Raw genomic sequence first — 57,671 nt, 5'->3', positions numbered from 1 at the left:
GTGGCAAACCGCTGATGCGACGCCCTGATTGCTCACCACAGGAAACGCTCTTTCTCGCTGCCTACAACCGTGATGGCTTGTTGCGGTTGTTGCCCTGGGTAATTGTCTTGGTTTGGCCCATAGGGTTGTTGGGCAGGCTGCTGGTCGTACTGCTGAGTAGGCGCGCGATCCGGAATGCTCGGATCGAAATAACCGTTTTCTACGATGTTCATGCAGAACCTGAATTCGGTTGCCACTCTGGAGCCTTGCTGGGTGTAGCACTGGCACACGGTCGGATTGCCGTTCACCACTGCACTCGACATGCGTGTGAAAGATCTGGCGTAGATATTCGGATCGGTGCTGGACATGCAGTAAAGGCGCGGATGGCTGGCAGGCTGTGTGAGTGGGTCGTAGATCGGTGCTGATGACGGAACGCCTGCGACGCGGGGGACTCGCTGTTTTAGGTAGCCTTCAACGGTTTGCGGTTTGCTGGCCTCTCCACTTCCAGCAACAGGGTTGATGAAAGCACCCACCGTAGATTTAACCTGGTCAACTACACCGCCGCTAGATTGGTCCTGAGCAACTTGCTCGGCTTCGGTCTGTTTACCTTCCTCATATCGTTCATAAACGCGATAAGCCATGACTCCCGCCACAGCGACCACCAATATGGCCAAGATAAACTTGGTCGGAATCCTTGCCTTAAAATGGTGTTTACCGTTGGTGCTGGTGTAGGCGCCGAAGTAGCGTTTATCGAGGCGCAGAGTTTTCTTGTCGGCATCCTTAAAGCTCGATTTGACCTCGACCTTCTCAACCACCACTTCGGATTCAAAGCGAATCAGCTGCTGTGATTTGAAGACGCGCCAGTAATGGATATGACCATTGCACAGGCGACGTAGGTGAACATCGAGGTAACGCGGATCTTGCGTGACCAGGTGAACTTCGTGGCCTTGATGGCGCATGGTTTCAAAGCGTGTGATGTGTTCCGGTGGTCGAGCGCGAGGGTCACGCGATGCAAACCAGCCTTGGGCCTCATCGACCACGATGATTGAGTCTGGCGGTAAATGAAACCATTGCTCAGGATCATCGAAGCTGTACCACTTGGCCTGCATTTGCTCAGGCTTGAGGCCGTTGATGTTGCTGTAATAGACAACCCGATCTTGATCCTTGGCTGACTGATCGACCTCTCTGAGTGTATTGAGTGTTTTGCCGTGTCCAGGCTTACCCGTGCGGATATACAGCATGGTCGCAAATCCTTATGCGTCGATTGAGGTGCCGCCTGGCTTGCGCCAAACCTGATTGCGCTTGCGGTCAGTTGCTTTGTCGATACCGGCTAATAGAAAGCGTGTGGCGATGGCTGCGAAGAAGATGTTCACGCACACATCGAATTTGGCGAGGCCTAAGATGTTTTGAATAATCGGGCCTGACTCACCCATCTTAGAAACCATGTAGTCCTGACCGGCACCAATGATCTGGTTGAAACCTATGTAGGAAACAAAGCCGAACCCAATGATGCGCAGCACCATTTTTATCAGCGGGCCCAAGATCATGACGAGCAGATGCGCTACGAATAAGTACTGCATTATTTACCTCCTACAGAGCGCCCGACATACAGCGCGGCAAAGATGGTGGCGACAGCCACAAAGAGGCCGCTCAAATCTGTAGCTGCGCGGCACAGGGGTTCGTAACTGAGAGCGAAAGTTTTTCCACCGCCCATCTTTAGCGACAAGGTTTCAGCAGCAGGACAGGAGGCAGGCAGAAAGCGCGTGCCCTGGCTAACGAACGATGGCACCTCGATATCACCAGTACCTTCTTCGACTTCAAATTTTTCGCCCTGAAAAAGCCCTGCAATGGCTTCTTGCTGCTCGGGAAAGTCAGCCTGTTCTTCGGCAAAGCACAGTTGCTCTTTTTGCTTTTTGAGGTTGGCGCAGTCGATGGGATCGCCACTGCACGCAATATCCGCATCACAACCACCAACTGCGGCTTCGCGTGGCTCTTCCTCTTCCTCGGCGGGCTCCTCGGTGTTGCCCTCAGTCTTGCAACCAGGGCCGCTGCATGACTCCGACTCACCACCGCTAGAACCATCGCTATTGGTGCTTGATGAGTTGTTATTGGTGGTGGTTGTAGTGCTGCAAGCATTGACGCCAGAGCACTCGGTTTTAGTAGTGGTTGTTTCGGTGCTGCTAGTGCTGGAACCATCCGAGTTTTCGGTTTCGGTTGTTTTGGTTTCGGTCTTTGTATCGGTGAGCTTTGGTCCAGGGTCTTTAGCAATACAGGTCAGTTCGCCGCCAACGGTGCCGACAGCGCCACCCGACTCAACGCACTCGATATCACCTGGCTCGATGGCAAGTTCACGCGCTACGCAGTCGGTGTGCTGACCACCGTTTGCATCGGTGTATTTGGCTGCACATTCAGACGTTGAGTCGATGGTGGGCTGAGGCTTGTCGTAGTCCGATGCCTCTGGATCGGGGTTCTCACCTTGCTTGCATTCAAGGCCGTTGCCCTTATAGGTGTACTCACCGAAGACACCAGCCGGATCACCGCTTTTGAAACGATATAACCGGCTGGGTGGACCTTGATTAGAAGCGTATTGGCAGCCTGATTTGCAAACGCTTGGAGGTGGCTCAATACGGCCACCTACTTTGCCTTGGCCGGTAAAGGCGCCCAAGCGGTGTTCGTACTTAACATCCTGGCCGATTGAGTGTTCACACACACTCGGATCCGGAGCAATGCATGAGCCAACAGAAGGATCATAAACACTAGGATCAGTACAACCGGAACCATAACGACGAAGAGTTAGATTGGTCACATTGCTGTGAGGGCCGCCCCTTGCGTAATCAACGCTGCACTTGGCATTAATTTCAGTGATTATCGTGACCGTATTAACCAGGTCAGCATTAGGAAAGCGTGTTTCTTGGCCTTCCAAAATAAGATCACAAACAGCAGCTGGGCTTTCTGCTCTATAACCACCGTTAGACCAGTAATAATCCACAGCAAAAGCAGTCTGCTGTTTAAGCAGCAATGCAACCAATACTGTTGCGAACCAACCACCGGTACGTTTCATCCTCACACCCGCCCAAAAAACAGCATGGCGAACGCCAGTGTGGTTACGATCAGGACATACATTTCATAACTCATGACGTTCCCCTGAATAAGTAACCCCGCCGGAGCGGGGTTGGTTGCTTCGGCACTGGTGACAGTGCGGTGAGGTGCAATTACAGGGCGCGACGCATGTACTTGAAGGCCATGGCCGCAATGATTACCGAGAACACGGCCCAGCCGATGGTGCCAACATCGGTACCGGATTCATCCAAAGCGGCGGTGGCCTCTGGCGGTACGGCTGCATAAGCAGAGCCAGCGATAAGACTTGCACCGGCGACAACGCCGGTAGTGAGTTGGCGGGAGCGGCGACCGAAGTTCGACGCGGTGTTTTGCAGCTGAGTCTTGAGTTGGTTCATTGTTATTTACCTTTGATTCAGGACTTTTTTGAGAACGAGGAAACCGAACACCAGGGCAAACAACGTGATCACTTCGCCCTGCAGTTCGCTTACTTCGCTCCACGTGAGTGCAGAGCCGCTTAGGGCCTGCATTTCCTGTTGCGTGAGGGAGATCAGAGAGCCGCTGCAGATGGGGTTGCCATCGGCACCCGCTGACCATTCACCCTCACACGCCAGAAAATTCATGTGTCGCTCGATATGGCAGCGACGGGTTTAGGTTCTGTCTCGCTAGCAAGTGAGCAATCAGGGCAGACCGTGTAGTAAGGCGGCTGAGTCAGATCCGCCAAGAAGTCGGATTGATAAGGCGCGACGTTGAACAGCTGGCCTATCACGCGCAGGCAGGAGTTACAGACGACGCGATCACCAATAAGCACGGTCATGCCCTCGGGTTAGTTGGCTTTGGCTGGGTCGGGTGTTTTGGCTGTACTGGCAGCCGGTGAGGAAGCTGGACGCGTACCAGGGCGTTCAACGGCTTCCATGTGAAGTGCTAGATTTTTGCCTTTGTTCTGGCCACCACGAGCAACATCGAAGGTGATGCGCACCAGTTGCAGCGGTTCGAATTTGGCACCGGCGTGGAAGATTTCATCGGCTACATCGTCATCAGCAGCCATGCCGATGATTGAAAGACCGTGCTCGGTTTTGCCGTCGGGTTCATCGCCGTAAAAGATCTTGATGTACTTCTGGCCGTTTTCGCCGTCGAACCGTTGTGTGCCGAGAAATGCAACTTCCATTGTTGAACGAGCCATGTTTACCACCTCTTTGAATTGCGCTTAATTGCGCGGTTTTGCCTTTCTTCGGGCTGAGTTTTCCCGCACCGGCAAACAGTGAGTTTTTCCGGTGAGCGTTCAGCACGAAGCGGCTGTTACGTTTGATTCGTTAAAAGCGTGAGTCGGAGTGTGCGTAGATCAAGACCAAGGGCGCGCCCTTGTCATCTGGTTTCGCCACCTGCGCCCAAGACTGGCGAACCAGCCTCGGACACAGGCAGCGATGTACTGTCGGGGGGATGATCGAGCGCTTTGCAGGCTTGGACGGCTTCGGCGATGGAGCTTTTCATTGCACCGTCGATTAGCACTTCATACGTGACCAGTGATGCAGCAGTAGCGCCGACAACAAATGGAAGCACCCACAGCCAAAGCAGATTCATCCAATAGTGAGAAGGTGCCGTCGAGCTATAAGAGTTCATAGGTTGCACCCCATAGGGGAACAAATGGCGTTGGCTTTCCGACGTCCTGCACTGTGAACCAATACTTCGGCGGACGGGTTGATGGGGTGTGAGCTTCGCAGGTGAAAGCCGGTAGGCAGTACCAGCGGCCATTGCTGCGATAAGGTAGACCACGGGGCTGGCAGTCGTTGCACAACGTGTACGGGCAATGCACGTGGTTTGCCGTTGCGTGAGCGGACCAGCAGACAGAGCAATCGCACGTTGGTGGGTGTGGTGGCAGGTTGTAGCGGGATAAGCTCATTTTCAGTCACCTCGGCAACGGCAGTTAGCTCGATGTGGTGAATGCGGGCAGGTGCGTTTAGTCCTGGTACAGCATAGAAAGGTGCAATACCGGAACGATAATCCATGCCTTTGGCCCAAGCGTTTACAACGAGCCGAAACAGCACAATCCCAGCCGCATGATCAATCGCAGGGTCAGGACCGTAATCAAGGTCCTCAATTAGTGATTGGGCACTCATGCAACAGTCGATGAGTTCCTGATAGGAGTAGCGTTCAGGAGCAGCGCGAAGGGTTTCGCAGAGGCGCAGTAGCTCACAGAGACTTGAACGGAGATTGTTATTCATGCTGTCCACTCCTTGGATTCAGCGATGTGCCGGACTGTTCAAAGCTCGCCTCAAGGCGAAAGAGCAATTCAGCATTTAATGAACGACGGGCTGCCTTGGCCGCCTGTTCAAGTTGATTGCGCAGCGATGCAGGCAATCGGAGTTTGAACTGGGCATCTTGGCGGCTCATTGGCTTTACTCCTATGCGCTCGGCTGCTTAGGGAAAGCCGCAAGATAGGCATATCGGGTCTTGCCCAGCTTTACAGAAGGAATCTGTCCAAACTGCACCCAGTGATAGGCCACATCGAAAGGCACATCACAGCGCGTTGCCAGGGTGCCAATAGTCACAAGGTTCATAGCAGCCACTCCTTTTCCAGAAGCTGGCTCGTCAACAGAGACACGTTGACCATTACATGCTTGCCCACCTTGTGGGACGGGATATAACCGTTACGAATCCAGCCCCAAACAGTGGGATGGTCGTCGGGCATTCGGATCCAATTTGCAAACTCGCGCCAAGGCATAACCGGCGGCGGAGACGTAAGGTCTTTCAGAGTGAGGTTCGCAGCTTCCACATCCATGTCGTTTCCTGCACTATGTTGGTCAATGTTGGATTAACAATATGGAATATATCCATATGGACACTATCCATAATTAACCGGATTATGGCAATAGTCCATACAATTGTTTTTGGTAATGAGCCTCACAATGCTTGATAGAGTTCTTAAATTGCTTGATACGACAAGCCTCAAGGACCTTGCCGAGGTAAACAGCAAGGAGTACGTGAGGTGGCAGAGCATCAAGAGAGGACGAGCCAGGATAAGCGCAGAAGAAATAGATCAGCTTGGAAGGTTGTACCCGAAGTATCGGTGGTGGCTCATGACTGGCGAAGTAATGCCTGATAAGGGTCAAACAAGCCCCGAGTACGATGAAGCCAATCGAAACTTGACCAGTCAAAGCGCGGGATAGCGATAACAGAAAAAGTAGCTAGACGCTGGATCAACCCAAGGACAGGGAGATAGGAAATGAAGGCTGATAGGAGCGACGCCCCAGATTTTATCCGCACAGGTAATCGCAAAGGTAACACCAAGGGATTGCTCACCGCTGGAGCAATAGGCACATGCTTCACATTGGCCATGCTGCATATGGCCGGTTCTGCGTATTTAGACGGAACCGTAAAGTCACTGGCGAACCCACAATCACAAATCAGCAAACCAGCTCAGGTTGCTGAAATTACCCGCGCCGATACCACGCCCAGCAAAGACTGGGACAGAATTGTCGAAGAACAAGTAAAACGCGATCAACCCGCCCCACCAGCTGCAATCCAACCAGGGCAACCCGAACAAGTCAGCGCCCCAGCCAAACAAACAAACTTCAACGACGCCAACTATGTTCCCCGCGGTGCCTACAACGTCGTGAGCTACAACGACCCGCCGATCCCAGTAGAAAAACCAAAACCGCCTCAGAAGATGAAGGTTACGATTGTTGGGGAAACGTTAAGCAGGAAAGAACAGCGTTGTAGTCACGTGAAGAAAGGAAGTCTTGCACATAGGCAGTGCAAGGCTTATGTGGGACTAAACTATAGAGAATGAAAACTTTGCACTAAGGACGCATGAATCCAGCAATAGGCTCGATATAACTATTAAGACAACTAATTGCATGTTCTTGACTGCGTTCAGGCCCAAAAGCCATACGCAACACACTATCGAATCGATCGGTTACAGGAATAGCAGATGAAATTTTATGATTGACACTCTGAAAACCATAAATCTTCATAATCTTCAAAATCAAAGACTCAGTACATTCAACACGGTGAGCAAGAATATCCTTTGCAATAGCAGAATCAGAGTTAAGAACACCATATAACGCTCGTTTATCCCCTGTAGCAAGATAAAAATCACGACCCGCGCTATGTAAATCAAATGCATGGAGCAATAGGGCCTGCTCACCAGAATCCATGTTTTCCATTACGGAAAGTTCTTCAAGAAAATCTATATTTTCCTCTGCCACACCAAGTTCATTACAACCATATACTAAACCGCATAGCCGATCATAAGCTTGGTGATTACCAACTCGCCGACCAATGCATTTATCAGCATCTTTCAAGTATAAAGAATGCTTGGCAAAATCGAGCACATACAGGTCGGAAACTTGACAATTAAAAACAGTTAAAAGCTCTTCAATTAAGTCACACTGGGATATTTTAACTAAAATATCATTATCCGAGAGCAGGATCATTTAACCAATCAAACTCCGCAACAGGTGCTCATTGTCAGAACTCAAGCCTGAAATGAGATGACTGCCGGCAGAACTAGTAATCCTAGATTGATCGCTGACACTATCAGAGATACTTTTAATCGCAGAGATACATAGCGGATAGAGGGCTCTGTCGTTGTGCGCGAGATTCAAGAGCACATGAGTAGGATCAATTTGGTTATTTTCTCCATACTCAATGGCCATTCGCGCAAGTACGGGCGCTTTAACTCTACGCTGGAGTTTTATACAAGTATTAGCATTACCTGTAAGCAACTCGATAGCAAAACGATCCGCCTCTAGCTCTTGAAGGTCGCGCTCGCCTACATTGTTACCCTCTTTGATTTCATCATCAACAATAGCGCCATTATCTGAAAGATGCCCTAACGCTATGTGCCCAAGTTCGTGTGCCAAATGAAATAACAAATATCCATATTGTCTTTTACTGGATAAAACAATGGAGGGTCGACCTTTAATAGACATGGCTATACCATCCATTTTCTTGCCAAGAAGCGGCGTAGCAAGGTGCAGGATGGGTATGCCACAACTCCAGCAATATTCAATTAACTGTGTCAGACCAACCCACCGATTACCTTGCTTTAGCAAGTGCGCACGAATATCAGATGCCGGAGGTAGGGGCACATAATTCTTTTCTAGAGCTGATAGAGCAATACGAGAGGCGCTCTGCGCCAGCGCAACTGCTACCTCTATATCGGCGTCTGTAGTCTTTGCGGACCGTTTGAAGCGTCTTTCATCAGGAAGGTCAAACTCAATTCGCGGAGGCGTTTCGCTAATTGAGCGGATACGTAGGCTAAGAGCTCTTGCCAAGTATAACTTAACTTGTTGAGCCCCAGACGGAGTTGCCTCAACATCCGAAGTCAGCCACTCAGGGAGGATGTGCGAAAGCTTTTGACGAGTGAGTCCTTGCTCTCGCAGGGCGGAGTATATGCTCTGAATATCTGTCATATTCATCCCTCCACCAAAATTAGATCATATATAAAGCTCACCTGCTCACAATTAAACAGCAGCATGATTACACGCTGAGATTACCCTGAAATCATAAAAAAAACAAGTTATCCACAGGGTTGAAGCGCACAGGAATGCAAAAAAACACTTAGTCAGGCAGAAAAAATCCACCATAAACTGTCGAATAAATGTCGAAATCAAAGCCTATAAAAGACCATCACTAACTATTTCAGAGGCTGCTAATGTGCGAAGTGACTGACTTTGGCCAAAACAGTTCAGCAACGAACAAGTCTAAAAAAGGATTTGAAGCCCGGCCACGCCACCGGGCGTGATTGCCTTCCATATTGAGGGTTAAACCTGTGAAACCTTCCTTAGCAGCACTGGCATTGGTGAGGCTCGACGCCCGATCAGCATAGCCCATGATCATATGCTTGTGGGTAACAGGTTTAGCCGATTTGTCCCTTGGTTTGGTGATGCAGTCGCCGCTCTACGCCTTGGCCTTTTCGTTGAACAGGGGGCGGAAGAAGGTGCGCTCGTAGTTGATGATGCAGCGGGTTTCTTCGGCGTATTTGAAGGCGGCTATGCATTCTGGGTCTTGCAGTGATGCTGTTCGATATTGCTCGTAAGCGGTAAGGCTTGGGAATGTGAACATGGCCAGCGCTACATTGTTGGCGCCTTCGGAGGGAAGAAAGTAGCCGTGATGTTGGCCGCCAAATTTTTCTACCAGTGGAATCCAGAGCTTTGCGTAATGTTCAAACTCTTTGAGTTTGTATGCATCGATGATGTAGCGCAGATGGCAAGTGACCATGAAAATCCCTTAATGAATGACGCCTAATCCAGAGTTCAAGATTGACCGTTTTTTGGGTGAAGGTGCGAGCCGTTTAGCCGGGCAATCTCGGGGCCGAAATAATATAGCTTGGGGCCTCAATGACGGAAACCCTTCGGGGTTCCATCCTCCGGGTTGGGCTTGGAGGTTTGGGTGGAGGATGGAATCTGCGCAGCAGCTTCCGTCATGGCGATTTGGGGCGGGGCTTGATTATTGTTTTGCGGGTCTGGCCTTGTGACGGAAACCCTGCGGGGTTCCATCCTCCGGTTGGGCTTGGTGGTTTGCGGTGGAGGATGGAATCTGCGCAGCAGCTTCCATCATGGCGATTTGTGGTGAGCATTGATTATTGTTTTGCGGGTTTGGCTTCGTGACGGAAATCCTGCGGGGTTCCATCCTCCGGTTGGGTGGTTGGTTCGGATGGTTTTGAATTGGCCAGGGCTGACTCCTCGCGAACTTTGCGTTCGCCGACCAGGCGACGGGTGAAGCCGATGCGGTCGAAATATTCGAGTATCTGGATGCTGCGTTTGCGGCCAATGCCCAGGCTGTCGCGCCAGACTGCGGGCTTTATCGAGCCGTGTTGTTGTTGCAAGCCAACTCCGATTGCTGCCAGTTGGCGGATGGTTTGTTCGGGGTAGAAGAGATCTTTGACCACCTGATGCAGTGCGCCAAGGCGCGCCAGTTTGCGCAGCAATAAGCGCGTGGCGGCCTCATCGGTTTGCAAGTTGCCGGCGATGTCGCGTACCCACGGCGGGTCGAAGTTTCCGTTCAGCAACAATGGCCATATCCGGTCGCGCAGGGCTTCATCCTCGGCGCCAAGCTGCACGCTGTGATCAGGCAAATGCAACCACGGCCCACTGCTGCCGACATTTCCGCTGGCCAGCGCCTGCTCAAGCAGGGTGATAAATATCGGTCGCTCCAGATCGGCCAGTGCGAAGCGGCGCAGTCGGTCACGGTCTGGCCCGAGTTCATCGGGGGATTGCTGATGAAATCGCTCAAGACCCGCCAGCAGGCGCGCCGCCAATGCTTGCCAGTGGCTTTGGGTGAATAGCCTTGGGCCAAGCCGTGTGCTGATTTCCACGGTGTCTGCCGGCAATTGCCAACTCGCTCGCGGGCGATTGAATTGGCGCTCAAGCAGCGCCGGATCGAGGCCGTTTTGCGCATTCTCCAGCAGGCTTTGCAGCGCCTGTTCGAACACGTCGGTTTGTAGGCCTTGCAGCTGCGCCAAACGTGCAGGCAAGCGTCGATTGCGCGCTGGGGCAAATGGGTCAAGTACGCGCCCGCCGCCGAGGGTTCGCTGCGCCGTTTGATCACGCAAAACCAGACGATCGCCATGCACGGCATGCACCGGCGCATTCAGCAGCAGTTGCGCAAACCCCTGCTGGCCCGGTTGCAGGTTGCTGCCTTCAAGCAGCGCCACCCGCCCGGTGACATCCTGTGCGCCGAGGTGCACATGTACCGGCGTCCAGTGGCTGAATTCGCGCGTCTCGCCAGGCAGCAATTGCAGTTGGATATCGAGCCGCGTGGTGGGTGCATGCAACTCCGCGGTCAGTAGCCAGTCACCACGGCGCACATGCTCCAACGCCAGTCGCTCGCCGGTAATGTTGAGGGCTACGCGCTGCCCTGCCTTTGCCTGTTCGGCTGGCTGATTCTGCGCATGCAGGCCACGCACTCGCACGCGGCGGCCGCTGGGACTGAGCAGCAACTCATCGCCCACTTGCACCCGCCCGGCAAAGGCGGTTCCGGTGACGACAACGCCCGCGCCGGCCACTGAGAACGCCCGGTCTATCGGCAAACGGAAGTAGCCGCTATTGCTGCGCGATTGCACCTCGTTTGTGGCGTTGAGTAATGCGCTGCGCAGCTCTTCTATGCCGCTGGCGGTGATGCTTGAAACCGGCATGATTGGCGCCGCGCTGAACGGCCCGTCGGCCAATAGTTCGCGTATCTGCCGCTGCACATTAACGATACGCTCGGGCTCGACGCGATCAATCTTGTTCAACGCCACCAATGCCCGGCGAATACCCAGTTGCCCGGCAATGGCCAGATGCTCGCGGGTTTGCGGCATGACACCGTCATCAGCGGCCACCACCAGCAACAGCAAGTCGATGCCGCTGGAGCCGGCGAGCATGTTGTGCACGAAACGCTCATGGCCGGGCACGTCGATAAAACCGCAGAGCTGGCCGTCACCCAAATCGGCATACAAGTAACCCAGATCGATGGTGATTCCGCGCTCACGCTCTGCCGGGCGCTTGTCTCCGGCAATGCCGGTGAGCGCTTGCAGCAAGGCGGTTTTGCCGTGGTCGATATGCCCGCCCGTGCCGATGATCATGGGCGCGCTCCAACACCGGCAGGGATTGCGGCGAGCTGAATAGTCATAGGCTTTGCGTCAGGTAATCGCCCAGCACCGGCAGTTGTGCGATGAATGCGGGTTCGTCATCGAGCTGGCGCAAGTCGAGCCACAGGGCGTCATCATCAATGCGCCCGAGCACTGGAATCGGCAGCGTTCGCAGGCATTCCTCAAGCCCACGCAACGCGCGCCCGCGCAGGCGTTTGGATTGCAGCGGGCGTACGCATAGCCCCGCGCTGGCCAGCCGCGCCACGGGCTGAGCGCCACTGCCGATCATGCCCAGAAGAGATTCCACGCTGAGCTGCCAATGCTCATTGAGTTGCGCCCGCAGCAGCGGCGCAATGCGCTCGGCCTGCTGGTGGATATCTGCCTGCGCACGGCTGAGCAGGCGCAAGCTGGTGAGTCGCTCGGCGAGTCGATCCGGATCACGGTATAAACCGAGCACTGCTTCCAGCGCGGCCAAGGTCAACTTATCCACACGCAGCGCACGTTTCAGAGGGTTCTTTTTGATCTTGCCGATCAACTCGCGGCTGCCAAGGATGATCCCGGCTTGCGGGCCGCCCAATAGTTTGTCGCCGCTGAAGGTGACGATATCCGCGCCATCCGCCAGCGCTTCCTGCACGGTGGGCTCTTTGGGTAATCCCCAGCGCGTAAGATCGACCAGCGTGCCGCTGCCGAGGTCTTCAAGCAGCGGCACGTTGTTGGCGTGGGCAATCTTTGCCAGCTCGGCAGTCGGCACGCTGGCGGTGAAGCCCTGCACACTGTAGTTGCTGGTATGCACGCGCATGAGCAAGCCGGTGCGCGGGTTAATCACCGCCTCATAATCACGGGCGTGGGTGCGATTGGTGGTGCCGACCTCGACCAGTTTTACCCCGGCGCGGGCCATGATGTCGGGGATACGAAATGCTCCGCCAATCTCGATAAGCTCGCCACGCGAAATCACACCTTCCTTGCGCGCGCCCAAACTGTTGAGTGCGAGCAACACCGCAGCGGCATTGTTGTTGACCACGGTAACCGCCTCGGCCCCGGTCAGTTCGCGAATCAATCCGGCGATAAGGTCATCGCGGTCGCCGCGTTTGCCGGTGGCCAGATCGAACTCCAGATTAAGCGGATAACGTGCCGCCTGAGTGATCGCCTCGATGGCCTCTTCGGGCAGCAAGGCGCGGCCCAGATTGGTGTGCAACACGGTGCCGGTGAGGTTGAACACGCGGCGCACCTTGCTCGAATGCGCCTGTGCCAGCCGCTCTCCGGCTCGGCCGGCGATAACCGCCTCGCTCAATTCAATGGTAGTCAGGCTGCCGAGTTGCGCGGGGCCGCGTAATTCATCAAGCAGGTCGCGCAGGGTTTTAACAATGGCCTCACGGCCGTAGCGTTGTTGCAACGGTTCAATCGCCGCGCTGCGCAGCAGGCGATCGACCGAGGGAAGTCGGATAGCGTTCATGGCATGTCCTTGAGCACATGGAGTGGCGGCAGTTATTCGCTGCCTGGCGCTAACAGCAAATTGGGTGCGCGGCGCTGATAACCTTCCTCAGCCAGGCGCATGTCCAGATCCAGGCTGGCCAGATCATCCGCCATCGCCTCGGCTTCGCTGTCGTACTCCAGATAGAACTGCTTGAGGTAACCCTGACAATTAGGGCATGCCTCGGCGCGCAAGGCGGCCTTCTCCGGTTTATCTGCGGCCTGTTCCAGTGACAGATAGCCGAGCTGCTTGCTCTCTTCACAATGGCTGCACTTGACCCGCACGTAATGCCACTCACACGAGCACAGCGAGCAGGTCAGGTATCGCAGGCCAATCTGTTTACCGCGATGGCGCACCATGCCCGCAACAGGCGGCGAGCCGCACGCTGGGCACAAGGTTCGGCTTTCGCTCTCGGTTAACAGACCCTCTGGCAAAGCCAGCAGCCACTGGCTGAACGCCACTTGCAAGGCAGCGCCAAGATAAGGCACTAAAGCGGGCGGCAGCAGGTCGAATTGGCCGCTGAGCAGTGCAATTGCCCAGGCTTTGCGCTGACCGCTATCGGCCTCACGCAATTGTGCAAGGGCAGCTTCAACGGCTGGGTTTTGCGGCGCGGGCAGTTGCTCAAGCAGCGCATCCACCGCCGGCAACCAGTTACCGCCACGCACCAGCGTGTCATAGGCCAGTGGCGGCATGTGATGCTCAATGCTGAGCCGGGCGGCGGCTTCATCCGGCCCGGGCAATGGCGCTAATGCATCCAGCGCGCGTTGTTGGGCGCTGCATAAGTCGGCCATCAGCAATAAATAGGCGGCCACCGGATGGCCTTCAGCCAATCGGCTGAAGCGCTCGGCTCGACGCTTGAATAACTGCTCGGTGGGAGGATTCAGGAACGGCGGAATATTCGCCGAAGATTCGATCTGACCGGGTTGTAATATCTGGCCTGGCACGCAGGACTCCTTGATCAGTTTAATGCAGGCAACTCGCCGTAACTGCAACCATAGGTATAGCTCAAAATTACGCCCGCGCAGGGACTTCACCCTGCACGGGCGTCGATAACTCAAAGGCCGCCGTAGTAAATAAAGCAGTGCCTGAGCCGCGGATATTGCTTAGGGCTTTTGCTCCTGTTTGCTTACCTGCTCCTTGTACCATTGGGCATGATGCTTGCGCGCCCAACCCCGGCTGACCCAGCCGGTGAGCATCGCGCCCATGGAACCCTTGACCCAGATACCGGCGTACACGTGGATGATGATGCTGGCGATAAGCACAAACGCCGCCAGGGCATGCAGCAGCACCGACAGGCGAATCAGCTCAATACCAAACAAGTGACTGAAGTACTCGCGCCAGATCACCACGCCAGTGACCAGCAGCACCAGCATGCACAGCAACAGCACCCAGAACAGCAGCTTCTGCCCGCCGTTGTAACGCCCGACTGGCGGCAGCTTTTCTTCGTGATTGTTTACCACGTCGCCAATCTGGCTGAGCCATTTGCGATCATTAGCGTCGATCATGTTGTGGCCGATAAAACGCAGCACCAGCCAGGCAAACAGCACGAACATCGCCACACCCATGATCGGATGCAGAATGCGCGTCCACGGCCCGCCGCCAAACAGATGGGTCAGCCAGAACAACGCCGGATGAAACAGCGCCAGCCCGGAAAGCCCGGCCAATATGAACAGCAGCGCTACCAGCCAGTGGTTAGTCCGGTCGCCTGCGCCGTAACGTTGAATGTCATGTTTCATCTTGAACTCCTGCGCGCCGTTTCAACGCGGCGCTTTGGGGTCAAATTCATGCACAGACGGATCAACCTTGTGCACCACGGTTTCCGCTTCGCCAACCGTTACCGGCTCGTCTTCCTCGACCACGTTGCGACCTACGCGCAGGTAATGCAGGAAGCCGACCAGTGCAGTTGCGCCGAGCGCCAGCAAACCGAGCGGTTTGGCGACGCCCTTCCACACTTGCACCATTGGGCTGATCGATGGATTAGCCGGCAAACCCGAGTACAGCGTGGGTGAGTCGGCGTGGTGCAACACATACATCACGTGCGTGCCGCCAACCCCGGCGGGGTCGTACAGGCCGGCATTTTCATAGCCACGTGATTTGAGGTCGACGATACGCTCGGCGGCGTGCTCTTTCATGTCATCCTTGGTGCCGAACACAATGGCGCCGGTTGGGCAGGTTTTCACGCAGGCAGGCTCCTGCCCCACCCCGACGCGGTCTGAACACAAGGTGCATTTGTAGGCCTTGTTATCTTTTTGCGAGATACGCGGCACATCAAACGGGCAACCGGTGATGCAGTAGCCGCAACCGATGCAATGGTCCTGATTGAAATCAACGATGCCGTTGGCGTACTGGACGATTGCGCCAGGGCTCGGGCATGCCGCGAGGCAGCCCGGCTCGGCGCAATGCATGCAGCCATCCTTGCGGATCAACCATTCAAGCTTGCCGGCTTCATCCTCGTGTTCGGCAAAGCGCATCAGTGTCCATGACTCGGACGAGAGATCTGCCGGGCTTTCGTACGTGCCGTGGTTATGGCCGACTTCGTCACGCAGTTCGTTCCATTCCGAGCACGCCACCTGGCAGGCCTTGCAGCCGATGCATTTGGATACGTCGATGAGTTTTGCCACCTCGTCCACATGCCGGATAGACGATGAGGGCGTGGTCGTGGCGGAGCGGGCGATGATGTCTTGAGTAGCCATGCGTCAGCTCCTATGCCTTTTCCACGTTAACGAGGAAGGATTTGAATTCCGGCGTCTGGGTGTTAGCGTCGCCGACGAAGGGAGTCAGGGTGTTGGTCAGGTAACCGTTACGCGTTAAGCCGGAGAATCCCCAATGCAGCGGAATGCCGACTTGATGCACGGTCTTGCCATCCACCGTTAGCGGTTTCAGGCGTTTAGTGACCACCGCAACCGCCTTGATGTAGCCACGGTTGGACGACACCTTGACCCGATCACCAACGCCGATTCCCAACTCCTTGGCCAACACTTCACTGATTTCGACAAACTGCTCGGGCTGCACAATTGCATTGAGCCGGCAGTGCTTGGTCCAGAAGTGGAAGTGCTCGGTGAGGCGATAGGTTGTCGCCGCGTATGGGAACTCCTCGGCGGTGCCGAACAATTCCATGTCGCCCTTGAACACCCGCGCCGCCGGATTGCTGGTGACGCGCGGATCATCCGGGTGCAACGGGTTGCGGCCGATTGGCGTCTCGAACGGCTCGTAATGTTCAGGGAACGGCCCCTCGGCCATCTTGTCGACGGCAAAGAAACGCGCGACCCCTTCCGGGTTCATGATGAACGGATTCATCCCCGCATCCGGTGGCGAGTCCGCCTTGAAGTCCGGCACATCCGCGCCCGTCCACGACTTGCCATTCCAGAACACCAACGGTTTTTTCAGGCCCTCCCACGGTTTGCCGGAAACATCTGCCGAGGCGCGGTTGTAGAGAATCCGCCGGTTAGCAGGCCAAGACCACGCCCAGCCGAGCGTCTGGCCGATGCCATACGGATCAGCGTTATCGCGCCGCGCCATTTGGTTGCCTTGCTGGGTCCATGAACCACAGAACAACCAGCAACCGCTGGCGGTGCTGCCGTCTGCACGCAACTGGGCAAAACCGGCCAATTGCTCGCCGCCCTTGACCAGCAATGCGCCGGTGGCTGGATCGTTGAGATCAGTCAGGGCCTTGCCTGAATACTCTTTCGCTACCTCCTCGGGTGAAGGTTCGTCGGGCTGCAAATACGGCCAGTCGAGATTGAGGATCGGATCGGGGAATTTGCCGCCGTCCTGCGCGTACATGGTGCGCAAGCGGTGATACAAACCGGACATGATCGCGATGTCGGTACGCGCCTGCCCCGGTGGCTCGGCACCCTTCCAGTGCCACTGCAACCAACGCCCGCTGTTGACCAGCGAGCCGTCTTCTTCGGCAAAGCAGGACGTTGGCAGGCGGAATACTTCGGTCTGGATACTGGCAGTGTCGACCGCGTTGAACTCATCGACGTTGCGCCAGAACTCGGACGTTTCCGTCGCCAGCGGGTCCATGATTACCAGGTATTTGAGCTTGGCCAGTGCCGCGCCAACCTTGGCCTTGTTGGGGAACGAGGCAATCGGGTTGAAGCCCTGACAGAAGTAACCGTTAACCTGGCCCTGGTACATCATGTCGAAGACTTTGAGTACGTCGTAACCGGGTGCCGGCGCATCGAGTTTTGGCAACCAGTCGTAGCCCCAGTTGTTCTCGGCGCTGACGTTTTTGCCGTACCAGGCCTTCATCAAACTGACGTGGAATTTCTCGTAGTTCTGCCAGTAAGACAACTGCCCCGGACGCAGCGGTTTGCTCGCCCGTTTGGCAATGTACGCGGCGTAATCCTGCTCAGCATCGCTGGGCAGCGTCAGGTAGCCAGGCAGCAAGTTGGAGAGCAAGCCGAGGTCGGTGAGGCCCTGAATGTTGGAGTGGCCGCGCAAGGCGTTCATACCACCGCCGGGCATGCCCATATTGCCCAACAGCAACTGCAACATGGCGCCGGTGCGGATCATCTGCGAGCCGGTTGAGTGCTGCGTCCAGCCGAGCGCGTACATGATGGTCATGACTTTGCCCGGCGCAGAGGTTTCGGCAATGGTGTCCCACACCTGCAACATCTGCGCTTTCGGCGTGCCGCAAATACTGCTGACCATATCCGGCGTGTAGCGGCTGTAGTGTTTCTTCAGCAGGTTGAATACGCAACGCGGATGGCTCAGCGTTGGATCGACCACGGCATAGCCATCTTCGCCAATCTCGTAGCCCCAGCCAGATTTATCCGGATAGCCGCGTTTGGCTTCGTCGTAACCACTGAAGAAGCCGGCCTCGAAATCGTAACCTTCACGCACGATAAAGCTGACGTCGGTGTAGTTACGCACGTACTCGTGCTGGTACTTGTCGTTCTCGATGAGGTAGTAGATCAACCCGCCGAGGAACGCGATGTCGGTGCCGGTGCGAATCGGCGCGTACAAGTCTGCTACCGAGGCAGAACGGGTAAAGCGCGGATCGACCACAATCAGCTTGGCGTTGTTGTGCGCCTTGGCTTCGGTCACCCATTTGAAGCCGCACGGATGCGCTTCAGCAGCATTGCCGCCCATAATCAAAACCAGATCGGCATTCTTGATGTCGGTCCAGTGATTGGTCATGGCGCCGCGGCCAAACGTCGGGGCAAGACTTGCCACCGTCGGGCCGTGTCAGACACGTGCTTGGTTATCGAATCCTAATATGCCGAGTGAACGCACCACTTTGTGAGTGATGTAGCCCGCTTCGTTGGACGAGGCCGACGCCGCGAGGAAACCGGTGCTCAACCAGCGATTGACCGTTTGGCCCTGCTCGTTGCGCTCGATAAAGTTGGCGTCTCGGTCGGTCTTCATGTGCTTGGCGATGCGGTCCAGCGCATCATCCCACTCGACGCGCTTCCACTCGGTGGAGCCCGCTTCGCGCACCTGCGGATATTGAAGGCGGCTGGGACTGTGGACGAAATCGAGCAGGCCGGCACCTTTAGGGCACAGCGTGCCGCGGTTGACCGGGTGATCGGAGTCGCCCTCGATGTGAATAATGTTCTGCGCAACGTTCTTCGCGCCATCGCCCTGGCTGTACATCAGCAGGCCACAGCCAACGGAGCAATACGGGCAGGTGTTGCGGGTTTCTATGGTACGGGTGAGCTTGTAGTGTCTGACCTGATCGGCGTAAGCAGCCGTTGGGGCGGCTCCCAGCGCAACCAGGCTCGATGTTCCAAGGCCTACACCACAGACCTTGAAGAACTGTCGACGGTTCATATCCATCATGACTCTCCTGCATCAGGCAGTGATGTCCGGGACGTTGCCGAACATATCAGGAGAAAGATTAGCTGCACTACAAATTTACGCCACGTGATCTCGACTAAAGCAGCAGCTTTAGCGCGCCAGCCAGAGGTGTTCACGGGGCTTGAGCAAGCGTCTCACACGAGGCTGAAGCGCGGCGCGAATTCAGTCTCCGGGCGGCACGGCGGCTGGCCAAGCAATTTCTTCAGGCGGTCGGCGACCTCGATATTGCGCGCAATGTTCGACTTGCACTCGATCGTGCGCGCCAATGCGCCGGCAGAGCCGTAATCCAGGCCGAGTAAAGACAGACCATTGGTCATGATCGCCAGTGCGGCGATGACCAGCATGTTGCGATTTTTCAGTTTCATGATGCACGAGCCAGACGATGTTCAAAGGGCCTTGGTCAGGGTTGGGTTGAGGTTGCTGAACCTGCGGTTACTGGCATGTGTGCGGGCAAACCAACTGCTCGATGGCCAACCGCTCACTCAGTTGAGTGGGAATGCTCAGCGTGGTGAGTTGGCCGTCACTGAGTTGCACCGCCAGCTCGGACTCATAGTGAATGCCGCACTCATTAATCGTTGCGTAGGTCACGCCATACACGTCTTTAGCGGCAAACCATTGGGCAGTTGTCATCTCGCACTCCAGTATCTGGCGAAGCTGTTTGCGCGCTTAGGGGCGCGCAGCTTCGCTGGCCGGTTGAGTTTTCACAGAGCTGGCACGCGCCTTATCCAGCTGGCGCTGGCTTTCTGCGCTGACACTTGTGGTGAACGCCGAAGCGGCGAGAAGACTGGCAATAGCGGCGAAACGATTCATGCTGATATTCCTTCTGTAGGAGTGGGCGTTGCCCGGTGGAGCGATAATCCACCGGCGCCTGAATCTGCAGAAGTAAATGGTCACGATTGTGATTATCACGGCGGCTGATATGAGCGCCGCGTAATGTTGAGCGGGGTATGAGGGGCGTGTATACGATATTGCGAGTCGACCCAGGCCAAGCACCTGCGCGTTGTTTAACAGGCTACAGAGCATTACCGCGAGCAGCGCTGAAACGGCTGATGAAACGCCCGCCGAATACGTTGATGGCCAGCCCCGCCATCACCAGAACCGTGCCCGCCATTTGCCAATGTGTGAGGCGCTCGCCGAGCAGCAGCGCCGATGAGCTAAGGCCGATGATTGGCACCAGCATCGAGAACGGTGCGACCTGGCTGGCCGGATAACGCGAGAGCAATTTGCTCCAGAGCCCGTAACCCATGAGCGTGGCGGCAAACGCCAGATACGCCAGCGCACCAATCGAGCTGAGGCTGATATTGCGCAGAGACGTTTCGATCAGTTCCGGCCCTTCCAGCCACAGCGACATGGCGAAGAATGGCAATGGCGGCACCAAACTGCCCCACACCACCAAGGCCACCAGATCGACCTGACCAACGCGCTTGGTGATGATATTGCCCATGGCCCACATCGCGGCGGCGCAGAGGGTCAGCAACAGGCCGGCAAGGGTCGTGCTGGTGCCGCTCTGTGCGCCGATCAAGAGTAATCCGCCAGCGGCAATCAACATGCCCAGCACGTTAACCGGACGCACCCGCTCGCCCAGCACCATTGCGGCGAACAGCAGGGTGAAGAAAGCCTGTGACTGCAACACCAGCGAGGCCAGGCCTGCGGGCATGCCCACAGACATGGCCGAGAACAGAAAGGCGAACTGGCCAAACGAAATGGTCAGGCCGTACGCCAGCAACCAGCGTAACGGCACCTGCGGACGCCGGATAAAAAATATCGCCGGGAATGCCGCCAGACAAAACCGCAGGCCACCCAGCAACAACGGCGGCAGCCCATCCAGACCGATGCGGATGACGACGAAGTTGAGCCCCCACAACACGATTACCCATAACGCGAGTAGCAAGTCTTTTGGCGTCATGGCCGGGCTCCGAGTGAATGTGCGCAAATCAAAAGCACATATAAAAACATTGTCACTGCATGGCGCACCGATACAGTCATCAATAAAACCACGGGTACAGTGGCATTAGCGGCTCACGCGGAAACTCACCTGAGCGGTCTGCCCACTTTCGTCGAGCACGCTGAGTTGATACACCCCGCTGCGCTCCAGCACTTGATCGAAGCTGGCGTCGGGCAGTGTTTCCGCCACTTGCCGGCCATTGAGAAACCACCAGCGCTTGCCGCTGCCGCCAATCGCACTCAAACGCAGACGCGGCCCTTGAGCGCCGGTCGGGCTGCGCAGCTGATCGCCCTCGCGAATGCCGACGATATCCAGCGAAGTGCTGGCCAAACCGTTGCGCGGCGGACATTCCGGCGACGCCGCAGGCAGCCGTGCGCTGCGTCTTTCACGGCTGGGTAACCACGGTTCCAGCGGCGCTGGCCAAAGCGCCAACACCTCGGGTTTGGCGCCGCTGCAACTGGCATCGACCCGCAAGCCCTGCTCATTGACCCAGATGGTTTGGCTAAGACCGAGCCCGGCGGGCTGATCCGCTGCCAGCAAGGTGGGCGGCGTGGTGCCATCCAGCGTCCAGGCAAAACGCTGACGCCGACAATTGGCCGAGTCTTTACCAAGCGGCTGACCCAATGGCCAGCAGATCGCGGCGACGCCAACCGAGGCGGGTTGCGGATCAGCCGGTAACGGGATTGCTCGCTGGCTGTCGCGATTGGCCAGAATGTCATGCACTTGCAGCAACATCGGCGCTGCCGAGGCCAGACCAAACTGGCCCGAAACTGGCGTGCCATCGGGGCGGCCGATCCACACGCCAATCACATAACGCGGCGCTACGCCAATCGCCCAGGCATCACGAAAGCCATAGCTGGTACCGGTTTTCCAGGCGAGCGTGGAGCGCCGCACCAACTGCGCACGCGGGTCGATTTCCGGGCGCGCCTGCCCGCTGAGAATCCGCCGGATAATCCACGCCGCGCCCGCAGATAACAAACGTCGCTCGCGCAAGGCATCCTGCGGCTGAAAACGCAGCCCAGCAACCATGCCGGAACGCCCGAACGCGCTGTAGCCGCTCACCAATTGCTCCAGTCGGCTGCCCGCGCCACCGAGAATAATCGCCAGATTAGGCTGCGCCAGCGGCGGCAACGCCAATGGCACTCCCGCATTGCGCAACTCGCCAGCAAAGCGTTTCGGGCCATAGGCTTCGATCAACTGCACCGCTGGCAAGTTGAGCGATCGCGACAGCGCAGTGCTGGCCGAAACCGGGCCGCTGAAACTCGCGGCAAAGTTGCCGGGTCGGTAATCGCCGTAACGCCGGGGAACGTCTTGCAACAACGACTCGGAATGAATCAGCCCGGCATCCAGCGCCATGCCGTACAGAAACGGCTTCAGGGTCGAGCCGGGCGAGCGCAGCGCATGCACCATATCAACATGGCCAAAGCGCTTGGCATCGCCGATATCCACAGAGCCGAGGTAGGCGCGCACCTGCATGTTGGGTAACTCGGCTACCACGATTGCCGCCGAGGTGCGCTCGGGCAATCGCGCCCGCCAGCCCATGAGCATGTCCTCAAGACGGCGCTGCAAGCTGGCATCCAGCGTGGTGTGAATCAGTGGCGGGCTGTCGGCATGGTTGAGCCGACGCGCCAGCAGTGGCGCTAAACGCGGCTCCTGACGCGGCGCCAGCAACACCGGCTCTTGCAGCGCATCGTTAATGGCGCTGGCAGGCCACACATCGAACGCCAGCAGACGCCGCAGAACCTTGTCGCGGGCAGCCTGTGCACGCTGCGGATGACGATCAGGACGCAGCCGGCTGGGTGCCTGTGGCAGCACCGCAAACAGCGCCGCCTCGGCGTGAGTCATCCGGCTCGGCGGTTTGCCCAGATACGCCCAACTGGCGGCAGCAACGCCTTGCAGCGTGCCGCCAAAAGGCGCGCGGTTCAGATACAACGTAAGGATCTGATCCTTGCTCAGGTGCCACTCCAGTTGCAGCGTGCGCCAGACCTGCTTGAGCTTGCCCGGCAAACTGCGCGCATGCGGGTCGAGCAAACGCGCCACCTGCATCGACAACGTGCTGCCGCCGGAAACCACGCGCCCGCCACGCAGGTTCTGCCAAGTGGCGCGCAACAGCGCCAGCGGATTGATGCCCGGATGCTGATAAAACCAGCGATCTTCATACGCCAGCAACGCCTGCAAATAATACGGCGACACCTGCGAACTGCTGACCGGATAGCGCCACACGCCATCAGCATCGGCGAAGCGCCACAGCGGCGTGCCGTCTTCGGCCAGCACCACCCGCGCCAGATCATCTTCGGGCAGCGGTAACGGAAACAACAGATCAGCGGCCCACAACAGCGCGCAAAGCATCAGCGGAGCGGCCAACAACCAACGCGTGCGCCGGCGCAACTGCTGCCAGCGCACGCACAGAGTTTTCCACAGATTCACTGCCGCACCCGCCAACCGAACGCAGCAGCCCATCCAATTGCGCTGCAACAGTGGCCAATGACTGGCACACTAGCGCGCATAACTGCCCGGCAACCTTCACAGCTTGCCGGTATGTAGCGGATGGATGGATTGATTACAGGCGTCAAATGAACCCACATTTACAGGTAGCAGGATTTTTTGAATCACTCGGCCAAGCTTTCGGCACGGTGATTCGTTTCATTGTCGAAAGCCTCAGCAGCTTCTTTGGACTGTTCGGCAATGCCTTCAGCGGCTTCATTGATGGCATGTCGAAAACCCTCGGAATTACCCCGTCGTTTCTCAGCATTGTGGTGCTGATCATCGGCCTGTTGCTGCTTTACGCGGCGGTTCGCGCCTTCATGCGCAAAGCCATTATCGGTGGCGTGTGCTGGCTGTTTCTCGGCCTGTGGATCCTCAGCGGCCTGATCACCTGACGCACCCGATTAAACTACAGCACGACTACAGCCGCCGCTAAAACTCCAGCCGCGCCGGGATTGCAGCCGTTACGGCGCAATCCGCAAGCGCCGGAAATATCAGCGGCTGCGTACCACCATTTTCTCCGATGCATCGCCGATTGCCTGCCAGTTGGGCCGGTACATGGACTCAACCTGAGGTGGCGGCACGCGGTAGCTGCCGGGCGTTACGGCCCGCGCCAGATACAACAGATGGGTGCTGCCATAGCCGTCGAGATCCAGCGCCGCGACATAGCGATCGCCACGGAACTCCTGATGCTTGAGGTTGGCATTCTGCATCGACTGCAGCCACTCCTTGGTTTCGCTGCTGGCATCCTCAAGGCTGGCAGCGCTTTGCGCCAGATTCTGATTCTCCAACTCCAGCCCTGCCGGCAACAGGTCGACCACCAGCGCATCCGGCACGCGCTCCTTGGCCGCAACCACCAGATGCACCAGCACCAACTGGCCGCTATCAAGCTCTTCGAGGTTCAGCGGCTGGCCCTGCATGTCCAGATAATCGCGGCCAATGCTCAGGTTCTCGCCACCGGCAACCGGGGCGTTACGCGGATAGCCGGACAACGTGAGCTGCTGATACAAAGGTTGCTCCGAAGCACTGCTGAGCGTCAGCGGCTCGGCCAGATCCTTGCCATCGAGCTTGATCGCCGATTGCGCATTACTCAGCTCAAACGCCAGGCTGCCGCTTTGCAGTTGGGCCTGCCACGGCTGCTCGGGCTTGCTCAGCAGATTGCGCCCGGCCAGATACAACGCGTTGCGCTCCTGCGTCGATAACCAGCGTTGCGCGGCCAACTCATCCGCCAGGGCAAACAGCCGGGCCTCACGCACAGTCGCGGCCAGGTCGTATTCCTCCAGCAGTGCCATGATCAATGCCTGATCACGCAACTGGCTGCCGTAATCACCTAACCAACGCTCGCTGTCGCGCTGACGGCTCAGCCCTGCCCGCAGCGCATCGTCGGCACGCGGCTGGTCGCCCATCTTCTGCAGGGCAATCGCCAACTGCACCAGCGGCAAGCCCGACTCGGCATCGCTGCGCCGATCATACAGATTACGCAACGCGCCAAGCGGCGCCTGCTGGCTGCGCGCCAACACAAAACCTGCATAGGCCTGCACGGCAAAGCGGGTGTGATCGAGGCTCTGGCTGTAACCGACATCGATCAGATTGCGCTCCTGCACATAACGCAGCAGGCGCTCGTTGGCCTTTTTCATGGCCTCTTCAGGCACAGCAAAACCTTGCTCGCGAGCGCGCAGTAAAAAGTCGGTGACATAGGCTGTCAGCCAATATTCCTCATCACTGTCGGCGCCCCATAAACCAAAGCTGCCGTTGTAACGCTGCATGCTCAACAAGCGCTCGATACCCAGCTCGATTGAACGCTTGCGCTGCTCATCCGGTTCGGTTTCCAGACCCAGCCGTTTGATGATCGCAGCATCGGCGTAAAGCGACGGATACAGGCCGCTGGCGGTCTGTTCAAGGCAGCCGTACGGATAAGCCTTGAGCGCACGAATCTGCTCGCCAAGGTTAAGCGGCGGCCGGCTCGAAACCGCCAGTCGTGCTTGCAAACCGGCAGGTTCAAATGCCGCCAGCGTGCCGGCAGGCATTTGCCATGTGTCGCCCTTGAGCACGCTGCGCATGTGTTCCAGGCGTGCGGGATAAGCCGGACGAATACCCAGCGTCCAATCACGCTGCAAGGCCGCCAACTGCTCATCCGGCAGGCTCAGGCCATCGACCTTTAGTTCGATCTTGCCCTGGCCAAAGCCGCCCAGTGCCCGCACCGGAATGTGCAGCGTGCTGCGCTGGCCCGGTTCTAGTTTGAGTGTCGAGTTAGCTAACTGCGCATCGACCCATTCAAGTTGGCCGCTGATCCCGAGCTGCACGTCGAGTGTCTGTGCCTGCTCCGTGAGATTACTCAAGTCCAGCGCCAACGTGGTTTCATCCCCGCCGGCAAGAAAGCGCGGCGTCGAAAGCTCAGCCACCAGCGGCGCAGCGACGACGGTTTTGGCTTCGGCCATGCCATAGCGCTGATCGGTCCAGACCTGCGCCATGAGCCGCAACTCACCATTGAAATCGGGAATATCCAGACTGACAGTGCCCTTGCCCTGCTCATCGAGCTGCACCGGTTTGGCTTGCATCGCGACAATCAGCACATTGCTTTCAGGCCGTTTGCCGCCGCCCGCCAGCGCCGCGTCGCCGCCGAATGCCAGCTTGGCCATCCGTCCCTGCCCGGCCTCGATAAGCTGACCGAATACGTCGAGTTGGTCGGCGCCGTATGCCTTGCGCCCGAACAGATTCGAATAGGGATCTGGCGTCGGGTACTCGGTGATATTAAGAATCCCCGAGTCCACCGCCGCCACCAGCACATACGCTTGCCTGGCTGCACTGCCGTCAGCATTTTGCGCCTGCACCTGAACATTCAGCGGCTGTTTGGGGCGCATTTTGTCTGGCGCGTGCAGGTTCAGGCTGAGCTTGCGCTGCTCGCGTTGCAGCGGTAAGTGCAGAATCCCGACCGCCCGTTTTGGTGTGGCATTGCTCTTGCGCTCACCCGGACGAATCACCAGCGCGCTGATGTAGAGATCATGGCGCAGCCAGTCTTTGCTGATCGGCACCTCGAAGGTCTGCCCTTCCGCAGGCAGCGTAATCGGTTGCCACCACAACGGGCCCTCGCTCGACTCGACCAGCAGATAGCCGCTGCCCGCAACTGGCGGGGTAACGGTTACCTTTGCGGTTTCGCCGTTCGCATAAGCGGGTTTATCCAGCGCCAGCTTGACTTGGTCCGGACGTACCGCGCCGCCTTCGGCATTGTCCTGCCAGCGATAGCCCGCCCAGAAGCGCACGCTGCTGAGCATCTTGCTTTGCGGATCAATCACCTCGACCCGATACGGGCCCCACTCCACCGGAAAACTGACCTTGGCCGTCGAGCCTTGAGCAACGCTGACTTGCTCTTCGCTGAGGGTGAGGAATTTCTCGTTGTAGTTATTGCTCCAGCCGTCGTTGTCCGAGAAGGTCCAGTAGTAATCACGGCGTTCACGCACCAGACGCACGGTCAACGCGTCCGCTGCCAGCTTGTTCCCCGCCGGATCGGCCAGCAGAATCTCGAAATTGGCCAGCCCGTCGGCATCGACCTGATCACCTTCAAACAGCCCGCGAATGCCGGGCAAACGCTCAGCAGGCCAAACCGGCTGCACCAGCCGCCGGGTTATGGGCCGACCGCCAGACTCTTGCAGGCTCGCCTGCAATATCAGCTTGAGCGGCGACTTGACCGTGTCCCAACGACTCTCGATGTCCAGCGTGGTGTTGCCCTGCTCATCCAGGGTTTGTTCATCCAACTCCAGATCCTGACTCAGCTCTTTCTCGGTGACCGAGCCGAACTGATAACCAGGCAAACTCGCCACGGCATCACGCAGCGGCCGCACATAGAGTTGCCCGCTGATGCGATTGCCGCTGGCCGGCGCGCCGTAGAGGTAACGACCATTCACCTCGAACTGCGCATGTTGCGCCGGTTTCAGCGGCTGATCCTGACCTTTCAGTTCCAGCGCCAGGCGCTCTGGCAGAAAGTCCTCGACCGAAAATTCATACAGTTGCGGCGCGCCATCGCCCAGATCGAGCAGCAGCTGCCAGCGCCCCGTTGGCGCTTCCTCGGCCAGTTGCAGCTCATATTGATAAAGACCTGAGTCATCGGCGTTCCAGACAAACTTACGGCTCACCTGCGCATCGGGCCGGCGCACTTCAACACTCACGGGCTGGTTGTTGACCGCACGGCCATCGGCATCGCGAAGCAGTGCATTGAGCAGCACCGTCTCGCCTGGCCGGTATAAATCACGCGGGCCAAATACAAAAAACTGCAAGGCGTGAGCCGCTGGCCCGCTGATATCGAACTCGGCCAGATCCAGCGCCGAGCTGTTGAGTTGCAGCAAGCTGGTCTGCTCGCCTTGCTGGGCAATAATCACCTGCGCCTTGGGCGGCAGCGGCAATTCGGCATGGCCTTTACTGTCAGTCTTGCCCTCGGCCAGCACACGGCCTTTGCCGTCGAGCACTTCAAGCGCTACATCCGCCTGCGCACCACCGCCTGCCAACGCCTGAGTGAAGACATCAAGCCGGTTGTTGTAACGGTGCACCGAGAGGCCAATGTCGCTCAGGGTGAACAGCGTTGCCGGCACCGAATAATTGTAAGTGCCGGCGGCTTTCATCACGGCCAGATACACGCCCGGCTGCTTGAACGGTTCGAGCCCGGCAATCGGCAACATCACGGTTTCGCGGGTGTTGCGCTCGGGCTGCAAATCGAAGCGCCCGCCGTATACCAGTTCGGCCATTGGCAGCAGAGAATTGGCCTGCCAGCTTTCGAGATTGCTGTTAGTGCCCCATTCACTGAGAAACTTGGGCAGCGACTGTGGTTTGATGCGGAAGAATTCGACGTTGACCTGATCCACATTCAGGGTGATTACCGGCAAGCCTTCCGCCAGGCGAGTGGGCAGCAGCGAACCACGACTGGCGAAGCCGACACTGGGCTGCATGTCTGTGGTTTGCAGGCGGGTGATGTGCTCTTTGGCCAACTCAGTGTCATTGATTGCCTGCAACCCGGCATCGACGGTAAGCACCAGTTTGCGATCCGGCTCCAGGTGGCGCAGGCGCAGTTCTGTGAGCGAGTCTGACAACTCCCATGCGCCATCTACCTTGCCGGTTTGGGTGTCGACCAGATGCAGCTTTTGGGCGAAATCCTGATCCGGCTCAAGTGGCACCGAGAAACTGATCGAGAGCGCGCTGGCTCCGTCAATCTGCACTTCCGATGCATCGACAACCGTCAGCTCGCGGCCCGCATAACGCTTGGCCAGCGCCTCCCGGTCAACGGCTGGGCGCGGGGCTGCGGGGGCAGTCTGCTGGGCACCGCCAGCAGGCTCAGTGATGGTGACTTTGGCGGGCTCCGAGGAGTCGCACGCGCTGAGCAAACCCAGCACTATCGCCAACAGCAGTCCTTTGTTCAGCATCACCCGTCTCCGTTATTCGCCGGTTGCAAAGCACCCACTATAGACGACTGCCGATTGCGTCCCAATGACGCAATTGCATGAATCAATGTGGCAGCTGGCCCGCGCGTTGAAATCAGCCTTAACCAATCCCCTGATGGGCACGTATAGTGGCCGCCATAGCGGAGTTTTTCATGTCACTGATACTAGATGCCTGGCGCCATAGCCCAACCCATAAACGAGTCTGGGCGCTGGCGGCGCCGATGATTTTGTCGAATATTTCTGTGCCGCTGGTGGCGTTGGTCGACAGCGCCGTGGTCGGCCATTTGCCGCACGCCTACCAACTGGCTGCGGTGGCGGTAGGCGCGAGCCTTTACACCCTGCTCACCTGGGCAATGGGATTCTTGCGCATGGGCACCACTGGTTTTGCCGCACAGGCAGCCGGCCGCGAAGATGGCAGCGCGCTGCGGCAGGTGCTCACGCAAGGGTTGCTGCTTGGCGTGGCACTGAGCGCATTGCTGATAATCGTCGCCCTGCCCTTTAGCCACGCCGCGCTGGCGCTGATGCAGCCCTCCGCCGAGCTGGATGACCTGGCCCGCCACTACTTCCAGATTCGCCTGTTCGGCCTGCCCGCCGCGCTGGCGACTTATGCGCTGATTGGCTGGCTACTCGGCACCCAGAACGCGCGCGGGCCATTGGCGATTCTGCTGACCACCAACCTGCTCAATGTCGGGTTGGATTTACTGTTGGTTCTCGGCCTGAACTTTGGCGTCGCGGGGGCGGCGTGGGCCTCGGTGATCGCCGAGTGGAGCGGCGCGTTGCTTGGCCTGTGGCTGGCACGCCGGGCGCTCAGTGCCTACGCGGGAACCATTGACTGGAGCGCGCTGCGCCGTTGGCTGAACTGGCGGCCATTGCTGGCGGTGAACCGCGACATTTTCATCCGCACCCTGGCTTTGCAGCTGGTGTTCTTCTTGATCACCGTGCAGGGCACGCGTCTGGGCGACTCGACTGTCGCTGCCAACGCACTGCTGCTTAATGGCTTGTTGCTGACTGCGCACGCGCTCGATGGCCTGGCCCATGCGGTGGAAGCGCTTTGCGGCCACGCCCTCGGCGCACGCGACCGGGTGGGATTGCGCCGCACCCTGATCGTCTCTGCTGGCTGGTCACTGTTCGCCAGTGTTGGTTTCGCACTGTTCTTTGCGTTGGCGGGTGAACAGTTCATCGGCATGCAAACCAGCATCGACAGCGTGCGTGAAACCGCCCTTGAATATCTGCCGTATCTGGCACTGCTGCCGTTGCTGGCGGTGTGGAGTTACCTGCTGGATGGCTTGTTCATCGGCGCAACCCGTGCCCGCGAAATGCGCAACGCCATGCTGCTCGCCGTGGCTCTGAGCCTGCTGTTGGGCTGGACGCTGACAGGTCTGGGCAATCATGGATTATGGCTGGCATTCCTCGGTTTCATGATATTGCGCGGTCTCACGCTGGGTGGCTATGCTTACCTTATGACGAGAGATGATCTATGGTTTAGTCCTCGTTCCTAATAAGGAAAATCGCATGCTCTGCCCTGAGACACCGGCCAACGAAGCCTTGCGTCAGAAAGCGCTGGATGAGCAAGAGTTGCTCGATACTCCTGCCGAACCTTATCTGGATGTATTGGTGCGGGTTGTGCGCGATCTGTTCGGGGTCAAATCGGTGCTGATCAGCCTGATCGATCAGCAGCGCCAGTGGTTCAAGGCGCGCATCGGCGCCGATATTGCCGAGACTCCGCGCAGCGTTTCGTTTTGCGGCCATGCGATTCTCGGCTCACAAATGATGATTGTCGAAGATGCCCAGCAAGACCCGCGCTTCAAAGACAATCCGCTGGTCACCGAAGCCCCGCACCTGCGTTTTTATGCCGGCCAACCGCTCTACAGCAGCGACGGCTATGCACTCGGCACCTTATGCCTGCTGGACACGGCGCCACGCGAGTGGAGCGCAAAGCAGCAACAACTGCTCAAGGACATGGCCACGCTGGCCGAAGGCTATTTGCAACTGCGCAAAATCAGCTTGCAGTCGAAGGAGCTGCGCGACGAACTCAGCCGCGAACAGCGCAAAGCACTGCTCGGCCCCCTGACGCAACTGTGGAACCGCGCCGGTCTTGATCACTTTCTGGCCATCGAACAACTCCACGCCAAAGAGCACAATCTGCGCTTGGGCCTGCTCTACTGCGATCTTGATCACTTCAAGCATGTGAACGACAACTTCGGCCATGACAGCGGCGACCGCGTGCTCTGGCAGAGCGCCCGGCGTATCAGCGACGCCATGCGCCCGCATGACATCGTTACGCGCAGTGGCGGTGAAGAGTTCGTGGTTATCACGCAGGTGCATGACATCAGCGAACTGGAGCAGATTGCCGAGCGCATTCGCAGCAAAATCGGCGACTCGCCGATGATCATCGAAGACGCCGAACTGGCGCTGACTATCAGTATCGGCTGCACACTGGTGGAGCCGCCAGAAGACATACGCCAGGCCATGCAGCGCGCCGACAAGGCGCTCTATCACGCCAAGCGCAGCGGCCGAAACCGAGTCTCTGTCGCCAACCCAAGCTCAAGCACTCTCGCCCCTGCCTGAGGAACTGCCAATGGCCGCCGCAATTGCCGCCTACCTGCATTATCTGTCGATATTCGGTCTGTTCGCGTTGCTGTCCATCGAGCACGTGTTGTTCAAGCGCCCACTCGATCTACAGCGCGCCAAGACACTGATCATCACCGATCTGGCCTACGGCCTGTGCGCCGCACTGGTGCTGATAACCGGCGCAGCGCGGGTAATGTGGTTTGGCAAGGGCTGGGAATACTACCTGTATAACGGCGTATTCCACATCAAGCTCGGCCTGTTCCTGCTGGTCGGGTTGCTGTCTATCCTGCCGACATTTGTATTCATCAACTGGCGCAACAGCGTCAACGCAGGCGAGGTGCCAGACGTAAGCGAGCACAAAGGCAAACTGGTGATCATGACTATCCGCCTTGAGCTGCTGATACTGTTGATCCTGCCGCTGCTGGCCAGCTTGATGGCGCGTGGTTTTGGCGCCGGCGCTTAAGCTGCACGCATAAAAAAACCTGTCCGACTCACACCGGACAGGTTTTTTAATATCAGGCGAAAACTGCCTGATATTCATCCAGATTAGTTGACCTTGGCGGCCAGCTCACCTTTGGCATAACGCAGGTACATGGCTTCCAGCGAGACCGGCTTGATCTTCGAGGCATTGCCAGCAGTGCCGAACGCTTCGTAGCGCGCGATGCAGATGTCACGCATGGCTTCGACGGTTTTGCCGAAGAACTTACGTGGGTCGAATTCGCTCGGCTGCTCGGCCATCATGCGGCGCATTGCACCGGTCGATGCCAGGCGCAGGTCGGTGTCGATGTTGACCTTGCGCACGCCGTGCTTGATGCCTTCAACGATTTCTTCAACCGGCACGCCGTAGGTTTCTTTGATGTCGCCGCCGTACTGGTTGATGATCGCCAGCCACTCCTGCGGAACCGAAGAAGAACCGTGCATAACCAGGTGAGTGTTGGGGATACGCTGGTGAATCGCCTTGATGCGGTCGATTGCCAGAATGTCGCCAGTAGGTGGCTTGGTGAACTTGTACGCGCCGTGGCTGGTACCAATGGCGATTGCCAGAGCATCAACCTGAGTGCGCTTGACGAAGTCAGCCGCTTCTTCCGGATCGGTCAGCATCTGGCTGTGATCGAGAATGCCTTCAGCGCCGACGCCGTCTTCTTCGCCAGCCTGACCGGTTTCCAGGCTGCCCAGGCAACCCAGCTCGCCTTCTACCGAAACGCCGCAAGCGTGCGCCATGGCCACGGTTTCCTGGGTAACGCGGACGTTGTAGTCGTAGTCAGCCGGGGTTTTGCCGTCTTCTTTCAACGAGCCGTCCATCATCACCGAGCTGAAGCCCAGCTGGATCGAACGCTGGCACACTGCAGGGCTGGTGCCGTGATCCTGGTGCATACACACCGGAATGTGCGGGAATTCTTCAATGGCCGCCAGAATCAGGTGACGCAGGAACGGCGCACCGGCATATTTGCGGGCACCGGCGGAGGCCTGAACAATAACCGGTGAGTCGGTCTTGTCGGCGGCTTCCATGATGGCGCGCATTTGCTCAAGGTTGTTTACGTTGAATGCCGGGACGCCATAACCGAACTCGGCGGCGTGGTCGAGCATTTGGCGCATGCTGATAAGTGCCATATTTTCCTGTCTCCCAATTGGGCTCATTAATCGTGCAAGCTTGTCGCAGCGACAAGCTGTGTTCAAGTTCTATTGCCTCCAAGCATTACCTTGCAGGCGGCTGTTCAGGGGGCTTTGCAGCCGCGCCCGATCAAATCATTGCTGGCCGTGCGGTAAATCAGGCCTTCTTCACCCTTCATGTGAAAGGTCAGCATGCCATCGCTGAACATCGCGCCGGAGCCCGAAGGCTCACGTTTCAGGCGATGGGCAATATCGCCACCGGCCACACGCACATCCACCGACTCTTTGCTGTCATCGGTAAAGCGCCACAGCACTTCGGCCTGGCTGTCACACACCCAACGGGTCCATGCATCCGGCGTTGCAGGCTGACTAGAGCAACCGGCTATTACACTGAGCAGTGCAGCACCGACGGCGGCTTTGCATAGTTTATCCATATTGGCTCTCCGGGCATCCGTTGTCTGACGGCTCGCAGGTCTACGTCACGAACCCTGTGGATTAAAGACAATGCTTAGCAGTTGGTCTGCTCATCACCGGCATTGGTCATATCTTCACTGCTCTCGACATCGATGCGTTGATCCTGATTGGTGGTTGGCGACTCGATCTCGACCGGGCTGAATACCTTGCAAGCCTTCTCGTGATGAGCACCGCCGACACATCCAGTGATCGACAGAACAATTGCAGCTACCGCTAGACTCATGCGCATCATAAATGGCTCCCTGTCATCCGTTGCAACGTTAAACCGCCTGCGGCATTGGCCTGCAGGCGGTGGGTTATCAAGCGTTGGCGCGCTGCTCGAGCACTTCAACCGCTGGCAACACTTTACCCTCTACGAACTCGAGGAAAGCGCCGCCGCCGGTGGAAATATAGGAGATACGCTCGGCAACGTTGTATTTATCGATCGCCGCCAGCGTGTCACCACCGCCCGCGATAGAGAACGCCGGGCTTTCGGCAATCGCCAACGCCAGGGTTTTGGTGCCTTCGCCGAACTGATCGAACTCGAACACACCAACCGGGCCGTTCCACAGGATGGTTTTCGAAGACTTCAACAACTCAGCGAACTGAGCAGCAGTCTGCGGGCCGATATCCAGAATCATGTCGTCTTCGGCAACGTCCGCCACCAGCTTCACGGTTGCAGTCGCCGACTCGGCAAATTCCTTGGCCACGACAACGTCGACCGGCAGCGGCACGCTGACCTTGGCGGCGATGGCTTTGGCCGTCTCGACCAGATCCGCTTCGTACAGCGATTTGCCGACCGGGAAACCCGCCGCAGCGAGGAAGGTGTTGGCAATACCGCCGCCCACAATCAACTGATCGCAGATCTGGCTGAGGCTGTTGAGTACGTCGAGTTTGGTCGACACTTTCGAGCCGGCAACAACTGCGGCCATTGGCTTGGCCGGGTTACCCAGCGCCTTGCCCAGTGCATCCAGCTCTGCCGCCAGCAACGGGCCAGCCGCCGCAACCTTGGCGAACTTGGCGACGCCGTGGGTCGAACCTTGCGCGCGGTGCGCAGTGCCGAAAGCGTCCATGACGAAGACGTCGCACAAGTTGGCGTATTGCTGCGCCAGCTCGTCGGTGTTTTTCTTTTCGCCGTTGTTGAAGCGCACGTTCTCCAGCAGCACGATTTCGCCGGCTGCCAGCTCAACGCCGCCCAGATAATCTTTGACCAGACGCACGTCGCGGTCCAAGGCCTTGCTCAGGTAATCAGCAACTGGCTTGAGGCTGTTCTCTTCCGAGTATTCGCCCTCGGTCGGACGACCCAGGTGCGAGCAAACCATTACCGCAGCGCCTTTTTCCAACGCCAGCTTGATGGTTGGCAAAGATGCCAGGATACGCGCATCGCTCTTAACCACGCCGTCTTTTACCGGCACGTTAAGGTCTTCGCGAATCAACACACGCTTACCTTGGAGGTCGAGGTCGGTCATTTTTAAAACGGTCATGGAATCAGTCCTTCACGGGGGCTGGTTGAATGGATTGGGTGGAAGCAGATAAGTAGTGTTCGGCAACGTCGAGCATGCGATTGGCAAAGCCCCATTCGTTATCGAACCAAGCCAGCAAATTGACCAGGCGCGGCCCGGAAACCCGGGTTTGGCTGCCATCGACAATCGCTGAATGCGGGTCGTGGTTGAAATCACAACTGACCTGCGGCATTTCAGTGTAGGCAATCAGACCTTGCAGCGGGCCGGAGGTGGCCGCGTCTCGCAGGATGCGATTGATTTCAGCGGCGCTGGTATCACGCGCTGTTTGAATGGTGATGTCCAGGCACGAGACGTTAACTGTCGGCACCCGAATGGCCTTGGCCTGAATCCGCCCATGCAGATCCGGCAACAAGCGTTCGATACCCCGCGCCAAGCCGGTAGACACCGGAATCAGCGACTGGAAGGCCGAACGTGTGCGGCGCAAATCTTCATGGTGATAGGCATCAATCACCGGTTGGTCGTTCATTGCCGAGTGAATCGTGGTGATCGATACGTACTCGATCCCGACGGCTTCATTGAGCAATTTAAGCAGCGGCACGCCACAGTTGGTGGTGCACGACGCATTCGATACGAGCTTCTCGGCACCGCTTAATGCGTGCTGATTAACCCCGTAAACGATGGTGGCGTCGGCATCCGCCTCGCTGGCCATTGGCTGCGAGAACAACACGCGCGGCGCACCGGCCTTGAGAAATCTCTGGCCGTCTGCACGGCTGGTATAAAGCCCCGAGCACTCGAACAACAGGTCGATATCCAGCGCTGCCCAGTCAATCGCTTCGGGCGTTGATTGGCGCAGCACCTTCACACAACCGCCGTTGATGTGCAGGCAATCGCCTTCGACCCGAACCTCGCCGGGAAAACGCCCGTGGGTTGAATCGAAGCGGGTCAGGTATTCGATACTGGCCTGATCGGCCAGGTCATTCAGGGCAACGATTTCCAGCTGCGCGCCAGCGCCCCGCTCGTGCAAGGCACGCAATACGCAGCGGCCAATACGGCCATAGCCATTGAGGGCAATTCTGAAGGGGCGATTACGCATGACAGTCTCGATAATTGCGAGCGACGTTGGCCTGCGCGCACCTTGATGCGCGCAGGCTGAGGCCGTCTTGATCAGGCTTCGAGCATTTCAGCAGCGGTTTCGAGGATGTTGTCCACGGTGAAACCGAAGTGCTCGAACAGAGCAGGTGCAGGCGCCGACTCACCAAAGGAGGTCATGCCGATTACCTGACCTTCGAGGCCGACGTACTTGTACCAGAAGTCGGCGTGAGCGGCTTCGATAGCGATCCGCGCGCCAACCTGAACAGGCAGTACGGATTGCTTGTAGCCGGCGTCCTGCGCATCGAACACGCTGGTGCATGGCATCGAAACGACGCGAACCTTGCGGCCTTGTTCGCTGAGTTTTTCAAATGCCTGAACCGCCAGACCGACTTCGGAGCCGGTCGCGATCAGAATCAGTTCTGGCTCACCGTCGCAGTCTTTCAGCACGTAACCACCGCGGGCGATGTCGCTCAGCTGAGCAACGTCACGGCCTTGGTGCGGCAGGTTCTGACGCGAGAAGATCAGCGCGGACGGGCCGTCATTACGCTCAATGGCGTATTTCCAGGCCACTGCCGACTCAACTGCATCCGCCGGACGCCAAGTGTCCAGATTAGGCGTGCTGCGCAGGCTGGTCAGTTGCTCGATTGGCTGGTGAGTCGGGCCGTCTTCGCCCAGACCGATAGAGTCGTGGGTGAACACATACAGCACACGCTTCTTCATCAACGCCGACATGCGCACTGCGTTGCGGGCGTATTCCATGAAGATCAGGAAGGTCGCGCCGTACGGTACGAAACCGCCGTGCAGGGCCACGCCGTTCATGATCGCGCTCATGCCGAACTCGCGAACGCCGTAGTACATGTAGTTGCCGCTGGCATCTTCTGCCGATACGCCCTTGCAACCTTTCCACAGGGTCAGGTTGGAGCCGGCGAGGTCAGCCGAACCGCCGAGGAACTCAGGCAGCAACGGGCCAAATGCATTCAAGGTGTTCTGGCTGGCTTTACGGCTGGCGATGGTTTCGCCTTTAACCGCAACCTCAGTGATGTAGGCCGCCGCTTTCTCAGAGAAATCAGCCGGCAGTTCACCCGCCATACGGCGTTTGAATTCGCTGGCCAACTCAGGGAACGCCGCCGTGTAAGCAGCAAAGCGCTGATCCCACTCGGCTTCGGCAGCAGCGCCAGCAGCCTTGGCATCCCACTCGGCGTAGATATCTGCCGGGATTTCAAACGGGCCGTGGTTCCAGCCCAGTGCAGCGCGGGTCAGCGCGATTTCGTCATTACCCAGTGCGGCGCCGTGGCAATCTTCCTTGCCCTGCTTGTTCGGCGAACCAAAACCAATGATGGTCTTGCAGCAGATCAGGGTTGGCTGCTCGCTCTTGCGCGCAGTTTCGATGGCAATCTTGATTTCTTCGGCATCGTGGCCGTCGACGTTACGGATGACCTGCCAGCCGTAAGATTCAAAACGCTTAGGGGTGTCATCGCTGAACCAGCCTTCGACTTCACCATCAATCGAGATGCCGTTGTCGTCGTAGAACGCGATCAGCTTGCCCAGACCCAGAGTACCGGCCAGCGAGCAGACTTCGTGCGAGATGCCTTCCATCATGCAGCCGTCGCCCATGAAGGCGTAGGTGTAATGGTCGACAATCTTGTGGCCGTCGCGGTTGAACTGCGCGCCCAGCACTTTCTCGGCAATTGCAAAACCAACGGCGTTGGCAATACCCTGACCCAAAGGACCAGTGGTGGTCTCGACACCGGGTGTGTAACCGTATTCTGGGTGACCCGGCGTGCGGCTGCCCATCTGACGGAACTGCTTGAGGTCTTCGATACCCAAGTCATAACCGGTCAGGTGCAGCAGCGAGTAGATCAGCATGGAGCCGTGGCCGTTCGACAGCACGAAGCGGTCGCGGTCAGCAAAGCTCGGGTTGCTTGGGTTGTGCTTGAGGTAGTCACGCCACAACACTTCGGCGATATCCGCCATACCCATTGGTGCGCCAGGGTGGCCGCTGTTGGCTTTCTGCACGGCATCCATACTCAAGGCACGGATGGCATTGGCACGCTCACGACGGCTGGGCATCGCTGATTCTCCTAAGGGGCTAAACACAAAAGGGGGCTATTTTCGCCCACTACCACACGTTCGGGCAATGACAGATAGTCGCAATCGACACATTAGATGAGAAACTACACCGCCGCAGCGCCAGGATCGCGCTGTATTCCCAGCAGTTGACACTGCCAGCCACCAGAAAAGGAATTTCTCTTGGCTTCAGAAATTACGCTTTACAGCTACCCCACCAGCCCATTTGCCGCAAAAGTACATGCCTATCTGCTGTACAAGCGCCTGGCATTTCGCGTGCATTATGTTAACCCGCTGAAACTCACCAGCACGCTGCCGGTCGGCCAGCAGATCCCCGTGCTGACCATCGATGGCAGCCATTACGCCGACTCCAGCAGCATCATCAATGAAATCGAACGGCGCTGGCCTGCCGAGGTGACCGCGCAGCAGCCGCTGATTGATACCCGCGATCAATGGCTCACCGAAAACATGGTGCCAACCCTGTTTCGGGCGGCGTTCATGGAGGCTGATTCCTCGGCATTCAAAGCCTGCCGCAATGCCTGGCGCTTGGCGGCGGTGATGCGCAAAGCGTGCGGAGTGCCGCTTATGTTGACGCCGGGCTGGCCGCTGCTGCTGCGCAAGCAACCGTTCATCCGCTCTTTGGTGCTGCCGCAAATCAGCCAGGGCAGCGCACCGGAACAACGGCAGAAAATGCTCAAGCAGATGAAACACTGGCTGAGCGAGAAGCCCTATCTGGCCGGCGACTGCATCAGTCAGGTGGATATCAGCGCCTACGGAATGCTGGCGATGCCGTATTACCTGGACCTTGAAGACGCGGACGACTTTGTCCGCTGCGAAGTGATCAAGGCGTGGTTTGAGCCCATCGACAAACTGATCTGCGACAGCGCCCTGCAAGCCACCGACAACAGCAGGCCGCCGTTACTGGCAGCGCAATGGTGCTCACGCTTGCCTCTGACCAAGGCATAGCAGCCGGTAAGAGCTGCGCATCGTTGCGGCGCAGCTCATACCAACGCTTCAGGCTACTTAGCGAATGATTGTGGTGCTGTCGGCGGCGATGTTTTCCACCGTGCGCCGCTCGCCATTGGCCAGAACAACTTCGACACTGACAGGCGACTTGTCGTCACCCAAGCCAAAGAACAGCGAATTGCTCTGGTCGGTCAACAAGCCTGCCTGAGTATTAAGCTGCTGGGTGTAGCTGCGCCCGGCCTTGGAGATAACCGTGACATTGGCCCCAGCCAGCGCCAGATTGTCGGCAAAGGTCAGCTTGATGTAGCTGGCTTTGCCGGTGTTCAGGTAGGCCTTCGGCTTCTGGCCCATGTTCAGCCAGAACAGGTCCGGACGGCCATCGCTGTCGATGTCATAGATAACCGGCGACTGCCCGTAGTAGGGATCGCCGACTTCCAGTTCATCGTTCTGATAGAACCCGGCAGTATTACCTTCGCCAACCTGAACAAAGGCCTTGCCCGGCAATTTGTTGAGCTGATGCGGCGGCCATTTTATGTAGCTCTGCGCGACCATCAGGTCGAGCTTGCCATCCAGATCGAGATCACCGAATACACCGCCCCAGGCGAACCCGTAACCATCCAGCGCCTTGTCTTTAAGCACATCGTGGAACTTGAAGTCGCCCTCGTTTTCCAGCAGCAACCAATCTAGGTTCAACTCCTGATCATCACGCAGGTCACCGCGTGCCAGCTTATTGCTGATACTGGTGCCGATATTCGACAGGAACAGATCCTGATCGCCATCAGCATCAATGTCGCCAATGCCAATGCCCATCCAGTAACCGAGGCCGGAATCAATGGCAATCGACTCGAAGGTCAGGTCGCCGTTGTTCTTGAATATCTCGACGCGACCGGTGTTGTTGGCCAGCACCAGATCCTGCAAACCATCGTTATTTAGATCGACAAAACTGCTGTGGAAGGTGTTTTGCATGCCTTGAGTACCGGTTTTTTCAGTCACATCCTCGAAGGCCATGTTGCCAATGTTGTGCAGCATCAGGTTGTGCTTGGCATGTTCGGGATCATTGAACACGCTGGATGAGAATTTGTCTGGCGCGACAAACAGGCTGACGTACAGATCAAACTGGCCGTCTTTGTCTATATCTGCAATGGTTGTGCTGAGCGGGATCGAATCCGCCGGCAGCGTGATGTCGAGCTTGCGCGTGGCGAACTTGCCGTCTGTGTTGATCAGCGCGTAGAGGCCATCCTGGCGAGTTACCAGCAGGTCGGTATCGGCGTCATTGTCGAGGTCAAACGACAGCGCGCCATAACTGGCCTGTTTGCCGGCCAGGTCGCCCGTCAGCCCGGCTTCAGCCGCGACATCGACCAGATGCCCATCCACATAACGCAACAGGCCATCCTGGTGGCCTTTACCGCTGGAGATGAACAACTCGCTCTTGCCGTCGCCATCTATGTCGATTACTGCCGCGCCGCTGAAAAACTGCGAGGTTTCGTTATCCCAGTGCGGAGTAAACCCAACATCGACCGGCTTGAATGCGGGCCCGGTAAGCTCAACAGGGGACGATTTTATCGTCTCTTCAGACTGCTGATAAAACCAGTAGTACGCCCCCAGACCGGCAGCGGCGACAACAACCAAAGGAATTCCGATTTTCTTTTTCATAGCCATCCTAGCTAATTGGTCCAAACCGGCACTCTGCGGCAAAGACAACCGCGTCACAACCCTGCAACGTCTTTATGTGCATCTGACACAACCACGACTGACCAACGGTCGCTGCGCTGCAACCCACGCAAACAGCACCCTCACGCCTCAATGCAGAGGGCGGCAATGGGACGCCAAAGACCAATATCAAGATTTTTTGATATTGGTCTTGCTGTATGAAAAATGACCTATTAGACTGCCCACCCTATGAACTTGCGCGTCCCACAGCTCCGCTTTGAGCCTGCCGATGAACTGGCTGCCCTGTGCAAAGCTGGCGGAGACCCGCTACGGTTGAATGTTTTACGTGCGCTGAGCAATGACTCCTTTGGCGTGCTGGAACTGGCGCAGATTTTCGACATCGGCCAATCCGGCATGAGCCATCACCTCAAGGTGTTGGCGCAAGCAGGACTGGTCGCGACACGCCGCGAAGGCAATGCGATTTTCTACCGTCGCGCCTTGTCGGCGGCCACCACTGGTCTGGGCGGCAAGTTGCACAGCGCGCTGCTGGATGAAGTCGATGAGTTGCAACTGCCCGACGCCGTATTGGCGCGCATTGCGCAGGTTCACAGCCAGCGCGCGGCAGCCAGCCAGGATTTCTTTGCGCGCAACGCTGGCAGCTTTCAAGCGCAGCAGGATCTGATTGCCGGGCTTGCGCAGTACCGCGACAGCGTTCTGGCGTTGCTTGATGCACTGGGCTTTGATGCCACAGCCAATGCGTTGGAAATCGGCCCCGGCGATGGCGGTTTCCTGCCCGAGCTGGCCAAGCGTTTTCACAGCGTAACAGCGCTGGATAACAGCCAGGCGATGCTTGATCTGGCACGTTTGCAATGTGAAAAACACGCCCTCGGCAACGTCAAACTGCAACTGGCCGATGCGTTGAATGATGATTACAGCGCCGCCGACTGCGTGGTGATGAACATGGTCTTGCACCATTTCGCCGCGCCAGCCGAAGCGCTCAAGCAGCTCGCCACACGGGTCACGCCCGGCGGCAGCTTGTTGATAACCGAGTTGTGTAGCCACAACCAGAGTTGGGCCAGGCAGGCCTGTGGTGATCTCTGGTTGGGTTTTGAACAGGACGACCTGGCCCAATGGGCTATCGCCGCAGGACTTAACCTGGGTGAAAGCCTTTATGTAGGCCTTCGCAATGGTTTTCAGATTCAGGTGCGGCACTTTGCCAAACCGGAACAACACAGCGGTTCAGGTGTGCAGGTGCGCGCCCAACCGATCTCACCCACCGGTATTAATTAGGAAGACCGATAGATGAGCGATTATTCCCTGTTTACATCCGAATCCGTGTCCGAAGGCCACCCGGATAAAATTGCTGACCAGATCTCCGATGCCGTGCTCGACGCGATCATCAGCAAAGACAAACACGCCCGCGTTGCGTGTGAAACCATGGTCAAGACTGGCGTTGCCATCATCGCCGGTGAAGTCAGCACCAGCGCCTGGGTTGATCTCGAAGACCTGGTCCGTAAAGTCATCATCGACATCGGCTACGACAGCTCGACAGTCGGTTTCGACGGCGCCACGTGCGGCGTTCTGAACATCATTGGCAAGCAGTCGGTCGACATTAACCAGGGCGTTGACCGCAGCAAGCCGGAAGATCAGGGTGCAGGCGACCAGGGCCTGATGTTCGGTTATGCCAGCAACGAAACCGACGTACTGATGCCTGCTCCAATCTGCTTCTCGCACCGTCTGGTCGAGCGTCAGGCTGAAGCACGCAAATCCGGCCTGCTGCCTTGGCTGCGCCCGGACGCGAAATCGCAGGTCACTTGCCGCTATGAAAACGGCAAGGTTGCCGGTATCGACGCCGTTGTTCTGTCGACCCAGCACAACCCGGAAGTCAGCTACAACGACCTGCGCGAAGGCGTTATGGAGTTGATCGTCAAGCACGTGTTGCCTGCCGAACTGCTGCACAAAGACACCCAGTTCCACATCAACCCAACCGGTAACTTTGTAATCGGCGGCCCAGTGGGCGACTGCGGCCTGACTGGCCGTAAGATCATCGTTGACACCTACGGCGGCATGGCCCGTCACGGTGGTGGCGCGTTCTCCGGTAAGGACCCGTCGAAGGTAGACCGTTCAGCTGCATACGCTGGCCGTTATGTTGCCAAGAACATCGTCGCTGCTGGCCTGGCCGAGCGCTGCGAGATTCAGGTTTCCTACGCAATCGGCGTGGCTCAGCCAACCTCGATCTCGCTGAACACCTTCGGCACTGGCAAGATCAGCGATGACAAGATCATCCAACTGGTGCGCGAGCACTTCGATCTGCGTCCATACGCGATAACCAAAATGCTCGACCTGCTGCACCCGATGTACCAGCCAACGGCGGCATACGGCCACTTCGGTCGCAACCCGTACGAAATGACTTACGAAGGTGAAACCTTCACCGCGTTCACCTGGGAACGCACCGACAAGGCCGCTGATCTGCGCGCCGCTGCCGGCCTGTAAGCCATAGCAAAAATGAGCCCCGCCACGTGCGGGGCTTTTTTTCGCCGGTAAACTTTGCAGATTGCGCACAGCCACATCCCGTACCTGACGCGCACGTTTTCAGCCACTCGCCTACCACTGGCAACGCTGCGCAATTATCGAAGCCCCGCCACTCTTTAGTTAACACCGCGCCAAGCCCGCTCAACTAGCCTCAAGGCAGCCCGCCCGCATGGATGCCTGCGATGCCGATCTATCTGTCTATGCTCCTGCTGCTATTGAGCGTGGTCACCGAGGCCGCGCCCTGCCCTGCATGGGATAAGCAACGCGCCAGCGCTGAAATCAACCAACTGCACAGCCGCATCGCTCGCTGGGACAGCGCTTACTATGTGGATAAGTCGCCTTTGGTCAGCGACCAGATCTACGATCAGGCACGGGCGCAGCTCGGCCAATTGCGCGACTGCTTCCCCGCACAGACGCCCGCCGCGACTAACCCACTGACTGTAAATGCCGGGCCACTGCAGCACCCGATTGCGCAAACAGGCCTGCGCAAACTCGCCGACGAAGACGCCGTGAATGCATGGCTCAAAAGCCGCGACGAGGTCTGGATTCAGCCCAAAGTCGATGGCGTTGCCGTCACGCTGATTTATCGCAACGCCAGACTGGTGCAAGTGATCAGCCGGGGCGACGGCATCAGCGGTCAGGACTGGACACATAACGCCCGCCACATCAGCGCCATACCTGCTCAATTAGCGGCGCAACGCGACCTGCTGATACAAGGAGAGCTGTACCTGAGACTGGAGCGCCACGTGCAGTCACGCGATGGCGGCGGTGGCGCGCGCAGCGCAGTGGCCGGGCTGATGAACCGCAAGCAACTGACCCGCCAGCAAGGCGCAGAAATTGGCTTGTTTGTCTGGGACTGGCCACAAGGCCCGAGTGATATTGATGCGCGCAGCGAGCAACTGGCCGCGCTAGGCTTCCCCGCCAGCCAGCAATACAGCCGGCCGATAAAAAACCTCGAAGATGCACAACGGTGGCGCCAGCACTGGTGGACGCAGCCCCTGCCCTTTGCCACTGACGGCGTGGTGCTGCGCCACAATACGCGCTCGCCCGCCGCACGTTGGCAAGCGAAACCACCGCACTGGGCAGCAGCCTGGAAATATCCGGTCTCCAGCGCATTGGCACGGGTGCAGGCGGTGCGTTTCTCGATTGGTCGCAGCGGGCGCATCACCCCGATTCTGCAACTGCAAACCATTAAGCTGGATGCGCGCAATATCAGCCGGGTCAGCCTCGGTTCACTGCAGCGCTGGAAGCAATTAAACATTCAACCGGGCGACAGCGTGGCGATTCGCCTCAGCGGGCATGCCATCCCAACGCTTGAGCGGGTCGTCATGCGTACAGAGCAAAGCCCCAGCGTTATCGCACCAAGTGCCAGCGATTACCACTCACTGACTTGCTGGCAAGACTCGCCCGGCTGCCGACAACAATTCAGCGCACGGCTCAAGTGGTTAGCCAGCAGCGATGGTTTGGATATGAAAGGCGTTGGCCCAGCGACGTGGCAGAAGCTGCTCGACAGCCGACAGGTTTATCAACTACTGGACTGGCTCGCCTTAAGCCGCGAACAGTTGCTGGCAACGCCGGAGCTGGGACAGCACCGCACCGACTTGTTGCTGCATCACATTCAACGGGTACGCCAATTGCCGCTGGCCAACTGGTTGATTGCGCTGGGCATGCCGCCGTTGAACACTCTACCCGCAAACTCCTGGCAAGCCTTGGCCCGGCGAAGCGAGCAAGACTGGCGCGATCTTCGCGGCATTGGCCCGAAACGGGCGGCCGCCTTGCAGGCATTCTTCGCTCACCCGCAGGTAAAGCGCCTCGGCCAGCAACTTCAAACACTCGAAGTGGCTGGCTTCACGCCGGATCAGTGATTGCGGAACTCTTGGTGACACGCCTTGCAGCTGTCTTCGACGCGCTTGACCGGCGCCGCCAGATCAGAGCTTTTCAACGGCTTGGCGGTGGTTGCGACGACTAACGCAGCCGTGCTGTTTTCCAGATCGTCGGCCAGTTCTTTAAACCGTGCCTGACGCTTCCAGACATCGTCCTTGGCGTTGGTGTGATCTTCTTCCTTGATCTGCGGAAAGTGCTGCCAGGGCGTACGTGAAATCTGATCGAGCTTGGCGGCGCCTTCAACAAAGCGCGCCTCGTCGAACACAATACGGCCACGAATCATGCCGCCAAGGTCTTCACTGGTTTTCAGCATTTGCTTGAAAATGGCTTGGCGCTGGCCCAGTGGTGAGTTGGGATCGACACCACCGCAGGCGGTGAGTGTGCTGGCGGCAAGCAGAATTAGCAGAGCGTTTCTGAGTTTCATAACACCTTCATAACTGCAACAAGGCTCAAAAGAGGGCGACAGTATCGTCACTCCCGCGCCTGCGGCCAAGCGCGGTAATTTGTCGCAACAAACTATTGAGCCTGCACGCACACCCCACAGCGAAGACAGCTAGCGCTCAGTTTGGTGTGTTGAAACTCAGGCAGACACCACAAACAGGCTGATAATCAGGCCCATATTGACGAACCAAACCAACGAACGCAGAGGCGCCCAGTCGGCCAGGTAGCAGACCAGATAAACCAGACGACTGATTACAAACGCGATGGCCAGTTGGTCGATCAAGCCTTGCTCGGCGCCACCCGCCAAGTGAGCAATAATCACCGCTGCAGCAAATGCAGGGGTCACTTCGAAGCCATTCAGCTGAGCGTTATTGGCCCGCCGCGCGAGTCCTTCGACGCTGCCCAGATGCGCCCGTGGGTCATGGTTGTGACGCGGGCTGAAGCCGCCGCTGGCAGCCTTGGCCGAGACAGTCGCCAAGTAGGGTAAAAACAGGGCTATCAGTACACACCAGAAGGCAATTGTCATGGACACTCCGCGCTCGAATAGAAGGATTAGCTAGAGTGCGCTAGCGACGAACGGTCGTCCATGACCGTTCTCCTTCAATCACAAGGCAAAAGCGCCAATCATGCCGCCAGTTTGCCGCTGGCAATGGCCGCCGAGGCGCGCAACATGGCGCGCAACAGCACCGCACAACCTGCTGCCAAGTCGCTTGGCGCGGCGTTTTCGATTTCGTTATGGCTGATACCGCCCTCGCACGGCACGAAAATCATCCCGGCCGGGCCCAGCTCCGCGAGAAAAATCGCGTCGTGGCCGGCGCCGCTGACGATGTCCATGTGCGACATGCCCAGCCCTTGCGCAGCACTGCGCACGGCATCCACACAGACCTCATCAAAATACAGCGGCGGGAAGTCTGCCGTCGGCGTCAGCTCGACGCTTAAACCATGCTCGGCGCTGGTGGTCTCGATCACTTTGCGCACCTGCGCGATCATCGAATCCAGACGCTCCGGCTCAAGATGACGGAAATCCAGTGTCATGCGCACCTCGCCCGGAATCACGTTACGCGAACCCGGATACGCCTGCAGGCAACCGACGGTGCCACAGGCGTGCGGCTGATGCTCAAGTGCAATGCGGTTTACTGCCGCGACCACGGCCGCCGCGCCAACCAGCGCGTCTTTGCGCAAATGCATCGGCGTTGGGCCAGCGTGCGCTTCAACGCCGCGCAAGGTCAGGTCGAACCACTTTTGCCCCAACGCACCCAGCACCACACCGATGGTTTTCTCTTCATCCTCAAGAATCGGCCCCTGTTCGATGTGCGCTTCAAAGTAGGCGCCCACGGCGTGGCCGGTAACGGCGCGGCTACCGGCATAACCGATAGCGTTAAGCGCCTCACCCACCGTCACGCCATCGGCATCACGCTTGGCCAGAGTTTCCTCCAGAGTGAATTTGCTGGCGAATACCCCGGAGCCCATCATGCACGGCGCGAAACGCGAGCCTTCCTCGTTGGTCCACACCACCACTTCCAGCGGCGCTTCGGTTTCAATGCCCAGATCGTTCAAGGTACGCAGCACCTCGACGCCGGCCATGACGCCAAAGCAACCATCGAACTTGCCGCCCGTAGGCTGCGTGTCGATGTGACTGCCGGTCATCACCGGCGGCAAATTGGGATTACGTCCGGGGCGACGGGCAAAAATATTGCCGACACCGTCCACCGTTACGCTGCACCCGGCAGCCTCACACCACTTGACGAATAAATCGCGGGCCTGGCGGTCGAGATCGGTCAGGGCCAGGCGGCATACGCCGCCTTTGGGCGTCGCGCCGAGCTGGGCCAACTCCATCAACGATTGCCATAAACGCTCGCTATTGATGTGCTGATCAGTGGATTGCAAAACAGCCTGGGCAGCGGTCATAAATACCTCTCTGTCGATTCTGAGTTTTAGAGTGACGGTTTGGCGACAACGGCAGTGCGCGAGCTATTGGCGCTGCACAAGCCGAAATAGATCAGCCCGCCGAGTGCCGAGCCGGTGAACCAGCCATAATCGTAGAACCAGCTGAATGCAGGACTGCCCAGTGACATCAGGGTCAGCAGAACAGGCAATACGAAGGCGGCAAAACCCATCCAGTTCCAGGCCGGATAAACGTCGTCGCGGTACAGGCCCGCCAGATCCAGACGCTGTTTCTTGATCAGGAAGTAATCCGCCACCATGATCCCGGCGATAGGCCCGAGCAGGCTTGAGTAACCCAGCAGCCAGTTTGAATAAACGCTTTCGAGGCTGACGTCAGAGACAATCCAGCCGAGTTTTTTAAGCAGCTCATGGCCCATCAAACCCAGACCGACAAAGCCTGTGATCAACACCGCCTTGGTGCGGTTGATCAGCTTGGGCGCAATGTTCTGGAAGTCATTGGTGGGCGATACGATGTTGGCGGCGGTGTTGGTAGAAAGCGTCGCCACGATAATCAACGCCATCGCCACTGCCACCCAGCCCGGGCTCTGGATATGGCCGATCAGGCTGACCGGATCCGACACGGTTTCGCCAACCAGCGAAGCCGATGCAGCGGTCATCACCACACCCAGCGCGGCAAACAGGAACATGGTCAGCGGCAGGCCGATTATCTGGCCGACAATCTGGTCTTTCTGGCTTTTCGCGTAGCGACTGAAGTCCGGGATGTTCAACGACAATGTCGCCCAGAACCCGACCATCGCGGTCAAACCGGCCATGAAGTAACCGACCACACTTGCCCCTTCAGGACGCTTGGGCGGTTGTGCGAGCAATTCGCTCATCGACACGTTGGGCAGCGCCCATACCAGCAAGCCGGCACCCACCAGCACCAGCAACGGTGCAGAAAGCGTTTCCAGCCATTTGATCGACTCGGCACCGCGCAGTACAACCCACAGGTTGAGCACCCAGAAGATCATGAAACCAATCACCTCACCGGTGCCGCCAAGGGCTTTCCAACCCTCGAAAATCGAGCCCAGAAACAGGTGAATCGCCAGCCCGCCGAACATGGTCTGAATGCCGAACCAGCCGCACGCCACCACTGCCCGAATCAAACAGGGCACGTTGGAGCCAATGATGCCGAACGAGGAGCGAAGTAATACCGGAAAGGGAATGCCGTACTTGGTACCGGGGAATGCGTTGAGTGTGAGCGGGATCAGCACCACGATGTTGGCGAGCAAAATGGCCAACAGCGCTTCCCCGACCGACAGCCCGAAGTAGGCCGTCAGCACACCACCCAAGGTGTAGGTCGGTACGCAGATCGACATACCGACCCAAAGCGCGGTGATGTGCCATTTGTTCCAGGTTCGCTCATGCACCTTGGTCGGTGCGATGTCGTGGTTGAATCGAGGGCTGTCGAGGACGTCACTGCCCGCCTCTAACTCATACAAGCCATCACGCTCTGTGACTTCCGATCTGCTTTGTTGCATGGGCTTCTCCAGATTTTTTTGATTGTTATTAGCTCATCGGGCTACACGATGGCCGGAGTTCTTCGATCTGCTGCGGTGCCAAATGGCGTTGCGAGGCCGACGAACATGACTGCTGCGACACTCAATAAGCGTGCCTAAAACCATGTTCTGCGCCCCTCAAATCACCAGTTATTCCTCTAACGCGCTGATTAATAATCCTTTTATAAAAAATCTTGGCTTCCAAATCAGCACCAACCCGATCAATTGAAGCGTGTTTCTACAGGTTGTCTGCACAGTCAGGATTCAAAGTGGTGCAGGCATATTTTTTTCAAACCTGCACAGCGCTCAATCCCGCCGGTTTAAATCGCTGATTTTGCATAGGAAATCTCGCTCATTTTGACAACCTGTCAAGTGCGTCAAAATGGTGAGCTGCCGATCCATTTTGGTGATTTACATAAAATATCGTTATTTTTCATATACTTATTAACAAAGTAATTGATTAAAAAATAATCTTGATCATTTCCCAAACTGCTACTAAGTTCTATTCCTGACAGCAGTGACAGGATTAAATCGAGCCACTGCCAGATGCTTCCAGATAAATCCAAGAGCCGACACGCATCGGCCAGCCTGAGAGGAATTTGCTATGGCTTTATTGATCCGCGGCGCCACGGTGCTAACCCATGAAGAAAGCTACAGCGCCGATGTCCTATGCGCGGACGGTCTGATTCAGGCGATTGGTGAAAACCTCGACGCACCGGCAGGTTGCGAGGTTCTCGATGGCAGCGGCCAGTATCTGATGCCAGGCGGCATCGACCCGCACACTCACATGCAACTGCCGTTCATGGGCACCGTTGCCAGTGAAGACTTCTTCAGCGGCACCGCAGCAGGCCTTGCCGGCGGCACCACATCAATCATCGATTTCGTTATCCCCAACCCGCAGCAATCGCTGCTTGAGGCCTTTCATCAATGGCGCGGCTGGGCTGAAAAATCCGCCTCGGATTATGGCTTTCATGTCGCGGTCACGTGGTGGAGCGAACAAGTCAGCGCCGAGATGGAAGAGCTGGTGAGCAAGCACGGGGTCAACAGCTTCAAGCATTTCATGGCGTATAAAAACGCGATCATGGCGGCCGACGACACCCTCGTCGCCAGTTTCGAGCGCTGCCTGTCACTCGGCGCCGTGCCCACTGTGCACGCCGAGAACGGCGAGCTGGTTTACCACCTGCAACAGAAATTGCTGGCTCAGGGCTTAACCGGCCCGGAAGCCCACCCGCTGTCGCGCCCTTCGCAAGTGGAAGGCGAAGCCGCCAGCCGCGCCATTCGCATTGCCGAAACACTCGGCACTCCGCTGTACCTGGTGCACGTTTCAACCCGCGAAGCGCTGGATGAAATCACCTACGCACGCGCCAAGGGCCAGCCGGTTTACGGTGAAGTACTGGCCGGACACTTGTTGCTCGATGACAGCGTTTACCGCGATCCGGACTGGCAAAAAGCGGCAGGCTACGTGATGAGCCCACCGTTCCGTCCGCGCGGCCACCAAGAAGCACTGTGGCAAGGCTTACAGTCCGGCAATCTGCACACCACAGCCACCGACCACTGCTGCTTCTGCGCCGAACAAAAAGCGGCGGGAAAAGACGATTTCAGCAAGATCCCCAACGGCACCGCCGGTATTGAAGACCGCATGGCCGTGCTCTGGGATGAAGGGGTCAACAGCGGCAAATTGTCGATGCATGACTTCGTCGCCCTGACGTCCACCAACACCGCCAAAATCTTCAATCTGTTTCCGCGCAAAGGCGCAATCCGTGTCGGCGCCGACGCAGACTTGGTGCTCTGGGACCCGCAAGGTACGCGCACCATCTCGGCGAAAACCCATCACCAGCAAGTCGACTTCAACATATTCGAAGGCAAAACCGTGCGCGGCGTACCCAGCCACACCATCAGCCAAGGCCGCCTGGTCTGGGCCGACGGTGATCTGCGTGCCGAGCGCGGTGCCGGACGCTATATCGAGCGCCCGGCATACCCGGCCGTTTTCGACTTACTCAGCAAGCGCGCCGAACACCAGCGCCCGACCTCGGTAAAACGCTGAGCACGCTTAGAAAGGGCGCCGCCAGAAAGGCGCCCATTTGCAAAGGCGCACTGACACACCACAAAGACGCAAAGAGCAAAGAGCAAAGGCGGACAAACCCCAAGAGGTTTGGCGCCACTTATCAACGAATTGACTGCCCACAAGGCAGCTGGCCACCAAGGCGAGGTTTTAGCCCCTCATTTGCCGGCCAGCCGCCTTGATAACAATCACAAAACCGTGAGGCATTAACCCGTGATAGACACACTCAGCCACCTCCCTCGCCCGGATGCAGACGCCACTGAACTGGCGAAAAATTTCAGCGATCTGGCACCGCCGCTCAATGCTCGCCAGGCTGCGCTGGAAAGTGCTCGTTGCCTGTATTGCTACGACGCACCGTGCATCAATGCCTGCCCGAGCGACATCGACATTCCGTCGTTCATCGGCAGCATCAGCCATGACAACGTCACCGGCGCTGCGCAAACCATTCTCTCGGCAAACATTCTGGGAGGCAGTTGCGCGCGGGTGTGTCCGACCGAAATCCTCTGCCAGCAAGCCTGTGTGCGCAACAACGAAAAAGAGTGCGCGCCGGTGCTGATCGGTTTGCTGCAACGCTACGCGATTGATAACGCCCAGTTCAGCGAACACCCATTCAAACGCTCAGCCGCAACCGGCAAGCGCATTGCCGTAGTTGGCGCAGGCCCGGCCGGGTTGTCGTGCGCGCACCGGCTGGCGATGCATGGCCATGAAGTGGTGATTTTCGAGGCCCGCGAGAAGTCCGGCGGGCTCAACGAATACGGCATTGCCAAATACAAACTGGTCGATGACTTCGCGCAGAAGGAAGTCGACTTCCTTCTGCAAATCGGCGGCATCGAGATTCGTCACGGGCAAAAACTCGGTGACAATCTGACCCTGACAGAACTGCACCAGCAGTTTGACAGTGTATTTCTCGGGCTCGGCTTGGCAGCCAGCAAACAGCTGGGGCTGACGGATGAAAACGCCGCCGGTTTGATGGCCGCGACCGACTATATCCGCGAACTGCGCCAAACCGATGACCTCAGCCAATTGCCGGTCGCCAATCGCTGCATCGTGCTGGGCGCAGGCAACACGGCGATCGACATGGCCGTGCAAATGGCCAAGCTAGGCGCGCGGGACGTCAATCTGGTTTATCGCCGCGGCCTCAGCGACATGGGCGCCACCGGTCACGAACAGCACATCGCCAAGGATAATCAGGTGCGCCTGCTGACATGGGCGCAACCGGAAGCCGTGCTGCTGGATGATGCCGGCAAGGTGCGCGGTATGCGCTTCGCCAAAACCCGTATGGAAAACGGCCGGCTGAGCACGACCGGCGAGACGTTCGAGCTGGCGGCTGACGCCATTTTCAAAGCCATCGGACAGGCCTTCGACAACAACTCGCTGAGCGACCCGCTGGCCGCAGAACTCAAGCGTGCAGGCGAGCGAATCTGGGTTGATGAAAACCTGCGCACCAGCATTGCCGGCGTATACGCCGGTGGCGATTGCACCTCACTCGATCAAGACCTGACGGTGCAAGCCGTACAGCATGGCAAACTGGCTGCCGAGGCCATTCACTCAACCCTCTCGCTGAAAGTGGAGGCTGCATAATGGCCGATCTCTCTATTGAATTCGCTGGCATCAAATCCCCCAACCCGTTCTGGCTGGCATCTGCGCCACCGACCGATAAAGCCTACAACGTAGTGCGCGCCTACGAGGCTGGCTGGGGCGGCGTGGTCTGGAAAACCCTCGGCGAAGACCCGGCGGCAGTCAACGTGTCATCGCGTTACTCGGCGCTGTACGGCCCTAACCGCGAAGTGATGGGCATCAACAATATCGAACTGATCACCGACCGCTCGCTGGAAATCAACCTGCGCGAAATCACTCAGGTTAAAAAGGACTGGCCGGATCGCGCACTGATCGTCTCGCTGATGGTGCCGTGCGTTGAGGAGTCGTGGAAGTACATTTTGCCGCTGGTCGAAGCCACCGGCGCGGACGGCATTGAACTCAATTTCGGTTGCCCGCACGGCATGCCTGAACGCGGAATGGGCGCAGCAGTTGGCCAGGTTCCCGAGTACGTCGAGATGGTCACGCGCTGGTGCAAGACCTACAGCTCGCTGCCGGTAATCGTCAAACTCACCCCGAACATTACCGATGTGCGCTTATCAGCCCGCGCAGCTCATCGCGGCGGCGCCGATGCGGTGTCGCTGATCAATACCATCAACTCGATCACCAGCATCGACCTCGACATGATGGTCGCGCACCCGATTGTCGGCAGCCAAAGCACCCACGGCGGTTATTGCGGCGCAGCGGTTAAGCCCATTGCCCTGAACATGGTTGCCGAAATCGCCCGCGACCCGGAAACCAGAGGCTTGCCGATTTGCGGTATCGGCGGCATCGGCACCTGGCGCGACGCCGCTGAGTTCGTCGCCCTCGGTTGCGGCGCCGTACAGGTTTGCACCGCCGCGATGCTGCACGGCTTCCGCATTGTTGAAGACATGAAAGACGGACTGTCACGCTGGATGGACTCGAAGGGTTACACCAGCCTCAATGACTTCTCCGGCCGCGCAGTCGGCAACACCACCGACTGGAAGTACCTGGACATTAATTATCAGGTCATCGCCAAGATCGACCAGGACGCCTGCATCGGTTGCGGCCGCTGCCACATCGCCTGCGAAGACACTTCACACCAAGCCATTGCAAGCCTCAAACAGGAGGACGGCACCCACAAATACGAAGTGATCGACGACGAATGCGTCGGCTGCAACCTCTGCCAAATCACCTGCCCGGTCGATGACTGCATCGAAATGGTCGTGCAAGACACCGGCAAGCCGTATCTCAACTGGAATGAAGACCCAAGAAACCCGTACCGGGTGGCGAGTTAGTTATGGTGGAGTAAACCCCTCGCAGGGAATTATGCGGTGTAACCAACATCGCCCGACGGATTGCCCCAAAGGGGCTATCCATCCTCCGGGTGTCGTATGGCGCGGGAATGTTCCCGACGGAGGATGGATAAACCGCAGGTTAATCCGTCATGGCGATCTGCGCGATGTGAATTGCGATCGTCTTTGCGTTCGATTTTTCGCGCGGCGGTGGCGGTGAAAATCCTTCGCGGGAAATTTTGCGGCGTGGCCAATATCGCCTGACGGAATGCCCCGCAGGGGCTATCCATCCTCCGGGTGTCGTAAGGCGCGGCAATGCGTCCCGACGGAGGATGGATAAACCGCAGGTTAATCCGTCATGGCGATCTGCGCGATGTGATTTGCGCTCATCTTTGGGTTCGATTTTCGCGCGGTGGTGGCGGTGAAAACCTCTCGCGAGGAATTTTGCGGTGTGGCCAACATCGCCCGACGGATTGCCCCATCGGGGCTATCCATCCTCCGGGTGTCGTGTGGCGCGGCAATGCTCCCGACGGAGGATGGATAAACCGCAGGTTAATCCGTCATGGCGGTCTTCGCGATGTGAATTGCGATCGTCTTTGCGTTCGATTTCTCGCGCGGTGGTGACGGTAAAAATCCTTCGCGGGGAATTTTGCGGTGTGGCCAATATCGCCTGACGGATTGCCCCGCAGGGGCTATCCATCCTCCGGGTGTCGTATGGCGCGGGAACGCTCCCGACGGAGGATGGATAAACCGCAGGTTAATCCGTCATGGCGACCTACGAGATGTGAATTGCGATCGTTTTTGCGTTCGATTTCTCGCGCGGCGGTGGCGATGAGAGTCCTTCGCGGGAAATTATTCGGTGTGGCCAACATCGCCTGACGGATTGCCCCGCAGGGGCTATCCATCCTCCGTGTATCGTAAGGCGCGGAACGCTCCCGACGGAGGATGGATAAACCGCAGGTTAATCCGTCATGGCGGTCTAACAGATGTGAGCAGCAGCCCTAAAGCGAACTTCAGGGCTCAAGCCCGATGCCACGGAGTATCACGGTGGTGATGGTTTGCACGGCTTTCTCAAATTGCATCTCGCTCAGCGCCTGATGGTCATTGAGCACTTTCACCTGATGACTGAAATCGGCGTAATGCTGGGTTGAGGCCCAGATCATGTACAGCAAGCTCGAAGGCTCGACCGCCAATATTCGTTTGTCTTCAACCCACTGACGGATTTTCGCCTCTTTCATTTTCGCCCAGTCGTAGAGGCTTTTATCCAGTTCGTCACCGAGCATCGGGGCGCCGTGAATAATCTCGTTGGCCCAAACCTTGGAGCCGTGCGGACGGGTGCGCGAGTGGGTCATTTTCGCCCGAATGTAACTGCTGAGCACCACTCGTGGATCGTCAAACATCTCGAAGCACAGCGCATCCTGCTTCCACACCTCGAGCAAATCGAGGAGGACAGCGCGATACAGGTCGTCTTTGGTGCTGAAGTAGTAATGCAGATTGGAACGTGGCAGCCCGACTTCCTCGGCGATGTCGCCCATCGAGGCGCCGCCGTAGCCTTTCTCGGAAAAAATCTTCTCGGCAGCGAGGAGGATTTTCTCGGTATTGCGCCGGCGAATTTCGATCTTGTGGTTGGCCATGCTGTGTCCATTACGAGGCAGTGAGCCAAGGCTATCATCTGCTTTCAAACAGAGCGACGGAAAGCCTTGGGCAAAAGCGTTCAGGTCGCTATAATTGGCCGGTTTTTCGTGAGCAACTCCGCTTTGCTCACGCCCGCCACCTGTCCGAGGGGCGCTGCAGCAGACCCTGTTTCTCAGCGGTTTGTCAGGCTCGGATGGGGCGTTAACCATACGCATCAACGGCGCCCATTCGCAGACAACGAATGGAGAACTCATTTTATGAGCGCTGTTATGACGCCTGAAGGTTTTACCGACTTTAAAGTCGCCGATATTTCGCTGGCCGCCTGGGGCCGCCGCGAAACCATCATCGCCGAATCCGAAATGCCGGCTCTGATGGGCCTGCGCCGCAAGTATGCCGGCGAACAGCCGCTTAAAGGCGCGAAGATCATCGGTTGCATCCACATGACCATCCAGACTGCCGTGTTGATCGAAACACTGGTAGTTCTGGGCGCTGAAGTGCGCTGGTCTTCGTGCAACATTTTCTCGACTCAGGATCAGGCTGCTGCTGCCATCGCGGCGGCCGGTATTCCGGTATTTGCCTGGAAAGGCGAAACCGAAGAAGAGTACGAGTGGTGCATCGAGCAAACCATCCTCAAGGATGGCCAACCTTGGGACGCCAACATGATCCTCGACGACGGCGGCGACCTGACCGAAATCCTGCACAAGAAATACCCGGCCATGCTGGACAAAATCCACGGCGTGACCGAAGAAACCACCACCGGCGTTCACCGCCTGCTGGACATGCTGGCCAAGGGCGAGCTGAAAATCCCGGCAATCAACGTCAACGACTCGGTCACCAAGAGCAAGAACGACAACAAGTACGGTTGCCGTCACAGCCTCAACGACGCCATCAAGCGCGGCACCGATCACCTGTTGTCCGGCAAGCAAGCGCTGGTCATCGGCTACGGTGACGTAGGTAAAGGTTCGGCTCAGTCGCTGCGCCAGGAAGGCATGATCGTCAAGGTTTCCGAGATCGATCCAATCTGCGCCATGCAAGCCTGCATGGACGGCTTCGAGCTGGTTTCCCCGTACATCGACGGCCTCAACGACGGCACCGACGCCTGCATCGACAAAGCACTGCTGGGCAAGATCGACCTGATCGTAACCACCACCGGCAACGCCAACGTGTGTGACGCGGGCATGCTCAAGGCTCTGAAGAAGCGCGCAGTGGTGTGCAACATCGGCCACTTCGACAACGAAATTGACACCGCTTTCATGCGCAAGAACTGGGCATGGGAAGAAGTTAAGCCGCAGGTACACAAGATCCACCGTACCGGCGCTGGCAGCTTTGACGCGCAGAACGATGACTACCTGATCCTGCTGGCCGAAGGCCGTCTGGTGAACCTGGGTAACGCCACTGGCCACCCGAGCCGCATCATGGATGGCTCGTTCGCCAACCAGGTTCTGGCGCAGATCTTCCTGTTCGGCCAGAAGTACGCCGACCTTCCAGCCGCTCAGAAAGCCGAGCGCCTGACAGTTGAAGTACTGCCGAAGAAACTCGACGAAGAAGTGGCTCTGGAAATGGTTAAAGGCTTCGGTGGCGTTGTTACCAAGCTGACCAAGACCCAGGCCGACTACATCGGCGTTACCGTTGAAGGCCCATTCAAGCCAGACGCTTACCGCTACTAATCAGTCCGCGCGCTGGCAGTGTGAGAGCGCTGCCAGCGCGCGTTCAAGATGGAATCTTCTGATGAGTAAAGAACGCCGTTACAGCTTCGAGTTCTTCCCGACCAAGACCGAAGCCGGCCACGAAAAGCTGCTGGCAACTGCCCGCGAGCTGGCCACCTATAACCCAGATTTCTTCTCCTGCACCTATGGCGCAGGCGGCTCGACCCGCGACCGCACACTGAACACCGTGCTGCAACTCGACGGCGAGATCAAAGTAGAAACCGCTCCGCACCTTTCGTGCGTTGGCGACAGCAAGGCTGAGTTGCGCGAGCTGTTGGCTCTGTACAAAGACGCAGGCATCAAGCGCATCGTTGCCCTGCGTGGCGACCTGCCATCCGGCATGGGCATGGCCAGCGGCGAGCTGCGCTATGCCAACGAGCTGGTGAGCTTCATTCGTGAAGAGACTGGCGATCAGTTTCACATCGAAATCGCCGCCTACCCGGAGATGCATCCGCAGGCACGCAATTTCGAAGACGATATCGCCAACTTCGTGCGCAAGGC

Annotated in this window: 51 protein-coding genes and 1 riboswitch (1 of these 52 only partly in view); of the genes, 15 read left to right on the top strand and 36 right to left on the bottom strand. The window is 57.8% G+C overall.

Going from position 1 to position 57,671, the window contains the following annotated elements:
* Nucleotides 1–32: 32 nt before the first annotated feature.
* The 9 genes from PMYSY11_RS02490 to PMYSY11_RS02450 form a co-directional block, all read right to left on the bottom strand.
* Nucleotides 33–1,220 (bottom strand): zonular occludens toxin domain-containing protein, encoded by a 1,188-nt coding sequence (locus PMYSY11_RS02490; protein WP_150548224.1) that lies wholly within the window; start codon nt 1,218–1,220, stop codon nt 33–35.
* Between the two features lie 12 nt (nt 1,221–1,232).
* Nucleotides 1,233–1,559, bottom strand: coding sequence for a DUF2523 domain-containing protein (locus PMYSY11_RS02485; RefSeq protein WP_150548223.1), 327 nt, complete (start codon nt 1,557–1,559; stop codon nt 1,233–1,235).
* Nucleotides 1,559–3,040 carry a virulence factor TspB C-terminal domain-related protein gene (locus tag PMYSY11_RS21855; protein WP_239655527.1) on the bottom strand — a complete coding sequence of 494 codons (1,482 nt, stop codon included), beginning with the start codon at nt 3,038–3,040 and terminating at the stop codon, nt 1,559–1,561. Before PMYSY11_RS21855 ends, PMYSY11_RS02485 begins: the two co-directional genes overlap by 1 nt.
* A 151-nt stretch (nt 3,041–3,191) precedes the next feature.
* Nucleotides 3,192–3,434 carry a major capsid protein gene (locus PMYSY11_RS02475; protein WP_150548222.1) on the bottom strand — a complete coding sequence of 81 codons (243 nt, stop codon included), beginning with the start codon at nt 3,432–3,434 and terminating at the stop codon, nt 3,192–3,194.
* Nucleotides 3,435–3,440: 6 nt separating this feature from the next.
* A complete protein-coding gene (locus PMYSY11_RS02470) occupies nt 3,441–3,659 on the bottom strand; it encodes a hypothetical protein (protein ID WP_069902042.1) in 219 nt (72 codons plus the stop codon).
* Between the two features lie 203 nt (nt 3,660–3,862).
* On the bottom strand, nt 3,863–4,219 hold the full coding sequence (locus PMYSY11_RS02465) for a hypothetical protein (RefSeq protein ID WP_150548220.1): 357 nt from the start codon (nt 4,217–4,219) through the stop codon (nt 3,863–3,865).
* A gap of 423 nt (nt 4,220–4,642) precedes the next feature.
* Nucleotides 4,643–4,936: a lysogeny maintenance protein PflM gene (gene pflM, locus PMYSY11_RS02460; protein WP_150548219.1), complete on the bottom strand. Its 294-nt coding sequence runs from the start codon at nt 4,934–4,936 to the stop codon at nt 4,643–4,645.
* Nucleotides 4,937–5,250: 314 nt separating this feature from the next.
* Nucleotides 5,251–5,427: an Arc family DNA-binding protein gene (locus tag PMYSY11_RS02455; RefSeq protein WP_150548218.1), complete on the bottom strand. Its 177-nt coding sequence runs from the start codon at nt 5,425–5,427 to the stop codon at nt 5,251–5,253.
* An 11-nt stretch (nt 5,428–5,438) separates the two neighbouring features.
* The gene (locus PMYSY11_RS02450) at nt 5,439–5,594 is read right to left on the bottom strand and encodes a hypothetical protein (RefSeq protein ID WP_172970655.1); all 156 of its coding nucleotides are present in this window, start codon (nt 5,592–5,594) and stop codon (nt 5,439–5,441) included.
* Between the two features lie 348 nt (nt 5,595–5,942).
* Here PMYSY11_RS02450 and PMYSY11_RS02445 point away from each other — a divergent pair, with 348 nt between their 5' ends.
* A complete protein-coding gene (locus PMYSY11_RS02445; RefSeq protein ID WP_239655525.1) occupies nt 5,943–6,203 on the top strand; it encodes a DNA-binding protein in 261 nt (86 codons plus the stop codon).
* 56 nt (nt 6,204–6,259) lie between these two features.
* A complete protein-coding gene (locus tag PMYSY11_RS02440; RefSeq protein ID WP_204881720.1) occupies nt 6,260–6,826 on the top strand; it encodes a hypothetical protein in 567 nt (188 codons plus the stop codon).
* 10 nt (nt 6,827–6,836) lie between these two features.
* Here PMYSY11_RS02440 and PMYSY11_RS02435 read toward each other — a convergent pair whose 3' ends face one another.
* From PMYSY11_RS02435 to pbpC, 14 genes are all read right to left on the bottom strand, one after another.
* On the bottom strand, nt 6,837–7,472 hold the full coding sequence (locus PMYSY11_RS02435; protein ID WP_150548215.1) for a hypothetical protein: 636 nt from the start codon (nt 7,470–7,472) through the stop codon (nt 6,837–6,839).
* The gene (locus PMYSY11_RS02430) at nt 7,473–8,453 is read right to left on the bottom strand and encodes an ImmA/IrrE family metallo-endopeptidase (protein WP_172970654.1); all 981 of its coding nucleotides are present in this window, start codon (nt 8,451–8,453) and stop codon (nt 7,473–7,475) included.
* Between the two features lie 487 nt (nt 8,454–8,940).
* Entirely contained in the window at nt 8,941–9,261 is a 321-nt protein-coding gene (locus tag PMYSY11_RS02425; protein WP_150548213.1) for an NIPSNAP family protein, read from the bottom strand.
* Nucleotides 9,262–9,622: 361 nt separating this feature from the next.
* Complete coding sequence (gene selB, locus PMYSY11_RS02420) at nt 9,623–11,605, bottom strand: selenocysteine-specific translation elongation factor (protein WP_150548212.1); 1,983 nt, start codon at nt 11,603–11,605, stop codon at nt 9,623–9,625.
* 43 nt (nt 11,606–11,648) lie between these two features.
* Nucleotides 11,649–13,064 carry an L-seryl-tRNA(Sec) selenium transferase gene (gene selA, locus PMYSY11_RS02415; RefSeq protein ID WP_150548211.1) on the bottom strand — a complete coding sequence of 472 codons (1,416 nt, stop codon included), beginning with the start codon at nt 13,062–13,064 and terminating at the stop codon, nt 11,649–11,651.
* Nucleotides 13,065–13,096: 32 nt separating this feature from the next.
* A complete protein-coding gene (fdhE, locus tag PMYSY11_RS02410) occupies nt 13,097–14,026 on the bottom strand; it encodes a formate dehydrogenase accessory protein FdhE (RefSeq protein WP_150548210.1) in 930 nt (309 codons plus the stop codon).
* Nucleotides 14,027–14,185: 159 nt separating this feature from the next.
* Nucleotides 14,186–14,818 (bottom strand): formate dehydrogenase subunit gamma, encoded by a 633-nt coding sequence (locus PMYSY11_RS02405; protein ID WP_069902501.1) that lies wholly within the window; start codon nt 14,816–14,818, stop codon nt 14,186–14,188.
* 21 nt (nt 14,819–14,839) lie between these two features.
* Nucleotides 14,840–15,775: a formate dehydrogenase subunit beta gene (gene fdxH / locus PMYSY11_RS02400; protein WP_069902500.1), complete on the bottom strand. Its 936-nt coding sequence runs from the start codon at nt 15,773–15,775 to the stop codon at nt 14,840–14,842.
* Nucleotides 15,776–15,785: 10 nt separating this feature from the next.
* Nucleotides 15,786–18,866: a formate dehydrogenase-N subunit alpha gene (gene fdnG / locus PMYSY11_RS02395; protein WP_139134763.1), complete on the bottom strand. Its 3,081-nt coding sequence runs from the start codon at nt 18,864–18,866 to the stop codon at nt 15,786–15,788.
* Nucleotides 18,867–19,021: 155 nt separating this feature from the next.
* Nucleotides 19,022–19,252 carry a hypothetical protein gene (locus PMYSY11_RS02390; RefSeq protein ID WP_090513709.1) on the bottom strand — a complete coding sequence of 77 codons (231 nt, stop codon included), beginning with the start codon at nt 19,250–19,252 and terminating at the stop codon, nt 19,022–19,024.
* Between the two features lie 67 nt (nt 19,253–19,319).
* Entirely contained in the window at nt 19,320–19,517 is a 198-nt protein-coding gene (gene ptrC, locus PMYSY11_RS02385; protein WP_150548209.1) for a type III secretion system co-regulatory protein PtrC, read from the bottom strand.
* A 36-nt stretch (nt 19,518–19,553) separates the two neighbouring features.
* On the bottom strand, nt 19,554–19,697 hold the full coding sequence (locus PMYSY11_RS02380) for a hypothetical protein (protein ID WP_170827806.1): 144 nt from the start codon (nt 19,695–19,697) through the stop codon (nt 19,554–19,556).
* A 202-nt stretch (nt 19,698–19,899) separates the two neighbouring features.
* Nucleotides 19,900–20,793, bottom strand: coding sequence for an EamA family transporter (locus PMYSY11_RS02375; RefSeq protein WP_150548208.1), 894 nt, complete (start codon nt 20,791–20,793; stop codon nt 19,900–19,902).
* A 105-nt stretch (nt 20,794–20,898) separates the two neighbouring features.
* Entirely contained in the window at nt 20,899–23,235 is a 2,337-nt protein-coding gene (gene pbpC / locus PMYSY11_RS02370; protein ID WP_275582070.1) for a peptidoglycan glycosyltransferase PbpC, read from the bottom strand.
* 170 nt (nt 23,236–23,405) lie between these two features.
* Here pbpC and PMYSY11_RS02365 point away from each other — a divergent pair, with 170 nt between their 5' ends.
* The gene (locus tag PMYSY11_RS02365) at nt 23,406–23,711 is read left to right on the top strand and encodes a hypothetical protein (RefSeq protein ID WP_069902495.1); all 306 of its coding nucleotides are present in this window, start codon (nt 23,406–23,408) and stop codon (nt 23,709–23,711) included.
* A gap of 99 nt (nt 23,712–23,810) precedes the next feature.
* Here the strand turns inward: PMYSY11_RS02365 and PMYSY11_RS02360 are convergent, their stop codons facing one another.
* Nucleotides 23,811–28,724 carry an alpha-2-macroglobulin family protein gene (locus PMYSY11_RS02360; protein WP_150548206.1) on the bottom strand — a complete coding sequence of 1,638 codons (4,914 nt, stop codon included), beginning with the start codon at nt 28,722–28,724 and terminating at the stop codon, nt 23,811–23,813.
* 170 nt (nt 28,725–28,894) lie between these two features.
* On the opposite strand from PMYSY11_RS02360, the gene PMYSY11_RS02355 reads away from it, so the two are divergent.
* Genes PMYSY11_RS02355 through PMYSY11_RS02345 form a run of 3 tightly spaced genes read left to right on the top strand, consistent with a single transcriptional unit; the run spans nt 28,895 to nt 31,776 of the window.
* A complete protein-coding gene (locus tag PMYSY11_RS02355; RefSeq protein ID WP_150548205.1) occupies nt 28,895–30,241 on the top strand; it encodes an MATE family efflux transporter in 1,347 nt (448 codons plus the stop codon).
* 13 nt (nt 30,242–30,254) lie between these two features.
* Nucleotides 30,255–31,310 carry a GGDEF domain-containing protein gene (locus tag PMYSY11_RS02350; RefSeq protein WP_150548204.1) on the top strand — a complete coding sequence of 352 codons (1,056 nt, stop codon included), beginning with the start codon at nt 30,255–30,257 and terminating at the stop codon, nt 31,308–31,310.
* A 10-nt stretch (nt 31,311–31,320) separates the two neighbouring features.
* Nucleotides 31,321–31,776, top strand: coding sequence for a DUF2214 family protein (locus PMYSY11_RS02345; RefSeq protein ID WP_150548203.1), 456 nt, complete (start codon nt 31,321–31,323; stop codon nt 31,774–31,776).
* An 83-nt stretch (nt 31,777–31,859) separates the two neighbouring features.
* Here PMYSY11_RS02345 and fba read toward each other — a convergent pair whose 3' ends face one another.
* The 6 genes from fba to tkt form a co-directional block, all read right to left on the bottom strand.
* Nucleotides 31,860–32,924 carry a class II fructose-bisphosphate aldolase gene (gene fba, locus PMYSY11_RS02340; protein ID WP_069902490.1) on the bottom strand — a complete coding sequence of 355 codons (1,065 nt, stop codon included), beginning with the start codon at nt 32,922–32,924 and terminating at the stop codon, nt 31,860–31,862.
* Between the two features lie 104 nt (nt 32,925–33,028).
* The gene (locus tag PMYSY11_RS02335) at nt 33,029–33,358 is read right to left on the bottom strand and encodes an MliC family protein (protein ID WP_069902489.1); all 330 of its coding nucleotides are present in this window, start codon (nt 33,356–33,358) and stop codon (nt 33,029–33,031) included.
* Nucleotides 33,359–33,432: 74 nt separating this feature from the next.
* Complete coding sequence (locus tag PMYSY11_RS02330) at nt 33,433–33,630, bottom strand: hypothetical protein (RefSeq protein WP_239655524.1); 198 nt, start codon at nt 33,628–33,630, stop codon at nt 33,433–33,435.
* A gap of 67 nt (nt 33,631–33,697) precedes the next feature.
* A complete protein-coding gene (locus PMYSY11_RS02325; RefSeq protein WP_150548202.1) occupies nt 33,698–34,861 on the bottom strand; it encodes a phosphoglycerate kinase in 1,164 nt (387 codons plus the stop codon).
* A 4-nt stretch (nt 34,862–34,865) separates the two neighbouring features.
* The gene (gene epd, locus PMYSY11_RS02320; RefSeq protein ID WP_069902487.1) at nt 34,866–35,933 is read right to left on the bottom strand and encodes an erythrose-4-phosphate dehydrogenase; all 1,068 of its coding nucleotides are present in this window, start codon (nt 35,931–35,933) and stop codon (nt 34,866–34,868) included.
* Nucleotides 35,934–36,004: 71 nt separating this feature from the next.
* Nucleotides 36,005–38,002, bottom strand: coding sequence for a transketolase (gene tkt / locus PMYSY11_RS02315; protein ID WP_150548201.1), 1,998 nt, complete (start codon nt 38,000–38,002; stop codon nt 36,005–36,007).
* A 180-nt stretch (nt 38,003–38,182) separates the two neighbouring features.
* On the opposite strand from tkt, the gene PMYSY11_RS02310 reads away from it, so the two are divergent.
* The gene (locus tag PMYSY11_RS02310; RefSeq protein ID WP_150548200.1) at nt 38,183–38,965 is read left to right on the top strand and encodes a glutathione S-transferase family protein; all 783 of its coding nucleotides are present in this window, start codon (nt 38,183–38,185) and stop codon (nt 38,963–38,965) included.
* Nucleotides 38,966–39,022: 57 nt separating this feature from the next.
* On the opposite strand, the gene PMYSY11_RS02305 is transcribed toward PMYSY11_RS02310, so the two are convergent.
* Nucleotides 39,023–40,618, bottom strand: a complete 1,596-nt coding sequence (locus PMYSY11_RS02305) for an FG-GAP-like repeat-containing protein (protein WP_172970653.1) — start codon at nt 40,616–40,618, stop codon at nt 39,023–39,025.
* 246 nt (nt 40,619–40,864) lie between these two features.
* On the opposite strand from PMYSY11_RS02305, the gene PMYSY11_RS02300 reads away from it, so the two are divergent.
* From PMYSY11_RS02300 to ligB, 3 genes are all read left to right on the top strand, one after another.
* A complete protein-coding gene (locus PMYSY11_RS02300; RefSeq protein WP_150548198.1) occupies nt 40,865–41,905 on the top strand; it encodes an ArsR/SmtB family transcription factor in 1,041 nt (346 codons plus the stop codon).
* A gap of 12 nt (nt 41,906–41,917) precedes the next feature.
* Complete coding sequence (gene metK / locus PMYSY11_RS02295) at nt 41,918–43,108, top strand: methionine adenosyltransferase (RefSeq protein ID WP_069902482.1); 1,191 nt, start codon at nt 41,918–41,920, stop codon at nt 43,106–43,108.
* Nucleotides 43,109–43,329: 221 nt separating this feature from the next.
* Entirely contained in the window at nt 43,330–45,012 is a 1,683-nt protein-coding gene (ligB, locus tag PMYSY11_RS02290; RefSeq protein WP_239655523.1) for an NAD-dependent DNA ligase LigB, read from the top strand.
* Here the strand turns inward: ligB and PMYSY11_RS02285 are convergent.
* From PMYSY11_RS02285 to PMYSY11_RS02270, 4 genes are all read right to left on the bottom strand, one after another.
* Nucleotides 45,006–45,455 (bottom strand): c-type cytochrome, encoded by a 450-nt coding sequence (locus PMYSY11_RS02285; RefSeq protein WP_090513764.1) that lies wholly within the window; start codon nt 45,453–45,455, stop codon nt 45,006–45,008. The genes ligB and PMYSY11_RS02285 overlap by 7 nt on opposite strands.
* 156 nt (nt 45,456–45,611) lie before the next feature.
* Nucleotides 45,612–45,998, bottom strand: a complete 387-nt coding sequence (locus PMYSY11_RS02280) for an MAPEG family protein (protein ID WP_069902479.1) — start codon at nt 45,996–45,998, stop codon at nt 45,612–45,614.
* A gap of 98 nt (nt 45,999–46,096) precedes the next feature.
* Nucleotides 46,097–47,380, bottom strand: coding sequence for a Zn-dependent hydrolase (locus tag PMYSY11_RS02275; protein WP_069902478.1), 1,284 nt, complete (start codon nt 47,378–47,380; stop codon nt 46,097–46,099).
* A gap of 26 nt (nt 47,381–47,406) precedes the next feature.
* Nucleotides 47,407–48,897: an NCS1 family nucleobase:cation symporter-1 gene (locus tag PMYSY11_RS02270; RefSeq protein ID WP_090513771.1), complete on the bottom strand. Its 1,491-nt coding sequence runs from the start codon at nt 48,895–48,897 to the stop codon at nt 47,407–47,409.
* A gap of 622 nt (nt 48,898–49,519) precedes the next feature.
* On the opposite strand from PMYSY11_RS02270, the gene hydA reads away from it, so the two are divergent.
* The 3 genes from hydA to preA all read left to right on the top strand — a co-directional run bounded on the left by hydA (nt 49,520) and on the right by preA (nt 53,832).
* A complete protein-coding gene (gene hydA / locus PMYSY11_RS02265; protein ID WP_069902476.1) occupies nt 49,520–50,959 on the top strand; it encodes a dihydropyrimidinase in 1,440 nt (479 codons plus the stop codon).
* A 231-nt stretch (nt 50,960–51,190) separates the two neighbouring features.
* Nucleotides 51,191–52,558 carry an NAD(P)-dependent oxidoreductase gene (locus tag PMYSY11_RS02260; protein ID WP_150548196.1) on the top strand — a complete coding sequence of 456 codons (1,368 nt, stop codon included), beginning with the start codon at nt 51,191–51,193 and terminating at the stop codon, nt 52,556–52,558.
* A complete protein-coding gene (gene preA / locus PMYSY11_RS02255; RefSeq protein WP_170827811.1) occupies nt 52,555–53,832 on the top strand; it encodes an NAD-dependent dihydropyrimidine dehydrogenase subunit PreA in 1,278 nt (425 codons plus the stop codon). Before PMYSY11_RS02260 ends, preA begins: the two co-directional genes overlap by 4 nt.
* Before the next feature lie 1,010 nt (nt 53,833–54,842).
* On the opposite strand, the gene PMYSY11_RS02250 is transcribed toward preA, so the two are convergent.
* A complete protein-coding gene (locus tag PMYSY11_RS02250) occupies nt 54,843–55,463 on the bottom strand; it encodes a TetR/AcrR family transcriptional regulator (RefSeq protein WP_090513777.1) in 621 nt (206 codons plus the stop codon).
* Between the two features lie 140 nt (nt 55,464–55,603).
* A riboswitch (S-adenosyl-L-homocysteine riboswitch) is annotated at nt 55,604–55,697 on the top strand.
* Nucleotides 55,698–55,721: 24 nt separating this feature from the next.
* On the opposite strand from PMYSY11_RS02250, the gene ahcY reads away from it, so the two are divergent.
* Nucleotides 55,722–57,131, top strand: coding sequence for an adenosylhomocysteinase (ahcY, locus tag PMYSY11_RS02245; protein ID WP_069902472.1), 1,410 nt, complete (start codon nt 55,722–55,724; stop codon nt 57,129–57,131).
* Nucleotides 57,132–57,192: 61 nt separating this feature from the next.
* Nucleotides 57,193–57,671, top strand: partial view of a methylenetetrahydrofolate reductase [NAD(P)H] gene (metF, locus tag PMYSY11_RS02240; protein WP_069902471.1) — the 5' portion only. It continues 367 nt past the right edge of the window; 479 of the gene's 846 nt are visible here — the first part of the coding sequence; the start codon lies at nt 57,193–57,195; its stop codon lies beyond the right edge, outside the window.

Origin of the sequence: Pseudomonas marincola (genome assembly GCF_900682675.2) — a bacterium.
GTDB lineage: Bacteria > Pseudomonadota > Gammaproteobacteria > Pseudomonadales > Pseudomonadaceae > Aquipseudomonas > Aquipseudomonas marincola.
The sequence above is the reverse complement of the archived record's forward strand: the minus strand, read 5'-3'. Positions and strand labels throughout refer to the sequence as shown.

What these genes read in the sequence shown, in the direction of transcription:
- PMYSY11_RS02490 (WP_150548224.1), bottom strand. Translation starts at nt 1,220, where the DNA reads ATGCTGTATATCCGCACGGGTAAGCCTGGACACGGCAAAACACTCAAT.
- PMYSY11_RS02485 (WP_150548223.1), bottom strand. Translation starts at nt 1,559, where the DNA reads ATGCAGTACTTATTCGTAGCGCATCTGCTCGTCATGATCTTGGGCCCG.
- PMYSY11_RS21855 (WP_239655527.1), bottom strand. Translation starts at nt 3,040, where the DNA reads ATGAAACGTACCGGTGGTTGGTTCGCAACAGTATTGGTTGCATTGCTG.
- PMYSY11_RS02475 (WP_150548222.1), bottom strand. Translation starts at nt 3,434, where the DNA reads ATGAACCAACTCAAGACTCAGCTGCAAAACACCGCGTCGAACTTCGGT.
- PMYSY11_RS02470 (WP_069902042.1), bottom strand. Translation starts at nt 3,659, where the DNA reads ATGAATTTTCTGGCGTGTGAGGGTGAATGGTCAGCGGGTGCCGATGGC.
- PMYSY11_RS02465 (WP_150548220.1), bottom strand. Translation starts at nt 4,219, where the DNA reads ATGGCTCGTTCAACAATGGAAGTTGCATTTCTCGGCACACAACGGTTC.
- pflM (WP_150548219.1), bottom strand. Translation starts at nt 4,936, where the DNA reads ATGAGCTTATCCCGCTACAACCTGCCACCACACCCACCAACGTGCGAT.
- PMYSY11_RS02455 (WP_150548218.1), bottom strand. Translation starts at nt 5,427, where the DNA reads ATGAGCCGCCAAGATGCCCAGTTCAAACTCCGATTGCCTGCATCGCTG.
- PMYSY11_RS02450 (WP_172970655.1), bottom strand. Translation starts at nt 5,594, where the DNA reads ATGAACCTTGTGACTATTGGCACCCTGGCAACGCGCTGTGATGTGCCT.
- PMYSY11_RS02445 (WP_239655525.1), top strand. Translation starts at nt 5,943, where the DNA reads ATGCTTGATAGAGTTCTTAAATTGCTTGATACGACAAGCCTCAAGGAC.
- PMYSY11_RS02440 (WP_204881720.1), top strand. Translation starts at nt 6,260, where the DNA reads ATGAAGGCTGATAGGAGCGACGCCCCAGATTTTATCCGCACAGGTAAT.
- PMYSY11_RS02435 (WP_150548215.1), bottom strand. Translation starts at nt 7,472, where the DNA reads ATGATCCTGCTCTCGGATAATGATATTTTAGTTAAAATATCCCAGTGT.
- PMYSY11_RS02430 (WP_172970654.1), bottom strand. Translation starts at nt 8,453, where the DNA reads ATGACAGATATTCAGAGCATATACTCCGCCCTGCGAGAGCAAGGACTC.
- PMYSY11_RS02425 (WP_150548213.1), bottom strand. Translation starts at nt 9,261, where the DNA reads ATGGTCACTTGCCATCTGCGCTACATCATCGATGCATACAAACTCAAA.
- selB (WP_150548212.1), bottom strand. Translation starts at nt 11,605, where the DNA reads ATGATCATCGGCACGGGCGGGCATATCGACCACGGCAAAACCGCCTTG.
- selA (WP_150548211.1), bottom strand. Translation starts at nt 13,064, where the DNA reads ATGAACGCTATCCGACTTCCCTCGGTCGATCGCCTGCTGCGCAGCGCG.
- PMYSY11_RS02405 (WP_069902501.1), bottom strand. Translation starts at nt 14,818, where the DNA reads ATGAAACATGACATTCAACGTTACGGCGCAGGCGACCGGACTAACCAC.
- fdxH (WP_069902500.1), bottom strand. Translation starts at nt 15,775, where the DNA reads ATGGCTACTCAAGACATCATCGCCCGCTCCGCCACGACCACGCCCTCA.
- PMYSY11_RS02390 (WP_090513709.1), bottom strand. Translation starts at nt 19,252, where the DNA reads ATGAAACTGAAAAATCGCAACATGCTGGTCATCGCCGCACTGGCGATC.
- ptrC (WP_150548209.1), bottom strand. Translation starts at nt 19,517, where the DNA reads ATGACAACTGCCCAATGGTTTGCCGCTAAAGACGTGTATGGCGTGACC.
- PMYSY11_RS02380 (WP_170827806.1), bottom strand. Translation starts at nt 19,697, where the DNA reads ATGAATCGTTTCGCCGCTATTGCCAGTCTTCTCGCCGCTTCGGCGTTC.
- PMYSY11_RS02375 (WP_150548208.1), bottom strand. Translation starts at nt 20,793, where the DNA reads ATGACGCCAAAAGACTTGCTACTCGCGTTATGGGTAATCGTGTTGTGG.
- PMYSY11_RS02365 (WP_069902495.1), top strand. Translation starts at nt 23,406, where the DNA reads ATGAACCCACATTTACAGGTAGCAGGATTTTTTGAATCACTCGGCCAA.
- PMYSY11_RS02360 (WP_150548206.1), bottom strand. Translation starts at nt 28,724, where the DNA reads ATGCTGAACAAAGGACTGCTGTTGGCGATAGTGCTGGGTTTGCTCAGC.
- PMYSY11_RS02355 (WP_150548205.1), top strand. Translation starts at nt 28,895, where the DNA reads ATGTCACTGATACTAGATGCCTGGCGCCATAGCCCAACCCATAAACGA.
- PMYSY11_RS02350 (WP_150548204.1), top strand. Translation starts at nt 30,255, where the DNA reads ATGCTCTGCCCTGAGACACCGGCCAACGAAGCCTTGCGTCAGAAAGCG.
- PMYSY11_RS02345 (WP_150548203.1), top strand. Translation starts at nt 31,321, where the DNA reads ATGGCCGCCGCAATTGCCGCCTACCTGCATTATCTGTCGATATTCGGT.
- fba (WP_069902490.1), bottom strand. Translation starts at nt 32,924, where the DNA reads ATGGCACTTATCAGCATGCGCCAAATGCTCGACCACGCCGCCGAGTTC.
- PMYSY11_RS02335 (WP_069902489.1), bottom strand. Translation starts at nt 33,358, where the DNA reads ATGGATAAACTATGCAAAGCCGCCGTCGGTGCTGCACTGCTCAGTGTA.
- PMYSY11_RS02330 (WP_239655524.1), bottom strand. Translation starts at nt 33,630, where the DNA reads ATGATGCGCATGAGTCTAGCGGTAGCTGCAATTGTTCTGTCGATCACT.
- PMYSY11_RS02325 (WP_150548202.1), bottom strand. Translation starts at nt 34,861, where the DNA reads ATGACCGTTTTAAAAATGACCGACCTCGACCTCCAAGGTAAGCGTGTG.
- epd (WP_069902487.1), bottom strand. Translation starts at nt 35,933, where the DNA reads ATGCGTAATCGCCCCTTCAGAATTGCCCTCAATGGCTATGGCCGTATT.
- tkt (WP_150548201.1), bottom strand. Translation starts at nt 38,002, where the DNA reads ATGCCCAGCCGTCGTGAGCGTGCCAATGCCATCCGTGCCTTGAGTATG.
- PMYSY11_RS02305 (WP_172970653.1), bottom strand. Translation starts at nt 40,618, where the DNA reads ATGAAAAAGAAAATCGGAATTCCTTTGGTTGTTGTCGCCGCTGCCGGT.
- PMYSY11_RS02300 (WP_150548198.1), top strand. Translation starts at nt 40,865, where the DNA reads ATGAACTTGCGCGTCCCACAGCTCCGCTTTGAGCCTGCCGATGAACTG.
- metK (WP_069902482.1), top strand. Translation starts at nt 41,918, where the DNA reads ATGAGCGATTATTCCCTGTTTACATCCGAATCCGTGTCCGAAGGCCAC.
- ligB (WP_239655523.1), top strand. Translation starts at nt 43,330, where the DNA reads ATGCCGATCTATCTGTCTATGCTCCTGCTGCTATTGAGCGTGGTCACC.
- PMYSY11_RS02285 (WP_090513764.1), bottom strand. Translation starts at nt 45,455, where the DNA reads ATGAAACTCAGAAACGCTCTGCTAATTCTGCTTGCCGCCAGCACACTC.
- PMYSY11_RS02280 (WP_069902479.1), bottom strand. Translation starts at nt 45,998, where the DNA reads ATGACAATTGCCTTCTGGTGTGTACTGATAGCCCTGTTTTTACCCTAC.
- PMYSY11_RS02275 (WP_069902478.1), bottom strand. Translation starts at nt 47,380, where the DNA reads ATGACCGCTGCCCAGGCTGTTTTGCAATCCACTGATCAGCACATCAAT.
- PMYSY11_RS02270 (WP_090513771.1), bottom strand. Translation starts at nt 48,897, where the DNA reads ATGCAACAAAGCAGATCGGAAGTCACAGAGCGTGATGGCTTGTATGAG.
- hydA (WP_069902476.1), top strand. Translation starts at nt 49,520, where the DNA reads ATGGCTTTATTGATCCGCGGCGCCACGGTGCTAACCCATGAAGAAAGC.
- PMYSY11_RS02250 (WP_090513777.1), bottom strand. Translation starts at nt 55,463, where the DNA reads ATGGCCAACCACAAGATCGAAATTCGCCGGCGCAATACCGAGAAAATC.
- ahcY (WP_069902472.1), top strand. Translation starts at nt 55,722, where the DNA reads ATGAGCGCTGTTATGACGCCTGAAGGTTTTACCGACTTTAAAGTCGCC.